The sequence below is a fragment of the Myroides sp. N17-2 genome, from assembly GCF_002286775.1.
In the GTDB taxonomy this organism is placed as follows: domain Bacteria; phylum Bacteroidota; class Bacteroidia; order Flavobacteriales; family Flavobacteriaceae; genus Flavobacterium.
Genome location: NZ_NSGJ01000013.1, coordinates 57,672 through 111,395 on the forward strand (window position 1 = coordinate 57,672; position 53,724 = coordinate 111,395).

Here is a 53,724-nt window from a genome sequence, read left to right on the forward strand (position 1 = left end):
AGTCAAGAGATGAGTGAGTGTACTAATTTAGTTGATTTCATGTCACTTATGAATGAACACGAACAGATAATGAGTGATGTTTTAGGAGTGTCTACTGTGAAACAAGAGCTGTTTAACGACTTCGAAGGCTCGATTAAGAGTCTTGGAGGATGGGGTGGAGACTTCGTGATGGTAGTGACAACAATAGATCCGAGAGATTACTTTATATCAAGAGGTTATGAGGTAGTTATAAGATTCAAAGATATGATGCTTTTATAGAAGTTTAACTTCTATTTTAGATTTAAATACCTTACTTTTATCCTTTCATAATATAGTATTTTTTTAAAAACAAACTTATTGTATTCATTAGTATTGTCTAACTAGGAAGTAAAGAGCTATTGTCATAAGTTAGAGAAAAGGCATAGTGCTATGTTTTGAGTATTTGTCTAATGAAATGATTTATTAGATTGTACTAATGCTTAATGTAGGTTTAAGTAAAGAGTGTCGGAATCTTGATGAGCAAATTGGAGAGAAAGACAATTAGAGAGGTTTCTGTAATAGGGAACCTCTTTTTTTTGCTCTATATATTACATTGCTTATTGAGTGAAATTCTATGAGGTAACGTTAACTTAACAATACTTTGTCAATTGGAATTGTTAAAATTGAACTTAAAGGACTATTTTTGAACCTCTAAAGAAAGTAGAAGAAATACAATGAGAACCTTTAAAAGAAAGTTAGCGGTACAAATACAATGTTATCTATGGATAGCGTTGTTGATGTTCACCACAGTAGGCTGTTCTGCTAAGAAAGCTTTCTTTGAGGTATCTGGTATAGCAACAGAGCGACCTCTAAATGCAAACAAAGCATTAGGTGGTAATACCTCTATCACTTGTGAAATAGAATCTTCTACTACAACGGTATCTTCAAGACAATTAAAACAACGTGTTAAGGGACTTACTTTACTATCTACATTCTATTCAAATGAAGTAGACTTGGCGCGTTATCATTTTATCAGTGATGTACAGCGAGATTATATTCTCAATGTAGCAGGTACTGATCCTCCTAAATATGTATTATATCAGCAGTTTAAATTAGCAATAGCATAATCGATTTGAAATATTCAATACGTTACGAAAGTGTATTGATCTAAAACAAATTGATTACACTATTTAATTTAATACTATGCAATTATTTAATAAACAGTCGTATACTACGGCTGGATTCTTTACTCTAGGACTTAGACTAGTAGTGGGGTGGACTTACTTTTCTGCTTTTTGGCGCAGACTTATTTTAGAAAACAAACTTATCGAAACAGAAGCAGGATATATAGGAGTGAAGTTTAATCACTTCCTACCTAATGCTCTCGGAATAAAACCACTGATCGAATATCTCGTTACACACCCCGAGGCCTTGTGGTGGTCGATGGTTATCTTCACTATCGTAGAGGCGATCGTAGGGTTGTTTATTATGCTAGGACTCTTTACAAGACTGATGTCAGTAGGGGTGTTTATGTTGGCGATGGGAATATTATTAGGATCAGGCTGGATAGGGACTACTTGTCTTGATGAGTGGCAGATCGGTGTACTCGGAGTGTCTACAGGGTTTATGTTATTCTTGACAGGTGGAGGTTATGGTTCTTTGGATTATTACTTCATTAAAAAACAAAAGGCATTTACAACTAAGAAATGGTTTAGATTCATTGGTTCAGGTGAATTGCCTATTAAGAATTTGAAACCTCTTGTGTTTATTGGTTCTTTTGGGGTGCTATTATTGACTTTATATACTAATCAAGTGTTTCACGGTGGTGTATTCGGTACGCTACACAACAAATCTGTTAAGCCTAAACTAGAGCTTTCTAATGCTACTTGGCGAGATGGAAAAGTCGCTTTTGAAGTATATCGTGTAGAGGGAGCAGATGTATATGGCTCATTCCTTATCGGTGTACAATTAGAAACTAGTGATGGTGAAGTGATACAGAAGTGGGATGGCGAGGCATTAGCCAAGATGGATAAAGCGAATATTAGTAATCATTATGTAGCTAAAGTAGCTCCTGGCAAACACAGCCTCGTAATCCCATTAGGGGCAAAAGCAGATGTAACGTTCACTCCAACGGTAGAGCATCCAAGTAAAGGTGTGATCATTCGCCTTATAGATGTGAGTGGTTTAGAGTGGACTATTGAGGCTAATTAATACATAGAAAGATAGCGCTGTTAACTATTGGTAATTGTTTATATAATAGACTTTTATAATTGAAATACTCGTGATTTGAATATTTTATTGCGTAAATTGCTATAAAAATTACGATATGAATAGTATAGAAGATGTATTACAATCGGTATCTCACAGACCTTGGGGGCTACCTGAAAGACAATGGATGTTTTATCAAGAGTGGAACAGAGCTATCTTTCTTCATTTTGAGGTTCCGTATGATGTACTAAGACCATTAGTACCTGAAGAAATTGAATTAGATCAGTTAGAAGGTAAGTGTTATGTATCTATCGTACCCTTCACGATGGAGAATATTCGTCCTCGTCAATTACCTGCAGTTAGTATGATATCAGACTTTGATGAACTTAATGTGCGTACTTATGTCAAAGTAGATGGTAAACCTGGTGTCTATTTTTTAAACATAGAAGTAGGAAAGAGTCTTTCTGCTTTTGTCTCGCGTACAGTATCAGGACTTCCTTATGAAAAGGCTGAGATGAAGAGGACAGCAGATACTTATTTGTCTTTAAATGAAAAGAAGAAGTTTTTCTTGCGTTTAAAGTTTAAGACTGGCGAGTTAGTACAATCTAAAACGACTTTAGAAAAATGGTTAACGGAGCGCTATTGCCTATATGTGTATGTCAATGAGGAGTTGTTTAGATATGAAATACATCATAAAGAATGGCCTGTTAAGACAATATTATTTGAGAATCTTGAGTTAGAGTATAAGATAGGCAATCTACACTTGACGGAGGCAGATGTAATCGCGTCTCAATATTCAGATGGTGTGATAGTCGTATCTTGGGATAAAGAAAAGATAACACGCATATAATAGGAATACTTATAATGAGAAACAAGATTTATTGGTTCGCTTGCCTTACTTTATTGTTGAGTACAGTAACAGTAGCACAGAATACACGTTCTATAGAACGCACTATACAACCGAAGTGGAAGATGGTAGTCTATGATAAAGAATCTCCGGTTAAGGCAAAGAACTTGCTTTATAACGAGATCCCGAAGACTCTTGATTTTAAAGGAACTGTTATGGAGGCTATCAAATGGGAGGATAAAGAAGGAGAGAAGATATTAATCCTTACTGCTACTGGATATTTTCCATATAGAGACTTGGCGAATAAGGGCTTTGGACAATACTCTTCAGGGACTAAAGGTGAAATTTATACTTATATGTTTACAAAGAAGAGCGCTGAAGAAGATTATGTTATGACGCTTAAGATGTATGACAATGTTCCGTGCGGTGAAGGCAGTACAGGCGCATATATTGGGTATGTTCCTCTGGGAACAGTTATCACAGATCTTGATAATGACGGTATTACAGAAGTTGTCGTTTCATATGTGTCTAGTTGTAATGATGGTGAGAAAGGAGAATATGACCTCAAAGTGATTTTGTATAATGGCAATGAGAGTGTAGTCGCAAAAGGACAGCTTATTCCAAGTGAAGGTAAAATAGATAAACCGGTGATCGAACGCGATGATAAGATGAAAAAAGTATTCTCTAAAACAGTAGAGGATGGATGGAAGAAAATAGCGAAGAGCTTTAAATAGTTATGAACCTCATAGTATGTGCTATGAGGTTTTTTTATGAAAATGGTTTTGGTTAGTAGTTTCTAAAATTGTTTATATTTGATGGCAAGCTTATTCCTTAATAACTATGAAATACAGAATTGAGATACCCGAACCTTGTCATGAAGACTGGGATAAGATGACTCCTCAGGATAAGGGGAGGCACTGTGATGTATGTGATAAAGTGGTAGTAGACTTTAGTAAATACAGTAAACGAGATATCATTAATCATATCAAGAAAGAGGGAAAGATATGTGGACGAGTACCTCGTCAGTATGTAGGTATAAACTTAGAAGAAGAAAAGATTAGAAAGTCATTTGGACTAAATGGGATGGTTGCTACGATGGTGAATTTATTAGCACTAACGACTATAAGTACGGCAGTAGCACAAGAAAAACCTAAAGTGGAACAGCAAAGTAAAGCCTTAAGCAAATCCTCAAAGTCAACAAAACTGCTTAAAAAAGAGACTTTTGTATTGAAAGGGGCTGTAAAAGAGTCGGGAAGAAAGGGATTAGGAGGTGTATTAGTTCAAGTTAAAGGAACAAGTTATACAGTAATGACAGATGACATAGGGAACTTTGAATTGAAACTACCTGTGACTTTAGATAGAGAGAATTGTGTACTAAGTTGTTTAAAAGATAATTATTTTGCTGAGGAAGTAAGGGTTACTGATTTTGATAATCCTATTGATATTGAAATATACAAGGTAAAATTATTTGTAGAGCCTAGTGTGACAGGCAAAGTCACCATCAAGGAAGTTTGTGAATAACTTAATGAGAACCTATGAAATACAGAATCGAGATACCCGAACCTTGTCATGAAGACTGGGATAAGATGACTCCTCAGGATAAGGGGAGACACTGTGATGTATGTGATAAAGTGGTAGTAGACTTTAGTAAATACAGTAAACGAGATATCATTAATCATATTAAGAAAGAAGGAAAGATCTGTGGTCGAGTACCTCGTCAGTATGTAGGTGTTAATTTAGAGGAAGAGAAGATTAGAAAGTCATTTGGGCTAAATGGGATGGTTGCTACGATGGTGAATTTATTAGCACTAACGACTATAAGTACGGCAGTAGCACAAGAAAAACCTAGAGTAGAAACTGTATGTAAAGATGCTAAGACGAGTACTCCTATAGCAACAGTTGTTCAGAATGATGCTAAGAATGAAAATACTAGAGTGATCAGAGGAAAGGTTTATGAAGGAGGATTAGAATTACCTGGGACAATAATTATAATAAAAGGGACTGATATAGGTACTCAAAGCAATCTTCAAGGAGAGTATGAATTAGTTGTTCCTGAAAAATATGATACTAAACGACTAACTTTAGTTGCTAGTTTTATTGGTATGAATGATGTAAAGATTCGAGTTGGTAAATCAAAAGATAATGCTGATTTCCATTTAGAATCAAGTAATGAAGTGTTAGGAGGGGTAGAGATAGTTCGTTATTAAATAAAAAAGAATATGAAAAAAGGAAAAGTACTATTATACATTGGGCTATTTATGATATCAATAGGGACAAGTTTAATATCAATGAAGAATATTCAAATAGGATTATTTCTGCTTATTTCGGCAGTGGTGGTATTACTATTTGCTTTGGTAATAGGTCTAAAAGAAAAGAAGGCTTCTAAGAACTAAGCAAGGCGATTCTGTAGGGCATTTATTTTATTCTCTCTACTCCAATCAAATGTTTTAGAAGTATCAGATACATAGTGATATAATAGAAGTGCTTTTCTAGCTAGGAGAGCACTTTTTTTGTTTTCAGAAGTCTTAGTGGTAGAAGCGAGATAGAGGATGGTATGACTAGTGTCTATTGTCACAGTTGATAGAGATACGATTACTATAATCATCACTTAGTTCTACCTTACTAATCCATTCACAGCCATCACCTGCGTAGGCAAAGCCGAAGTAAACAGGTGGACTGTTTTTAAATAGTTCGCCTGCCCATTGATGTATAGGGTGATTACATACGTCAAACTGTGTTCTTGGCTGTAAGTTTAAAGGCAGGTAACCACTGTTGCCTCCTGTTGTTATTAGTTCTTCACTGACCAATTGATTATCTTTTACGACCGCTATTAAATAGTAGCCTCTATCATACTGACTTTCTCTATTTTGTGGTATATTGAAATGATATAGAAAATAGTTATAGTCATTTAGTGTGTATAGGTAAGTTTTAACAATGTTTGTTTTATTGTTGTTTTGAATGTAATCTTTGTTGTATTGTGAGGTCTTAGATAGTGGAAATGTCTTGTTATCCACTTCTTTCCACAGTATTGGTTGTACTTTACCTAGTTCGAAAGGACTGGTTTTACCTACAGCCACAAAGAAGTTTTCGAAGTAATTCTCTTCTGTGATGTATGTTTCTGTTTGAGGAATTTGAAAGCCTAATTCATAGTCAAAATAAGTCCATTCTTTATAGGTGTTTTCTCCTGTTTCTTCGTCTGTATGTATTGCAAATTCAAAAAACTCATAAGGGTTTAAAGAGGCTATTCCCTTTAAATCTTTTATCTTATAAGTGATCAGTTTATTGTTGACAAAGTCGTAAAGATATAGATTGTCTTGTTCTGATAACTTGGTATATTTAAGTAGATTTTTTTTGTTTTTTTGTGGAAGCAGTACATACCTTTCTTGATCAGCCTGTACATTATATCTATAGTTATCAGGTATCATAGAGAAAGCCTTTTCTTCTGCTTCATTTTCTATGGTAGGAATTATATCTGATAAGGAGATATAAAAGAATTTTTTGTCGTAATTGTGTTTTATTGTAAATACTTCTTGACCATAACTACAGGTATAAACAAAGAAAGAGATAATAAATAGAGCAAATAACTTCATAGACTGTAGCATTGAGTTTATGTAAGAGTACAAACCACTAAAGAGAAGAGTACTCTAAATCTTGAGTGAAGTTACGCTAAAATGTTCTTTAATTCTACTATTTTATTCTCTCTACCCCAATCATACGTCTTAGATGTATCAGCTACATATTGAAATAACAGGAGTGCTTTGCTATTCAAGAGAGCACTTTTTTCGTTTAAAGAATCTTGAGTTTTGAGAGCTAGTAGTCTTAGGATGTCAGCCAGTGATTCTATATTTTCGATATCCATTCCATCTATGGCAAGTAAAGTAGTTATGGTTTCTTCATCAGAAGAGAAGATGAAGCTATCTATGTTTAGATTGAAGTTGTCCTTAAGGGCAGAAGTGAAGTCCTGTACCTGTTGTTCCGTTTCGAAGTCATCAATAGGTAGTGAATTAAAAACGGCTCGTAGTAATTGAGCCGTTTGTTGTATCATTCTAAGTACGAGATCTCTTCTTTCCATAAAAATTAATTAGCGTACTGGTCGTAAGGTGTTGCTAAATGTAACTTTAAAAGGAGTTGTCTTGTTTCCGTTATTTTTCATCACATAGATGAACTTAAACATCTTAGCATGGTCACTTTCTATAGTTAGTGAGCCACCTGTATAACTGTCTTTTAATACAATGTTTTGGCTGTTCTCTACACGGATAGATTTGGCAATACCTGTTTTTAGGTCGCTCATTGTCATACCGTAGTAGTAGGATTTGTTGTCTCCTTTGACAGAGATGTTTTCCCCTTTAAAGCCTTTAGTTAGTATCACTACAGAGTAATTCTCTCCTGTAGCTTTAATGTTTTTGAGATAGTTGTCTTTCGTTTTATCTGTTACAGATCTAAAGTCATCTCTCACTTGCGCATAATCAGGTAAGTCGATTACGTCTTTTTCTTCAGGAAGTCTTTCTTCCTCTTTGATTTTTTCGATTCGCTCATCAACAGTCAATTCCTTAGGTGGTGTAATAGTTGCTACATGTGAAGCAGATTTACACATGGAGAATAAGACGATTAAAGCTAAGAAAGGTAATTTTTTCATATTCTTAATTTAACAATGATAGGGATGCGATCGTAAGTAAGTATCTTTGTTGCCGTAAAGATAAATTTTTACAGCCAATAAAAAAACTGTAATAGAGTGTCTTAAACGTTAAAATAGGTTTTTCAATGAATTATGATGTCATATTAGTAGGTGGTGGAGCAGCAGGTTTTTTTACTGCTATTAATTTAGTCGAACAGAATAAAGGGCTAAAAGTAGCTATTATAGAACGAGGAAAAGAGGTATTGTCTAAAGTGAAAATATCAGGAGGAGGAAGATGTAATGTTACACACGCATGCTTTGATCCGAAGGAGTTGACACAGTTTTATCCTAGAGGGGCTAAAGAATTATTAGGGCCTTTTCATCAGTTTTGCTCAGGCGATACGATAGAGTGGTTTGATCGCCACGGAGTGACGCTTAAGATAGAAGAAGATGGAAGGATGTTTCCTGATACAGATTCATCACAGACGATTATAGACTGTTTTATGAAAGCTGTACGTGAACTAAAGATAGATGTTATCACGAGTAGTAGTGTACAAGGGATTTTTAAGAAAGAGAATAGCTGGAAGCTAGACACTACCACAGGTAACTATGAGTGTGAGTATCTAGTAATGACCACAGGTAGTAATCCGAAGATGTGGAATATGATGTCTGAGTTCGGACATAAAATCATAGAGCCTGTACCATCATTATTTACGTTTAATATTAATGACAAGCGTATTAAAGATTTAATGGGAGTTGCTACTCCTGCTGAGGTGAGTGTTAAAGGAACTAAATTAGAAGCGGCAGGTCCTTTATTGATTACACACTGGGGGATGAGTGGACCGGGTATATTACGTCTATCTGCATGGGGAGCGAGAATCTTAGCAGAGAAGAATTATCAGTTTCATATTACGGTGAATTGGATGCCACAGCACAGTTTTGAATCCCTTAAAGAAGAACTTCAGCATATCAGAAAAGAACACGCTAAGAAGAATGCAATTAAGCGTATCGAACTAGAGTTGCCTAACCGTTTATGGGAGCGTATGGTAGTGGTGTCAGGTATAGCAGAAGATACAAAGTGGGCAGATGTAACGAATAAGCAGCTAGATGTATTATGTGGAGAATTGACTCAAGGAGAGTACCAAGTGAATGGAAAGAGCACATTTAAAGATGAGTTCGTGACTGCAGGTGGTATTGATCTAAAGGAGGTAAACTTTAAAACAATGGAAAGCAAAGTAAATGACAACTTGTATTTTGCTGGAGAAATATTAAATATTGATGCGATTACAGGAGGTTTTAACTTCCAAAACGCATGGACAAATGGGTATATAGCTTCTCAAGCTATTACTGCTAAAATAGAAAGTAAATAAGATGAGGTTTAGTTATTATAATTTGACAAGTAAGATCTTACTGTCAGTATTCTGTTTATTGCCATTCCTTGGGATGATTATATTCTTTATGCAGGTTGGTAATGTATTGGCAATATCCCTGAGTGTGATTATGATTTTCTTACTCATTGTGTTTATTTACAAGTGCTTTTTTATCAAAGTAAATATTGATAAATCGGGGATTACCTATGTTAGCCCTCTAAAAAATAAGCATCTTAATTGGGATGAGGTGAAGGATGTATTGATTGTGGTACGTGAGCGTCGTTCACTTCCTGATTATTATAAATTCAACGAATGGATGGAAGCAGGTAAGGCGGGTAAGAGTTATTTTGTTTTATTTAGAACTACAGAAGGTTTTCCTGAGAATCCTATGTTTATGTTTAGTGCACCAACAGGAGAAGACTATATAAGTGTACAGTTTCGACCAAGTATAAAACAAGCAATAGAAAAGTATCGTTAAGCAAGACTAACAATATTGAAAAAGGTAGTAGAACTCAAGTTTTACTACCTTTTTTGGTATTTGTGATTAATGATTTATAAAATGTGTACATCCCTAAATTTGTCTCTACATAAAAAATAGAATGTAACCCAAATACTAGGATCTCTAACTGAATCTAGTTGTATAAATTTAAAACTACAGTAAAAAACAAAAGAGTAGCAAAATAGTCAGTTTTTATTTTGTATATTTGCAAAGTATTGAATATTAGAATTTAATACTTTTTTTAGGCCAATCTTCGAGGCTAATATTTGAAAATAATCAGAACTTACGTGAATAGGATGAAATAGGCATTTTTATGCAGTTTTGGTTCGAGTGAGTCCATAGTGAGTCCATAATGAGTCCATAGCTAGTCCATTAAAACGGCATTTTTAATGCTCTCGATATGGATACACGATGTTATCAATATACTTTCATACAAAGTTATGTAGTAGCTTCTTTGGCTGGAACTGCTAAATAAGGAGGTTACTTTTTTATTGAGATAAATGAATAATTCTTAGGTGAATTAAAGTTGTTGATTTATAGCGAGATAGAAAATAGAATCTGAGACAAAGTTACGAATTTAAAAAGAATGTATAAGAAGGAGTTAGACTTAAAAAGAGTTCTTTTATAGAAGTCTAGACAACTTCAGTAAGACGTATAATCCGAGTACACTTATTTATGCCAAGTAATTACTTGTAGAAGTTATAAAGTATAGAAGGTCATTAGCGAGAGTTGATGACCTTTTATTTTACCGTATTTATGGGGGTAGTAATTATAGGGATAGGCAGGAGTGCGTTATTTTGATGTATGTGTTTTGTTTTATTGTTAAATATGTTTGTATAATGTGTTATATTTATCTAAAAATTACTTTTTATGATAGATAATGTAAAGTATGGATTAAAGCTCTCAGGTTTTGGGGCGTTTAGTTTTATAAAGGTTGCAGTGTTTGGTTTGTTTAGCGCAGTAGTAAGTTTGATTACAGGTATTATCTTGTTGTCTAATGCGAGTGGTACGAATGCAGCAGGTGAAGTGTATGAAAGTTCTTTCAGTACGTTTATTAAAGACTCACCTTACCTTTCAGTATTGTTACTAATCACGCTGATAAGTATCTATTTTGTGTTTTCGTTTTCGACACAGTATGCTTTTAGAAAAGTAGCTAGACGTATTTTAGATGATAAAGCCGAGTCATTTTTAGAACCTATTATGGATAAGGCGATGGATAAGACGATGGGTAGAATAGATGAAACGGAGAAACAGAATATGGTACAGCGCGGTATGGATTATTCAGTTTTGAAGCTTCAGACGATTAATAATGTAAAACAAGAAACGAATAATAAATGGTTAAGATACCTGTTGGTACTAGGATTCTCTAAATTAAAGTTAGATGATATCCCTTTTGATGATCCTAAGTTTAATGTGCGTTCTGAAATAAAAACAAGAGTGATACAAGGGATTAAAGACTTTGCTACACCTGATAAGCAGTTCTTCTGGATGATCATAGGATATCATTGGATAGCTATTTTGATTATAGCATTTATGAGATAATAATGTACTTATAGGATATGTTAGATAAGATAAAGTATGCAGCCAAACTATCCTTTATAGGAGGAAGTAGTTTTCTTAAGATATTTATAGTCGGTTCATTTAGTGCAGTGTTTTCTTTTGCTATAGGTTTATTGTTATTTATATATGGACCCTATCTAGGAGTTGGTAATATAGGTGGTTCGGCAGGATTGATGGCTTTATTAGCGGTCTTTGTTATTGCTCCGATTCAGAGTATTTCGTTGACCATGATATTGATTAGTAATTACTTTATTTTCTCTATGGCTAGTTCGTATGCTGTTAAAAAGGTAGCGAATAGATTGTTAAATGACAAAGGGGAAGCTCTTTTGTATCCCTTAATTGATAAGGCATTAGATAAGGTTATTAGTGATACTTCTGTGGCTGATAAACAGAACTGGGTGCAGAAGGGATTTGACTTTTCCTTGGTACAAATGCAGATTGTCAATAATATTAAAAATCAAAGCGAGAATAAGTGGATTAAGAAGATGCTAATTTATGGATTTAAAAAGCTGAGTGTAGACGATATTCCCTTTAATGATCCAAAGTTAAATATCCGTGAGATAATTAAAGACAGAGTTATTAATGCTATTCGAGAAATGGCGAGTCCAAGTAAGAAGAAGTTTTGGTATATGATCTTATTTCATTGGATAGCGGTTTTGGTAATTTTGATAATGAATTTGATATAAAAAGGAGCTAGTGATTTTGAGATAGATCATTAGCTTTTGTTGTATTCGAACGGTTTTAGAATATAACTTTCTTAAAGAATGAAGTAGCTATCAATAAAAGATGTTATTTTTGTGTCATAGAAATAACAGAATGATGAATATAGAAGACTTTATTTTTGACCGATCAGTAGATGTTAATTTGGCTATGGAGGGTGGTTTCTCATGGGGTACGCCTAGTAATATAGCATTAGTTAAGTACTGGGGAAAGAAAGATAATCAGATACCTGCGAATCCGTCGTTGAGTTTTACCTTGAATAATTGTAAGACAGAGACATCGTTAATATATAAGGCAAAATCTGATAAAGGGATAAGTTTTGATCTTTTGTTTGAGGGACAACCTAAGGAAGATTTTAAACCAAAGATTCAGAAGTTCTTCGAGAGAATAGTAAAGTACTGTCCTTATATAGAAAATTATCACTTCATTATAGATACTAAGAATACTTTTCCACATAGTTCGGGTATAGCATCTTCTGCTTCAGGTATGGGGGCTATGGCCGTAAATATTATGTCATTAGAAAAGTTGTTAAACGCAGATATGACTGTTGAATACTTTAATCAGAAGGCTTCTTTCTTAGCGCGTTTGGGCTCTGGAAGTGCGTGTAGAAGTATTACAGGTAGTGTAGTGGTGTGGGGAGAACAAGCTGATATTACAGGTAGCTCGGATTTATATGGTATAGAATTTCCATATGAGGTACACCCTGTGTTTAAGAATTACTGTGATACAATTTTACTTGTTGATAAAGGTGAGAAAAAAGTATCAAGTACTGTTGGGCATGATCTAATGCACAATCACCCTTATGCTGAGCAACGTTTTAGTCAAGCACATGAGAATTTGGCTAAGTTGAAAAATATATTGGTAGAGGGTAATTTAGTTGAATTTATGGCGTTAGTAGAGAGTGAAGCGCTAACATTACACGCAATGATGATGACTTCGATGCCTTATTTTATCTTGATGAAGCCTAATACACTTCAGATTATTGAGAAAATATGGGAGTTTAGAGAAAAAACATCTATACCTGTGTGCTTTACATTAGATGCTGGGGCAAATGTCCACGTGTTATACCCAATGGGTGATAAAGACTTCGTACAGACATTTATCAGACAAGATTTGGCTCAGTATTGTCAAAATGAGCAGTATATAGATGACGAAATAGGTACAGGATCATTATTAATTAAATAATTTTTTGTAATTTTATACTACGGTATGCTAATTGCATATTGAGAACTTAAAATTTGGAGATATGAAAAAGTTAATGACAATTTTTGGTTTAGCAATAGGTAGCTTACTATTTAGTCAAGCAACTTATGCGCAAGAGTTAGCGCCTGATCAAAACCCTAATTATAGAGTAAGTATGGTGAAGTATATGGCAGTGAAAGATTCGCTGACAGCTACTTTGAGTACAACTGTACAAGATACTTATAAGGCGTATGATTGGTATGAGGCTAAAATGGAACGCAAAGCTCAAAAAAGAGAGTGGAAACACGAGGAACGTATGGCTCGTGCTAAGTATGGTAGAAGCTACTCTAGCTATGATAGTGGATATTATGGTAATAACTATAATAGATATAACTCAGGATGGAGTAACTGGAATAACTGGAGACCTCAAGTAGGCTTTAGAACAGGGAACTGGTGGTTCTCTATCTAGGAATTGAAAACACAATATGAAAAATAAAAACAGGATTATGCAAATTAAACGTATAGCATTAGCTACAGTATTAGCTGTATCAGGATTAGTTATCACATCATGTGGTCGTCAAGTAACAAGAGTAAGTACTGAAGACACTATTGATATCAGTGGTAGATGGAATAACTCAGACTCAAGAGAGGTGGCTGATCAAATGACTAGACAGATATTAGAAGAAGAATGGATCTCTAATTTCCGTGAAGAGAATGCAAGTAAGAAACCTGTGGTTATTGTGGGGATGGTATACAATAAAAGCCATGAGCATATCGAAGCAGAAACTTTCGTAAAAGATGTGGAGCAAGCTTTTATTCGTTCTCAAAGAGTTCGTTTAGTACAAGGTGGAAAGAAACGTGAAGAACTACGTGGTGAGCGTGCTGACCAACAAACAAACGCTTCTTCATCTTCTATGAAACAATTCGGTTTAGAGCAAGGAGCTGACTTTATGTTACAAGGTTCTATTAACTCTATCGTAGATGCACACAAGAAGAAAAAAGTGGTTTATTACCAAGTTAACTTAGAGTTGACTAATATTCAAACAAATGAAGTAGTTTGGATAGGTGAGAAAAAGATCGCTAAGTACGTAAAAAACTAATTTAAAGGAAAATAGATGGTTTCAAGTAGAACCATATATTCTGTTATAAAAACATCATTGCTTTATGCAATGATGTTTTTCGTGTTTGGATGTGCTTCTTATCACGATAGGATAACAGACTATTATCAGAAAGTAGGTTCCTCTGAGTTTGATCTTGCTGAGAAGGCCTTAGATAAGAATGCTTTGTTACAAAAGCCTCGAAATCTATTGCTTTTTTATATGGAGAAAGGGAAAGTAGCACACCTAAAAGGGGAATACGAAGCAAGTAATAAATATTTTAATCAAGCAGATTTGCTAGTAGAGGATGGATTATCTACTACAGGAGATATAGCAGTTGGTTTATTCTTAAATTCCATGTCTCAAAATTATAAGGGAGAAGAGTTTGAGATATTTATGCTTCATTACTATAAGGCTTTAAACTATATGTATCTTGGTCAGACCAATGAAGCAATAGTAGAGGCTAGACGTATCTCCTTACAGAACTATGAACAAGGAGATAAGTATAATGATAAAGCGACACGTTATTCTAAAGATGCATTCTCTCTGAATTTGCAGGGGCTTATCTATGAGCAAAACAAAAATTATAATGATGCTTTTATTGCATATAGAAATGCTGTAGAAACATATCAATCTGCTAATGGAGTGTATTATGGTGTGAAAATGCCCACTACTTTAAAGTATGATGTCATGCGTATGGCTTCTAAAATGGGGTTTGCGGGTGATGTAGCGAAGTATGAAAAAGAGTTTAACTTGAAGTTAAAAGATGTACCTGTGAGTAGTGGTGGTGATGTGGTGGTTTTTTGGGAGAACGGAAGAGCTCCTGTTAAAGAACAAGAAAATTTATTCTTCACATTAGCAAAAGGTGATTCTGGGGCGTTAGTGTTTACTAATGCGTTGGGATTTGTAATTCCGCTAGATTTTGGTATTGCAGGTAAGACGAATTTGAGTGATATTCACAGTGTCAATATTGCTTACCCAAAATATATCGTTCAGCCTTTGCCTTATACTGGAGCAACTGTTACAGTAAAAGATTCTAAAGTTCTGCCGTTTGAAAAAGCACAAGATTTAGATGCTTTAGCTGTTTTGACTTTAAAAGAGAGAGCTGGTAAGGAATTAGGAAAGATTTTGACTAGAGTGGCAGTCAAGAAAGCTGCTGAATATGCAGTGAAAGCTGCTGCTAGGTCAACTAGTAAGGATAGTGATGCTAATGCAATATTAGAAGGAATCGGATTAGGTGTACAATTATTTAACATGTTTTCTGAAAAGGCAGATACCCGTAACTGGCAGACATTACCTGCGCAGATTAATTATGTTCGTATTCCTTTAGAAATTGGAAAAAACAGTGTAAAAGTTTCAAAAACACGCGCTAATGGACAAGTGGTAGATGGTGTTGTAGAATTAGAAGCAAACGGTGATATGCAGTTCTTTAATATCACTACAATGAAGTAATATAGATTATGAGTGAGAATAGAGTGTGTACGCACTGTAAAGTAGCTATTGTATGTAATACAGATGATATTAAACAATGTGACTGTACGAAAGTGAGTATATCGAATGATACACGTGTTTTTTTGGCAGGGTCATTTCACAAGTGTTTGTGTAATGATTGTTTAACAAAGTTTGATCAGATGATTCACACGTGTAAGGGAAAGGAATTACCTAAACGCAGAAGTGAGATGGAAGAGGGAGTTCATTATTATATGGAGAATGAATATTTTGTGTTTACAGAACTGTATCATATGATGAAAGGACAGTGTTGTCAAAATGGATGTAGACATTGTGTTTATGGGTTCAAAAACAGGTATTTATAAAAAATAAGGACATTAAAAAAGGTGCGAGCGGATATTATGTGTATTTTTGCATCGAGAATTTATAATAACAGCTATGAAAGGACCATTATTTTATTCGAAGATTCTTCTTTTTGGAGAATATGGAATTATCAAGGACTCTAAAGGATTATCTATTCCTTATAATTTTTATAAGGGAGCATTAAAGATGTCTGAGAACTTGGAAGGAGTGGCATTAAAATCTAATCAGAGTTTGAAGAACTTTGCAGCGTATCTATGTGATATGCAAGAGCAAGATCCTTCATTAGTAACGTTTGATTTAGAGCGATTAAATACAGAGATAGAACAAGGATTGTACTTTGATTCAAGTATTCCTCAAGGATATGGTGTGGGGAGTAGCGGAGCTTTAGTAGCGGCTATTTACGATCAATATGCACAAGATAAAATCACTGTATTAGAGAACCTTACAAAAGACAAACTTTTAGTGTTAAAAGGAATCTTTGGTAAGATGGAGTCTTTCTTTCATGGTACTAGTTCAGGATTAGACCCCTTAAATAGTTACCTTAGCCTGCCTATCTTAATTAATTCAAAAGATAATATCGAGCCTGCGGGTATTCCGTCACAAAGTGTGGACGGTAAAGGAGCAGTGTTTTTGATTGATTCAGGAATTGTTGGAGAGACAGCGCCTATGATTACAATTTTTATGGAAAGCTTAAAAGATCAAGGTTTCCGTCAGATGCTTAAAGATCAGTTTGTAAAATACACAGACGCTTGTGTAGAGAACTTCTTAAAAGGAGATGTGAAGTCATTATTTAGTAATACGAAGTTGTTATCTAATGTAGTGTTTAATCATTTTAAACCTATGATTCCTGAGCAATTTCACAGTGTTTGGCAAAAGGGAATCGAGACAAATGATTACTATTTGAAACTTTGTGGATCAGGTGGAGGAGGTTATATCTTAGGATTTACTCCTGACATTGATAAAGCAAAAGAATCATTAAAAGAATATAAATTAGAAGTGGTTTACCAATTCTAATAGGAATTAAGTAAATGTTATAACCTTTCGCTAATGCGAAAATAAATTGATACAAGAGAGATGTTGTCTAGGAAAAGTAAATTGCTCTTAGCGAAAATATTTAGCTTGTTCTCAGTGGTGAGGGGTTATAACATTTTTATTATAGTAGTAGCTCAGTACTTAGCTTCTATTTTTATTTTTGCTCCACAACTAAGAGCATTAGATGTGATCCTTGATTGGAAGTTGTTTTTGATCATCTTTGGATCTTCGCTAGCGATCGCTGGTGGATACATCATCAATAACTTTTATGACGCTGAGAAAGATTTGATCAATAGACCGATAAAGTCTATGGTAGATCGGCTAGTCAGTCAGGCTACTAAATTAAGAGTATACTTTGCACTTAATTTTTTTGCAGTAGGGATAGTGTTTGCTGTATCATGGTATGCATCCGCTTTCTTTTCTATTTATATTTTCCTATTGTGGTTTTATTCACATAAGTTAAAGAAGTTTCCTATTATTGGTAACCTTACAGCTTCATTGTTAGCGATATTGCCTTTCTTTAGTATATTGATGCACTTTAGATTTTATTATCCTTCTATCTTTTTACATGCTGCTTTTTTGTATTTGATCATTCTAATACGTGAGTTGATTAAAGATATGGAGAATATAAAAGGCGACTTTGCGAATGACTATCAGACTATTCCTGTGCGTTTTGGAGAGAAGAAGGCAAAGGAGGTAATTACTTTCGTTACTTTGTTGACATTGATCCCTATTTACTTTTTAGTGAGTAGAGATAACCTTGGGTATATGGTGTATTACTTCTATTTAAGTATTGTTGTCTTAATATTATTCTTATATAGATTATGGACATCAAAAAATTTAACACAATACCACAGTCTACATATTAGTTTGAAAATATTGATTCTATTAGGCGTGTTTTCTATTGTTTTAATAGATCCGGATGTACTGATTAGTGGTAAAGTGTTGCTAGAAGAAACGTTGTAAAGTCTAAAAGTTATGTAAACTTTTAAAGTTATATTAATTAATGCATAGAATAAAACTATCTTTGCAAAAATCTTTTGATATGAATAACGGTAAGTCGAGTTCAGGAAATAATAAATCGAATCGCTCAGGTAGTAAAAATACAGCGGGTAAGAAGTCTTTTGGTTCTAAAGGAGGAACTAAAAAGACGTATGGTGGGAATGATAGTAATAAGAAGTCTTTTGGACCTAAAGAAGGGCCTAAAAAGACGTATGGAGATAATGATAATAACAAGTCTTTTGGATCTAAAGAAGGAGCTAAAAAGACGTATGGAGATAATGATACAAACAAGAAGTCTTTCGCTAATAAAGATGGTAAAAAACCATTTAGCGCAAATACTACTAAGAAATACGATAGTAAACCAAGAGTAAAAAATGCTCCTAAGGATTCTGACGAATTGCGTTTAAATAAATATATTGGTAACTCTGGTATATGCTCACGTCGTGAGGCAGACATCTACATCGTATCAGGTAATGTTAAGGTAAATGGTGAAGTTATCACTGAGTTAGGATATAGAGTAAAGAAGACTGATGTAGTTAACTTTGACGGAACTATTCTTACTCCGGAGAAACTGACTTATGTGTTATTAAACAAACCAAAAGGTTTTGCTACAATTAATGAGCCAATCATCACTGAAGATAATGTACTGTCATTAATTAAAGGTGCATCTAAATACCCATTAGTGCCAATCGGAAGAATGGATAAAACAACTATTGGTTTATTGTTGTTCACGAATGATACTAACTTATTACAGAAGTTAAACTCTACAGATCAACGTTCTTCTAAATTATACCACGTATCTTTAGATAAGAACTTAAAATATGAGGACTTAGAGAAAGTACAAAAAGGGGTGTATATCGACGAACGTCGTGTATTCGCTGAAGAAGTATCTTATGTAGATGACCAACCTAAGACTGAAGTAGGTATTAAACTGAAAGCATCTAACGTGAAGTTAGTACGTGCTATCTTTGAGTCTTTAGGTTATAATGTTATCAAGTTAGACCGTGTGATGTATGGTCCATTAACAAAGTGGAACCTTCCTAGAGGAAAGTGGAGACACTTAAGTGAAGAGGAAGTAAGAAACCTTAAGAATAGTAAATAAGATTACGATATATATAAAGCTCGCTAGATGATAGCGAGCTTTTTTATTGGTAGTTACTGTACTTGTATCGTTATAGGTAGGGTGAACTGTGATCTAACTCTTTTGCCATCAAGTTCTGCAGGATGCCACTTAGGCATACTATTAAGTACTCTAATAGCTTCTTTACCTGCGCCATATCCTGGATCTCGAACTGCTTTTATATCAGTAAGACTACCATCTGCTTCAACTATAAACTGTATGATTACTTGTATTCGCTTAACGCTTCCATCTATATCAGGTGTTCTAAATCTAGAGATAAACTGCCTATTAAAAGCAGACATACCTCCTGGATATTCCGCGTTTTTATCTACTTCATTGTTGTGTTTATATTCTTTGGGGGTTTCTGACACAGGAGGTGTAGGCTCTTCTTTCTTAGGTTCTTTTTTCGGAGCTGTGACTTTATCATCATCCTGTATTTTGTATTCTTTTTCCTCCATTTTACAAGCAAATGCAGTCATTAATAGCAAGCTCAATAGTAGTATTCTTCTAATCATTTCTTTTTCTTTTACAAGTAAAGATAGCTAAATATTAGCGAGTTAGATATGTGTGGTTGTTTATTGTGATAAAAAAAGTGAACAAACGAATGTCTGTTCACTTCAGTATATTTATTGTAATTATCTTATTATTGTAAGTAACTCGGAAGTTCCATTGGGATCTCCATAAGTAACACTTGGCTATTCTCATTAGCCTTAATAGTGAAAGTATCTTCACCGTCAAAACCTATAGCATCTCTTCTGTGTAAGACATCGTTTCCTAATGTGATATCACCTTCTAGAACGAACATAAACACCCCATTTGATTTGTCTTTTAGTTCATAGGCAAGTTCTTTACCTTGTTCTAAGTCCGTCATATGAAACCAAGTATTCTGATGAATCCATACTCCTTTATCATCTGCATTAGGAGATAGAATTTGATCCCATTGATTTACTCTGTCTTCTTTATTTAGTTTTATCTGGTCATAACGAGGCTTTACATTTAACGTATCTGGAAATATCCATATCTGTAAGAATTGACTATCCTGATTCTCATTAGGATTAAACTCACTGTGTTGAACGCCTGTACCTGCACTCATTGCTTGGATCTCTCCTTCATTAACGATTGTTCCATTTCCCATACTGTCCTTGTGAGATATACTTCCTGATAACGGAATAGAGATAATCTCCATATTGTCATGAGGGTGAGTACCGAAGCCCATTCCTGCAGCTACATTGTCATCATTAAGTACACGTAGTACTCCAAAATGTACTCTGTCATTATTTCTATAGTTAGCGAAACTAAAGGTGTGATGAGATTTTAGCCATCCATGATTAGCGTAACCTCTACTGTCTGCTGTGTATAATATTTTTGTGTTCATAGCTTTATTATTTTGTATTACAAAGATAAGAAACACTACACGTTATTACCCTTAATGTAGGTTAAGAACTCTAGTTATTAGTGTTTTACTGTTTATTTCTAGTGGCGTCAAAGTATTCTCTTAATATATCTTCTCTAAAGTCAGGATGAGCAATATTTGCCAAGGCATGTACACGATCTACTATAGATTTAGCTCTTAGATCAGCTACTCCGTACTCTGTCACAATGAATTGTGCATGGGCACGCGAAGTGACTACGCCTGCACCGTTTTTTAGAAAAGGCACTATCTTATTGCCTCCTTTTTTGGTTGTGGCAGACATAGCTATAATCGCTTTACCTCCTTTACTACGAGTAGCTCCACGCATAAAATCTACTTGTCCACCTACTCCTGAGTAAATATTAGGGCCGATAGAGTCAGCACATATTTGTCCTGTTAGGTCTATTTCTACAGCAGAGTTAATAGCTATTGTCTTTGGATTCTGACGAATAATGAATGGATCATTCGTATAAGAACATTCTTTAAATTCAAAAAAAGGATTGTTATCTAGGTATTTATAAATACGCTCTGTACCAACACAGAATGTCGATATAGCTTTATTATTAGAAGATACTTGTTTAGAACAATCTAATGCTCCTGCTTCAATCAAATCAATTACTCCATCAGCGAACATCTCTGTGTGCAATCCTAAGTACTTGTGATTTCTCAGTTTTTGTAATACAGCCTCTGGGATAGAACCGATCCCCATCTGTAAGGTACTACCATCTTCTATCAGTTCAGCGATATATCCACCTATTTTATCTTCTATATCATCGAAGCTGTCGCTGTACTCTGTTAATAGTGGAGTATGATGCTCTACTAATACATCTATTTTAGAGACATGCAGAGCTGCATCACCGAAAGTGCGAGGGATATATTTGTTCACTTGGGCAATAACGATTTTTGAAGAACGTATCGCAGCAGGTGTCGCTTCTACAGAAGTACCTAGAGAGCAGAATCCGTGTTCGTCAGGAGGTGATACTTGTATTAAAGTTACATCAAGATGCACTAGACCGCTGTCAAAAGCTTCAGGTAATGAACCTAAGAATATAGGGGTGTATGTACCATTACCCTCTCTAATGGTATGTCTAACATTGCCACCCGTAAAGAAAGAATTCACAAAAAAACTCTCTCTATATTTCGGATCAGCATAAGGAGCTTTCCCTAATGTGTGGATATGACAGAACTCTACTTTTCTTAATTCTGACGCTCGTTCTACTATAGCATCTATTAAGTGATTAGGAGTGCATGCAACGGCATGTACGTAGATTCTGTCACCAGATTTAATAAGCTTAGCGGCTTCTTGTGCAGTTGTGTAATTCATTTCTTAGTGTGTGTTTTGGGTTTATCTAACGTAGATTTCCTTAAATGTACAGCATTACAAACTACAAGACAAACAAAAAGTAGGTATAATCATTTTTTCATTGGTTGTAATAGTGTAATTTTGTAGGATATAAAATTTTAAGGTATGATAATTCCAAAAACTCTTGAAGAAATCGAGTTGATGAGACAGAGCGCATTGCTTGTTTCTAAAACATTAGGAATGATAGCTACAGAGCTAAAACCAGGAGTAACAACTTTAGAGCTTGATGCAAAAGCTGAAGAATTTATTAGAGATCACGGAGCAGTACCAGGATTTAAAGGCCTATATGGTTGTCCTTCTACGTTGTTAACTAGTGTGAACGAACAGATTGTACACGGGTTACCTACTAATCGTCCTTTAGAAGAGGGTGATATAGTATCTGTAGATTGTGGTACAGTGATGAACGGATTTTATGGAGATCACGCTTATACATTCGAGATTGGAGATGTAGATCCAGCTACTAAAAAGTTATTACAGATTACAAAAGAATCGCTATACGTAGGTATTAGACAATTCAAATTAGGAAATAGAGTAGAAGACGTAGGTAGTGCTATCCAACGCTTTTGTGAGAAAGAAGGATACACTGTCGTTCGCGAGCTTGTAGGTCACGGATTAGGTACTAAGATGCACGAAGATCCTGAAATGCCTAACTATGGTAAACCAGGTAATGGTAAGAAGTTCGTAGAAGGTATGGTGGTAGCTATAGAGCCTATGATCAACTTAGGTACTCGTAACATCAAACAACTTAATGACGGATGGACTATCGTAACACGTGATGGAAAACCATCTGCACACTTCGAACACGATGTGGCATTAGTGAACGGTAAACCAGAATTACTTTCTACATTCCAATATATCTATCAAGCATTAGGTATCACTAGTAATGAAGAAGATGAGTTTAGAGCTAAAGCATTAGTTCTTTAATCACTCATTCTTATTAATGAAGAAGTTATTCAAAACAATATTGAACATTGTACCTCGACCGATATTGATTCGGTTGAGTTACGTTGTTCGTCCTATTATGGCATGGTACCTTAAGGGGGATACCTTTACGGATCCTATTGATGGAAAGAGTTTTAAAACCTTCTTACCTTATGGATATGCTAAGCAACGCAATAACGTTCTTTCTCCTAGTACACTTTCACTAGAGAGACACCGCCTCTTATGGCTTTATTTACAGCGTGAGACAGACTTCTTTAGTACACCTAAGAAAGTACTGCACTTCGCACCAGAGCAAGCGTTCTATAAGCGCTTCAAGAAACAACCTAATCTAGACTATACTACTACTGACTTAGAATCTCCTTTAGCAGATGTGAAAGCAGATATCTGTAACCTGCCTTTTGCGGATAATAGCTTTGATATGATTCTGTGTAATCACGTCTTAGAGCATATTCCTGATGATACGAAGGCGATGCAAGAGCTGTATCGTATCCTTAGACCTGGTGGTATGGGAATATTTCAGATTCCACAAGATATGTCTAGAGCAGTAACCTTCCAAGATGATTCTATCACAGATCCTAAAGAGCGCACGCTTATCTTCGGTCAGTATGACCACGTACGTGTCTATGGTCGTGACTATTTTGACAAGCTTAGAACTGTCGGGTTTACCGTTATAGAAGAAGACTTTATACACAAACTTACTCCTGAAGAAGTAACTAAATACTGTCTAGCAGAAGGAGAGATTATCCCTGTGTGTTTTAAGTAAATGTTTGTATTCACTGACTGGTTATTATCTTTCTGTATAATTGACTTCATCTAATAAAACACATAATTCCCCTTACCGTCCGTCTTATACTTAATGATTGTCAGAGGTCGTCCTTGTTTTAAAAAATAATAAGTGATAGCAGATATATTCAAGTCTTCCGCATTAGATTCTTTAGATAGAGATATACTTGCGATGTAAGGTGTGATTAGCATATTATCCTTATATCGATGTACCATATAGCTGAAGTTATGTATATGTATTGTGTTGCTTTTTTGAGTAGGATAATAGATGTATAAGTACATCGTATATATCACTGTAGCTATCGATGGATAGAACATATAAGTAAAGAATGCTGTTACTAAACCTACTGCGAAGCTTATTAGTATAGTTGGTATGCCGTATTCAGTAGCTCTAACTATTAGGATATAAGCTATCGAGAACCCCGCAGTGGTAAGTATTACTAAATATTTATAGAGAGGTTTATGTAAGGGTATATTAATTAATCTAGCGGCTTTAAATTTATACAATGCTAGGCTGAATATAAACAAGATTAAAAAGGTATACAGATTAGGAATTCTCAAGGTCATTAGTATAGTAAAGCTTGTTAATAACCAAGTAATACCACCATTTATAGATATACCAATACCTGTAATTATAAGCCCTAAAGAAAGTAAAACCCATCGAGGTGAAGTGATTATATCGTTTAGTTGACCATTAGATAAGTACTCGTATGCTATGATGTAAAGTAAAACTATAATCGCTATGTATAACATCTTATTTACAATCTCATATCTCATTTGACACTAGTTAGGTTAGTAGTATACTGAATAACTGACAAGACTGGCACACCTTATAGTAAATACATCAATAAATGTTTCGATAGTAAAAAAATCTAGTTAGTTTATGTGAATATATACATTTTTTAAAGGGTAATGTGTTTTATTTTTACATATTTAGTTAAAAACATAAAAACAGGCATTGTTTTTGTTTTAAACGTATTTAGTAGAATAGATGTTTCTTCTTAAAAACTCTTTTTCTATCTGTAGACGAATGGTTATCTTCGTACGTATTTAGAAAGATTATGGAGAATAAAAAGATAACAACAGTACTTTTTGATATGGATGGGGTCTTGATAGACTCAGAGGGATTTTGGCAACAAGCAGAAGAGGAAGTATTTACTTCGGTAGGTGCTATATGGGATGAGGAAATTGCACTTCAGACACAAGGGAAGACAACTAGAGCAGTGACAGAAATTTGGTATGAGATGTTTCCTTGGGAGGGCAAAACAATCGAAGAAGTTGAACAGGCTGTCATAGATAGAGTAAAAGAATTAATACGTGCTGAGGGGCAGATTAAAGAAGGGGTATTACAGACTTTAACGTTCTTAAAAGAGAGAGGAATAAAGATAGGATTAGCAACTAATTCGCCTGAGGTATTGATTAATACTGCACTTGAACGTCTTGGGATTCGTGATTTCTTTCAGACAATTGTATCTGTAGAGCACGTGGAGCATGGAAAACCTGCACCAGATGTATATCTAAGAGCGGCGTCTAATCTAGGTAGCTTACCAAGTGAGTGCATTGTTATAGAAGATTCATTTACAGGTGCTACTGCAGGTAAGAATGCAAATATGATCGTCATCGCTATTCCTGATAAAGAGCAGTATAATCAAGAGAGATTTGATATTGCTGACTTTAAATTGAGTAGCATGGTTTTATTAAACGAAAAAATTGTATCTTTTTTGCAGTAATATAAAGGTGGTAGTTTAGCAAAGTTTAAAAATAGTAATTATGCGAAGTAAGATAGTTTTTTTAATCCTATGTTTGATTGGGGTGTTCGGTGTGCAAGCACAGGCACCGCAGAACTTTACAGCGGATTATATCAAGACTGTTGGCTTTATGAGTAACAATAGAGCTGTCAATCCTTTCTTTCAGTTAGGGGATAGTTTTACACTTGAGTTTGATGATTTATATGGGGATGATAGTGATTATTACTACCGGGTTATTGGATATAATTATGATTGGACACCGACTAAATTAAAGCAAATAGAGTATATAGATGGATTAGAGAGACAGCGGATTCTCGGTTATGAAAACTCATTTAATACCCTGCAGAATTATACACATTATAGAATATCTTTACCTACTCCGCGTTATAAAATATTAAAGAGTGGTAACTATGTTTTAGAGATATATAATCAAGATAATGAGGTGGTTATTAGGCGGAAGTTTGTTCTTTATGAGAGTGTAGTGAATGTTCCAATTCAGATCAAGCGAACGCGTAATTTAGATTATATTGAGACGAAACAGAATGTGGAGTTTACAGTGGCCTTAGGAGATGCAGTATATCAGAATCCTATTCAGAATATCAAGATTGCGATATTCCAAAATGGTAGATGGGATTCGTTCTTAAATAATATCAAACCACAGTACACGATGGGTAATGACCTTATCTATAAGTATGAAGAACAAACACAGTTCTGGGCTGGTAATCAGTTTCTGAATTTTGACAATAGTGATATTAAGCAAGTCAATAATATGATAGGTTCTATCACTACAGATAATGGGATTTATAACACTTATCTCTATCCTAATGAAAGTAGGAAGAATAAAGGGTATACATACTTTCCCGATATCAATGGGAGTTTTTATCCGAGAACGATAAATGGCAGAAATGCACAGACTGAGGCAGAGTATAGTTGGGTTTATTTTAGTTATAAACCAGAAGAAGATACACCGAGTGGGTTAGATTATTATGTCACAGGGATGTTTAATGATTATGCTTTGATACCGTCAAATAAGATGATGTATAATGAAGAAAAAGCAACTTATGAACAAACGCTATTAGTCAAACAAGGGTTTACTAACTTTAGTTATACAGTTTTGCATAAAGGTATAGTAAGTCCAGAGTTAGCACCAGATGGTAATTTTGCGTTAACGACTAACAAGTATCAAGTGTTAGTTTATTATCGTGCTAATAATGAGTTATACGATAGAGTAATCGGAATAGGAGAGGCAAGTGCTGAAAATATAGTGTATTAAAAAATGGATATGCTATAATGAGTTAAGAGTTTTAATATTAATGTAGAACAACAAGATGGAAAAGATGATTTCACAAACGACGAAGGGCATTAAGGTAACAGTGAAGACTGATTATGAGGGTAGCTTTTTTAAGTCTAAAAAAGTGTGCTATACATTCTCATACCATATAACGATAGAAAATAATACAGCTAACTATGTGCAAGTAAAAGGGCGCTTATGGGAGATATATGATGCTCTTAATAGTGTGAAAGTAGTGCATGGTGAAGGTGTAGTAGGTGAGCAGCCTATTATAGAACCAGGAGCTAGCTACACATATAGTAGTGGATGTGTGCTTAACTCTCCACTTGGGGCAATGCGTGGATGTTATGAAGTTATGAACATGAGTAATGAAGGTTATTTTAGAGCTGAGATACCTAGTTTTAAACTTTCAGCTCCTTTTGTACTAAACTAAAATAAGAGATTTCTTCGCTTTCATAGGGCGATAATTTATATTTGAGATTTTAAGATACCTATCAAGATGCATCAATGTAACTTGGTAGGTTTTTTTATGCTTGTTTATGAGAGATTTGTCTAAGTAATCATAAAGGTGTGTGTACTTCTTTTTGAAGTTTATCAATATATTGAATTGATTGGGATTAAAAATGATTGAATATTGGTTGAGGAATGGAAGAACAATTGTTCGGATAAAAGGCTGTTTTTAGAGGAAATATGCAGAGATACCTCATGTTTTCAGCAAGGAACTAGAGTTGATGTAATATTCGCTTTATAATCTCTTTAGTCATTAAAAGATTACTGTGGGTTATTTAGAACTATTAGATGGTAGTAACTTTTGCTTGTTCGTTTTAATTATTAAATATAAGATTAGTTAAATAGAGGGTTGATAGTCAGTGTTTTATTTGTGTTAAATGATTGTTTTTAAGAAATAGGTCAAAAGTGTTTCCAATTTTTTTGATTATATTTGTAATTATTCATTTAGAAACTACATAAATTATAAACGTAATATGTCAAAAGGATTCTATCAAGTTCCGACTGCGTACAATGAGCCAGTTAAGTCTTATGCGCCAGGAACAACAGAAAGAGAATTGACTTTGAACTCGTTCAAAGAGCAATACAACACAACAGTTGATATTCCATTATACATTGGTGGAGAAGAAATCAGAACTGGAAACACGAAAGATTTATTCCCTCCATTTGATCACAAACATAAATTAGGTGTTTACCATGAAGCTGATAAAGCTTTAGTAGAGAAAGCGGTAGCTACTGCTTTAGAAGCTAGAACTAAATGGGCTGCTATGCCATGGGAACACAGAGCATCTATCTTCTTAAAAGCTGCTGAATTATTAGCTGGTCCTTACCGTGCTAAGATTAATGCTGCAACAATGATCGCTCAAGCAAAAACATTACACCAAGCTGAGATTGACTCTGCATGTGAGTTTATTGACTTCCTACGTTTTAACGTACAGTATATGACTCAAATCTATTCTGAACAACCAGCTTCTGAGAATGGTATCTGGAACAGATTAGAGCACCGTCCACTAGAAGGATTTATCTATGCGATTACTCCTTTTAACTTTACAGCTATCTCTGGTAACTTACCTTCTGCTCCTGCTATGATGGGGAACGTAGTGGTATGGAAACCAGCTGCAACGCAAATATACTCTGCTAGAGTAATCGTTGAGGTGTTTAAAGAAGCAGGTCTTCCTGATGGTGTTATCAACGTAGTGTATGGTAACTCTGGAATGATCACTGATACTTTATTAGCTAGTCCTGACTTCGCTGGTATTCACTTCACTGGATCTACAGGTGTATTTAACAGTATGTGGGCTCAAATCGGTCAAAACATCAGTAAATACAAAACTTACCCTCGTATCGTAGGTGAGACTGGTGGTAAAGATTTCGTATTAGCTCATCCTTCTGCTAATGCTAAAGAAGTAGCTGTAGCACTTACAAGAGGTTCTTTTGAGTACCAAGGTCAGAAATGTTCTGCTGCATCTAGAGCTTATGTTCCTGCTTCTATGTGGAACCAAGTTAGAGAGTATATGACTGCTGACTTAGCTACTATTAAAATGGGTTCTCCAGAAGATCCTACTAACTATGTGTCTTCAGTTATCTCAGAAGGTTCATTTGATAAATTAGCGAAAGCTATTGATCAAGCGAAAGCTGACGCTGATGCAGAAGTAATCTTAGGTGGTAAATATGATAAATCTGTTGGGTACTTTATCGAACCTACAGTTATCTTAACTACTAATCCTAAGTATACTACTATGGAGACTGAGTTATTCGGACCTGTATTAACTATCTATGTATACGAAGATGCTAAATGGACTGAAACACTTAAATTAGTGGATGAGACTTCTATCTATGCATTAACAGGAGCTATCTTCTCTGGATGTCGTTACGCTATCGTAGAGGCTACAGAAGCATTAGTTAACGCTGCTGGTAACTTCTATATCAATGACAAACCAACAGGTGCAGTAGTAGGTCAACAACCATTCGGTGGAGCAAGAGCTTCTGGTACGAATGATAAAGCGGGTTCTATTTTGAACTTACTTCGTTGGGTATCACCTAGAACGATTAAAGAGACGTTCATTCCTGCTAAGGATTATAAATATCCTTTCTTAGGATAATCAATTATATAAGAAGGCGGTTGCGATATCGTTAACCGCCTTTTTTATTTTACACTCGAATCCAATTCAGTGCTTTTTATTAGGGATGTATGACCGTTATAGATAGACATGATATGCGTCGTCTGGTGATACTACTAAGTAAGAATACACTATTCTATTTTGCTTTTATCTTTTTTCTATAGATGAAAAAAGTCCCTTTTTATTAGGATCGTTTTTTAAAAGAATACCTTTTGTAGGTGTACTTAACTAACGTCTGAGTAAAACTATATTATCTATTTTGCTTTTATTGTTCCTCGTTTATAGAGAGACAATCCTTTGTTATTCTTAAAGTGCTGGGTTATAATTATTAATTATATCTTGATTCTACAATAGCTAATCGCTATAATTAAGCTTTGCTTTATATTCATTAGATGTGACTCTTAGGAGATAGTTCGCTATGTCTATTAGTTACTTATGTCTATGTAATATTATTTATTAGGGCAATATGCTTTGAAGAATCAGGAGTTAAAAAATGTATAACTCATGTTTAAAAAATTACTCGATAACAGATATTTAGTTATCAATCCCCCTGTGTTTATTACGACTATAGTATTAATTGTCGCATTGATACTGACTTGTGTACTCTTTCCTGAGAAGGTCGGAGTGTGGTTTCCAGCTGCTCAGTTAGCAGTAACTTCTAACTTCGGTTGGTTCTTTATTTTGACCGTTAATATTATTTTGATATTTGCGATATACCTTGCATTTAGTAAGTTTGGTAAGATCCGATTGGGAGGAGATGACGCAGAGCCAGAGTTTACTAAAGCCTCTTGGTTCGCTATGCTGTTTAGTACAGGTATGGGAATCGGTATTATGTTCTTTAGTATCGCTGAGCCAGTCTCACATTTCTTTAATACACCACGTGCAGTAGATGGCGATATAGAAGCCGCTGTACAGGCGATGGAATTTACCAGCCTTCACTGGGGACTTCACGCATGGGGTATCTATGCGATGGTAGGATTAGCATTAGCATTCTTTGGTTTTAATCGAAAGTTGCCGATGACTTTTAGGTCGTTATTCTACCCGTTTTGGGGAGAGAAGATACACGGCTGGTGGGGACATATCATTGATATTCTATCTGCATTGGCGACAGTGTTTGGACTTTCTACCTCGTTAGGATTAGGTGTTATTCAGATTACAGCAGGGTTACAGTATATGTACGGCTGGGAGATTACCCCATTTATGCAGGCAGGTATTATCTTGTTTGTGATTAGTATCGCTACAATATCTGTTTTCTCCGGATTAGATAAAGGAGTGAAGTTCCTTAGTAACGCTAATATGTATATAGCAGCAGGATTTATGTTGCTGATTTTTATCTTAGGGCCTACGCTATTTATTATGAAAGGGTATGTGCAGAATACAGGTGCGTACTTAGCTAACTTCATTGATATCAGTACGTGGAACGATACGTATGTTGGCTCAGGCTGGCAGAATGTATGGACTATATTCTATTGGGCATGGTGGATCGCATGGTCTCCATTCGTAGGAAGTTTTATAGCGCGTATTTCTAAAGGGCGTACGGTTAAGGAATTTATCTTAGGAGTACTTATTGTGCCAGGTATGATTACTTTACTATGGATGAATGTATTCGGAGGAAGTGCATTGCACACGATATTATCAGGTGATTTGACTATGATAGCGGCTGTTAAAGCTGATGTGTCTACTGCTTTATTTGTGTTTTTAGAGAACTTCCCTTATAGTAAGTTCTTATCTATTATGGCTATTATATTGATATTCTCATTCTTTATTACTTCGTCAGATTCAGGATCATTAGTTGTGGATAATATTACTTCTGGTAGTAATGGTGAGTCGCCCGTATGGCAGAGAGTTTTTTGGTCTTTTGCGCAGGGTATTATCGCTATCGTATTACTATGGGGTGGAGGGCTTGATGCACTTCAGACTGCCGTGATTATTACTGGATTGCCTTTTGCAGTGATACTTTTGATTATGTGTTATAGCTTACAGAAAGGGTTAAGTGAAGAACTTGCCAAGACGACTAAAAAGGCGAAGTCAAAAGAAGAAAAGAGCTATAAGGACATTATAGCAGAGTTATTAGATGAACCAATAAACAAGTAAGGATGGATAAGAATAAAAAATTAGATGTAGTAGTAGGACTTGACTTGTCGACAATGGATCAATATCTATTGCAATACATGCAAGTCTTAGACCAGATATTAGAGATTAATAAAGTAACTTATATACACAATCTTAAGTTAGGCGAACTGCCTAAGGAGTTGTTACAGCCTGATAGAATAGCGTTAATCAAAGAGAAGATAAAAAACAAGTTGACTCAGTACTTCACAGAAGCGGGAGTGAACTATGACTTTGAGATATTAGTGACAGTAGAGGGATATACAGAGTTAGCATTTATGAATCTGTCTAAGAAAATATCTTATGACTTGCTAGTATTGGGAAACAAGCAAGAGTTGGAAGGAACAGGTGCATTAGCAGATAAACTAGTGCGTATATTTCCGTCAGCAATCTTATTGGTTCCGGATACTTATAAAGTACCCATCACAACTATTATAGATGCGATCGACTTCTCTAAATATACTGTAGATATTATGACTTGGGCTGATCGATTTAAGAATAACTCAAAGGGGCAAAAGATAGAGCATTCTGCTGTACATATTTCTAAGTCATATATGGGATTCTATCCTACGATGACTAATAAAGAATTAGAGAAAATAACTAGAGAAGATATAAAAGAAAAACAAGATAAATGGAATAAGCGATATGCTACTTATTCTGATATAGAGATCGTACCAGCTGGAGAGCGTAATATCTCTGCTTCACTTATCGAGTACGCCCGTAGTAAAGATGCGGATTTGCTGATATTAGGAGTAAAGGGAACAACAGGATTTAAAGAGATATTCTTAGGTAGTGTGGCAAATCACTTGCTACATCGACCTACTCGTACCTGTTTATTATTCGTAAAACAGAGTAAATAGAAATAAATAAGGCTGTCCTCTCGGACAGCCTTATTTATTATGCTTTATATTTAAGCGGTAGGTAAACTACCTTTTTTGTCTCAAAGAATTCATCTGAGAAGATGTTGGCAAGATCAAATTGAACTGCTTTAGGGAAATCCTTTAGTTCTTCTGTAAGATCTCCTCCTTTAAGGTATAAGATCCCATTCTCAAACTCGTGTTTATTCTCTTTCTTCGTTTTGGTTCTAATCCATTCTACGAAGTCAGGCATATTAGTCACCGCTCTACTCACGATAAAGTCAAACTTCTCCTTAATCGTATCGGCACGCTTTTGTTCTGCTTTCACGTTCTTTAATCCTAGAGCATCTACTACTTCATTCACTACGCGTATCTTCTTAGCGATGATGTCTACAAGGTAGAAGTTAGTCTCTGGGTATAAAATAGCTAAGGGAACACCAGGGAATCCTCCACCAGTACCTACGTCTAAAATATTAGCACCAGGTAAGAACTCCATTACTTTAGCGATACCTAAAGAATGCAGTACGTGCTTAGTATACAGTTCGTGAATGTCTTTACGTGAAATAACGTTGATTTTAGCATTCCAATCCGTATATACTTCCTCTAATTTCTCAAATTGAGCTATTTGTTCAGGAGTTAAATTAGGGAAATATTTTAAGATTTCTTCCATATCGTAAATTTTGACAAAAGTAGGCTTTTTATTGGTATTAAATAAAAGAATACATCGATTAATAGAGATATAATAATTATCTTTGGGTTTAAGTTCCATAAAAAACACAACTAGATGAGCAATCAATTTCTATCTAATAGAATAAACAGTTTGACTACTTCACAGACATTAGCAATGGCTGCGAAAGCTAGAGAATTAAAAGAACAAGGCGTAGACGTAATTAGTTTAAGTCTAGGTGAACCTGATTTTAATGCTCCTGAGTTTATCAAAGAAGCTGCTATTCAGGCTGTAAAAGATAATTATAGCAAGTACCCTCCAGTAGAAGGGTATAAAGAATTAAGAGAAGCAATTAGCAAGAAGTTTAAAAGAGATAATAATTTAAATTACTCATCTAGTCAGATAGTTGTATCTACTGGTGCTAAGCAGTCGTTATATAATGTAGCACATGTAATGATTAATCCTGGTGATGAGGTAGTGATACCAGCTCCATATTGGGTTAGTTATGCTGAGATAGTGAAGATGGCGGAGGGTATCCCAGTGGAAGTTCCTACGTCTATAGAGAGTGATTTTAAAATTACTCCAGCGCAATTAGAGGCTGCTATAACACCTAAGACAAAGATGATTTGGTTCTGTTCACCATGTAACCCTAGTGGATCAGTGTACAGCCAAGAGGAGTTTGAGGCTATCGCTAAAGTGTTAGAGAAATATCCTAATGTATTCATCTTATCAGATGAAATCTATGAACATATTAATTTTACGGGAAGTTACTGTAGTATTGGTACTATTGGTAATTTAATAGAGCGCACAATCACTGTCAATGGTATTGCTAAAGCATTCGCTATGACAGGATACCGTATCGGATATATCGGTGCACCTGAGTTTATCGCTAAGGCGTGTACGAAGATGCAAGGACAAGTTACTTCAGGTGCTAATAGTATTGCTCAGAGAGCTACTATTACTGCAGTGGAGGCTGATCCAAGTGTATTAAGTGAGATGGTAGCTGCATTCAAGAATAGAAGAGATTTAGTAGTAGGATTATTAAGAGATATTCCTGGAGTGAAGATTAATGTACCGGAAGGAGCATTCTACGTGTTCCCTGATATGTCTTCTTTTTTTGGTAAAACTTATCAAGGTGTAAAGATTAATGACGCAAATGATTTATCTATGTACTTATTAGATAAAGCACACGTGGCAACAGTAACTGGTGATGCTTTCGGTAATCCAAACTGTATTCGTATGTCTTATGCGACGAGTGAAGATCAGTTAATCGAAGCATTTAAGCGTATTAAAGAAGCATTAGCATAAAATATAAAAGTTAAAAAAGCCTTATTTATAAGGCTTTTTTTGGCTTTATTCCTTATTTTTATATTTCATAAAATTCATTACTGTGGATATATTATTACAAAGTATAGCAAAGCATGTGTCTCTGACTAAAGAAGAGCAACAGATCATATTAGATTCTTTTACGATGACTCGCTATCCAGCGAAGACAAAGCTATTAGAAGCAGGTGAGGTGTGTATTAATTCTTCTTTTGTGTTATCAGGTATCGTGCGTAACTATTGTCTAGATGATCAGGCAGTAGATCATACAATGAGTTTTGCTGCACAAGGTTGGTGGATAGCAGATATGTATAGCTTCTTATCTCAGAAGCCTGGTAATTCTTATTTAGAGGTAGTAGAGGATGCTATAGTAATGACTTTAAGTAGAGATCATCAGTTAGCGTTATTTGATAGAGTACCTAAAATCGAGAGATATTTTAGAATTTTGATAGAGAGATCACTAGTTGCTACTCAGCAACGTTTGATGGACAACCTTACACTACCTGCAGAAGAGCGTTATACCCGCTTCTTAGAACGTTTCCCGGAGATTAAGTATTGTTTACCACAGAAGCAGATAGCATCATATCTAGGGGTTACTCCTGAGTTTTTTAGCAAGATGAAGAAAAAGATGCTTACTGGAAAGTAAGTGAATAAGATTTTAGATAATAGAAAAAAGCCACTCAAAGAAAATGAGTGGCTTTTTTAATACCTTAATCTGTAGATAAGGTTATATGTTAGACTAATGAGTGTCTAGTCATTTCTTCTGGTTGAGGTATTCCAATTAATTTAAGGATAGTCGGAGCTAAATCTCCAAGTACTCCATGGTTTACTTCTTTGATGTCGTTATCTACGATGATAATCGGCACAGGGTTAGTCGTATGAGCTGTATTCGGTGTACCATCAGGGTTAATCATTACTTCACAGTTACCGTGGTCAGCAAGTACGATAGTAGTATATCCATTCTCAAGAGCAGTAGTGATTACTTCTTTTACACATTGATCAACTGCCTCACATGCTTTGATAGCTGCTTCCATAACACCTGTATGTCCCACCATATCTCCATTAGCGAAGTTTAAGCATACGAAGTCTACTTCTCCTTTTTTAAGTTCAGGTATAAGAGCATCCTTAAGATCATAAGCGCTCATCTCTGGTTGTAAGTCATAAGTGGCTACTTTAGGAGATGGGCATAAAATACGTTGCTCACCTTCGAATGGCAATTCTCTACCTCCAGAGAAGAAGAACGTTACGTGAGGATATTTTTCAGTCTCAGCGATACGGATTTGTTTCTTTCCGTGTTTCTCTAATATTTCTCCTAGCGTATTCTCTAAGTTGTCTTTATCGTAGACTACATGTACATTTTTATATGTATCATCATAATTCGTTAGTGTAACGAAGTATAAGTCAAGTTTCTTCATGTCGTGATCTGGATGATCTTCTTGAGATAAGACAGTAGTTAGCTCACGTCCACGGTCAGTACGGAAGTTAAAGAAAATGACAACATCATCCTTCTCGATATTACCCACAGGTTGGTTATTCTCATCTACCATTACGATAGGTTCGATAAACTCATCTGTTACATTATTAAGGTAACTTGCTTCAATGTTTTTTACAGCGTCAGTAGAGTGAATACCTGTTCCGTTTACTAATAAATGGTACGCCTTAGCGATGCGTTCCCAGCGCTTATCTCTATCCATAGCATAGTAACGACCTATAACAGATGCTAATTTAGCAGAAGATGCACTTAATCTATCTTGTAATTGTTGAACATGAGCAGCTCCTGACTTAGGATCTACATCACGTCCATCAGTGAATGCATGTACATAGATGTCTGATAATCCTGCTGTAGTTGCAGCGTTAATCAGTCCATAAAGATGCTGTTCATGAGAGTGTACTCCACCATCAGACAGAAGTCCTAAGAAGTGTACTTTTTTATTGTTTTGTTTTGCATAAGCAAAAGCCTCTTTTAGAGCAGGTTCATTAGCGATAGTGTTTTCTTCTACAGCCATGTTGATTCTAACTAGATCTTGGTATACTATTCTACCAGCACCAAGATTCATGTGTCCTACTTCAGAATTTCCCATTTGTCCTTTAGGGAGTCCTACATTAAGACCATCCGTTAAAACATAAGTATTAGGATATTTAGTATATAAACTATCAATAAATGGAGTATTAGCATGCTCGATGGCTGATACTTTAGGATCTTGTGTTTGACCCCAGCCATCTAAAATCATTAATATTACTTTTTTATTCATAATAGTGATAATTAAAATGTTACGTTGTGATATACAAATTTACGGATAGTTCTATAAAGTTAGGATATTTAAGTATCGAAATAATAGAACATTTTATTAAAAATGATAAAAATTACTTTTTTTATATAATATTTTTTTTAATTTTACGTTCTTGATAAATAGAATTATAGACTATAAATGAGATGATTATATGAAACAAAGGAATTTTTATTGGTTATTTGCCTCAGTGGCTTTTTTTGGAAATGTAGTAGGAAGTAATACTTTACCAATGTCGAATGAATATAATAATATAGTAGAAAAAGTTGCAGATAGCGCAGTAGATTCTAATGAAGACAGTAGTTTTGAGAGTACTGCTAGTAGTTTATATTCTTCTCTTGATTTAAACAGTTTTATAGCACCATCTAGAGATGTGTTCACTAAAGCACTTAAGGGATATTACCAGTTAGCAGAAACTGGAAAGGTTAAGAATGAAAAGTTAACGATAGTAGATTTTAGTTTGTCATCAGCTAAACCGCGTCTATGGGTTATAGATATGAAAGAGAATACTATTTTACTACAATCATTAGTTGCTCATGGTAAGAAAACAGGTGAAGAGTACGCAACTACTTTTTCTAATCGTATCAACTCGCATATGAGTAGTTTAGGTTTTTATACTACTGGTGAGACTTATACAGGAAGAAATGGTTTTTCATTAAGATTAGATGGATTAGAGGCGGGTATAAATGATAAAGCTAGAGAAAGAGCTATTGTTATACATGGAGCCGATTATGCTTCCCCAGATTTAGTTCGTTCACAAGGTAAGCTTGGGCGTAGTTATGGCTGTCCAGCTGTACCTTTTGCAGTCAATGAAGAGTTAATAGATATGATAAAAGATAAGTCCTTATTGTTTATTTATTACCCAAGCAACCAATACTTGAATAATTCGAAGATTGTATAGAAGATATAAGATTATAAAACAATAACGCCCGTAAGATTAGTTCTTACGGGCGTTATTGTTTTTATGTAGTTTAGAGTTATTGTAGTTTTTTATAAAGATCACTATCATAGCCGTAAACATCTCCGATTATTGTAGTCTTTCCTTTTGGCTCTACTTGTAATGTCCAGTAAAGTTGGTGAATACCAATCTGTGTTTTACTTGTAGATATGTTCTTTGTATTTTGAGAGTCTAAGATTTTAGTAATCTCTTCTTTCGTAATTTCATTCTCTTGTACATCGAATATAAACTGAGCTAAATCAAAAGGGTCTTCTACTCTGATACAACCTGAACTCAAGTTACGCTGTGCTTTTGCGAAGTTAGTTTTGTTAGGAGTATCATGTAAGTATACTGCGTGATTATTATCAAACATAAACTTGATTCTACCTAGGGTATTTCCTACTCCTGCTTTCTGTACGTATCTATACGAAGAAGCTTTGCTTGAATCCCAATTCTCAGCTGATACGACCTTACCTGTACTCTTATCATAAATAGTAAACCTAGCATTAGCAAAATACCCTCTGTTAGCGGATGCTTTAGGAGTTAAGTCATTCTTTAGGATTGTAGGAGGTACTGTCCATGTAGGATTTATCACCACAGTCTTAAGTACAGATGTTAGGATAGGAGTCTTACGAGCATTCTTTCCCACAACTACTTTATGTTGTTTAATCGTATCACCATCTTTAACTGCTACCAAGCTAAAATCTGCAATATTAACTAAGATATAGTTTTCACCTAAATCTCGAGGGAACCATCTCCATCGCTCTAAGTTCACTATTAGCTTCTCTTTAATATTGGTTTCTTCTTTTAGAATAGCATCTACTGTCTTTTTATCAACTACACCATTTTCTATAAGTTTGCTTTTCTTTTGAAGCTTTTTAATAGAAGTGATAACCATTTGGTCATTTATAAAATCAGCAGGTAAGCTATCAGGATAATAATTAATAAATCTCAAGTGCTTCTTGATGTTTACTAACTCCGGTATAGTATCATTAATCTTATGCTGTGTGCCTGATACCGCCTTAATAGTATCTTGATTAAGAATATAATATTCTTTCAACTTTCTTCTTAAGTCAGTATACATCTTATTAGGTGATCTTAGGCTATCAAAAGACTCATTAATACCTTCTCTATTAAGAGCAAGCTGCATAGTCGAGCTAGTATTAATCTCTTTTGGGAACATATCCCAATCATTGTATAATTTTCTAGGATTAAGCACTCCATTATACAAATCGTTACTCGCTTTAAAGTACGCCTTCGTAAATAAGAAGTCTGCTTCTATTTTATCTTTATCAGTTAGTTTTTGGTAATTGTCGTGATAGTTGTGAATATCAGAAGTATTATACTTCTTGTTATTTATACCATCTAAGTATGCCTCGTCTAAAGCTTTTAATAATTGCTCACGATTAATACTGTTACTCCATCCCACTTGATAAAGATTTTCTACATAGTATTTTTGAATTTCCTTTGGAAGACTTGCTATAGCTAAAGAGTCTATATGTAACAAGTTTTCATCTTCGACAGCTGTTACGCTAATACTATCATTAAGTATTAAAGTTTGCGCATAAGCATTGAATTTCTTACAAGAAGTAAGTGTTAGTACGGTCAAAAAACTGAGGATCAGCTGTTTCATTTTTCATTTATTATAACACAAATTTAATATTTTGATATGAATATTTAATCATTTTATATAAAATTATTTGATTGTCTTATGTTTACTGTGTCGTGAGGTGGACTATGTGCTATTTTTAAAGTGGACTAGCTGTTGTGAGGGGATTAGAAATAATTTTGCATTAAATAATATATTTAATATGAAGAATAGTTATGTACTCTTAGCGATGTTAGGAACCTCTCTTTTTACTTATGCACAAGAGGGCGTGAAGGGAGAAGAACCAATTAAAGATAAGATGGAAGAGATCGTTATCTATAATCAGAGACTTCAGTTGCCTAGCTCATTAAAGAATAGAAATATAACTTTCATTAATAAAGAACAGATAAAGCAGTTGCCCGTATCTTCTATCAATGAATTATTAAGTTACGCTACAGGAGTGGATATCCGTCAGCGCGGACCATTTGGTACACAGACAGACTTTAGTATAGATGGAGGCAGTTTTGAACAGAATGTACTGTTACTTAATGGGCAGAAAATATCAGATCCACAGACAGGGCACAATAGTCTTAATGTACCTATTCCATTAGAAGCTATTGAGCGTATTGAGATTGTAAGAGGTCCTTCTGCACGTCTATACGGAGTGAATAGCTTAACTGGTGTGGTAAACATCGTGACGCGTAACCCTAAGCAAGATGGGTTGTTCGCTAATACCTATATAGGTTCTAGTTTTAAAAAGGACAAGGATGGAGATCATGGCGAACTATATAATAATAGAGGTGTACAATTAGGAGGAACATTAGTGCGTAAGAAAGATAATCACATGCTTTTTGGTAGTCATGATTCTGGTAATGGAACGCGATATAATACAGCTTATCACAATAATAAAATATTCTATCAGGGGAACTATATTCCCAATGAGAATAATGCTATTATGGTGTTAGCAGGGCATGCACGTAGCTCGTTTGGAGCGAATGGATTCTATGCAGCACCTGGAGATAAAGAATCAAAGGAAGTAGTGTCAACTTCAATGCTAAACATTAGTTCACGTCATTATTTAAATGATCGGTTTACATTAATGCCAAGTGTAGCTTACCGATATAACTTTGATGATTATAGATACTTTAGGAACAATCTGAGCAAAGCTCGTAGTAGACATTATTCTCACGCGATTACTGCCAACTTAAGAGGAGAGTATCTAACGGACTTCGCTAAATTGGCATTTGGTGGGGAGATGAGATACGAAGAGATTAACTCTACAAATATCGGGGATCACAGTAAGAGTAACTATGGATTATATGCAGAAATGCAAAAGGAGTTTTTTGATAGACTAGATGTGAATGTAGGTGCTTATGTAAATTATAATACTAAATACGGTTGGGAAGTATTCCCTGGAATAGATGCTAGTTATACATTTAATGAACATTGGAAAGCAGTGTTTAACGCAGGTACAGCAAGTAGAATTCCATCATTCACTGATCTTTACTTAGATCAACGTCCTGGAAATATCGGAAATCCTGATTTACTACCTGAGAAAGCATATCAGATTGAGTTCGGTGGAAAGTATGTAAATAAAGGATTTAGAGCAGAAGCATTTGCTTTCTACAGAGATATCAACGATTTTATTGATTGGATTAGAGTAGATGTTACAGTGCCATATCAACCCTATAATGCATCAAAGAATAAAACAAAAGGTTTTAATACTGCATTAAAGTATAAATTAGGAACTCAAAATAAATATTGGGACTTAGGGTTGTCTTATACTTATTTATCGCCTAAAGTAGAGAATAATGATGCAGCTAAGATATCTAAGTATGCGATAGAGAGTCTAAAGCATCAGGTAGTGGGAACTGTAAATTATACATATAATCAATTTAGCACAACCCTAGCGAATCGCTTTAATGAGCGTATTAGTTATAAGAGTTATTGGATTACAGACCTTAGAGTGAATTATAATTTGAAGAAATACAATGTGTACTTAGATGCACAGAATATATTTGATACGACATATATAGAGGCAGGAGCAGTGCCGATGCCTGGTAGATGGTTTATGTTAGGTCTTAAATATAATGGACTATAACATTGGTTAGTTGGTTACTTTGATAAGATCGTGTCAAGGAATAGTTGGGGCTTTTTACTTGACTTAGATTCTGATCTATTATTACTTAAATCTAGTATAAATGGGTTAAAACAAAAAACGGTAGACCTTTGTACAGTCTACCGTTTTTTTTTATCCCAGAATAAGTAATAGACATATAAACGAAAAGTAATTATACAAAATAACTCTAAGTTAGTGATTAAAGCATACTATAGTATGGTTTTAGAACTAATGAAAGAGCTATGAAGCGGAATTGCTTTGTAATATTTAGCTAATGCTTATTCTAGGATTATATCTTTAGTTGGCTACTTTCGTGCCTTTTTTGTCAATTGTAAAAGATTGGAATCTTACCTCTACTTGAGCTTGTCCATCTTCAAAATTACTAGCATAGTCATATTGAAACGGGATGATTACCTTTCCTTTGTGATCTATATACCCAAATAATTGGTCTTTAGATGCTAGGGCTAATCCATCCGAAAAACTTCCTACAAAGTCATAGATGGCAGGTATCACCTTTTTTCCTTCTGTATTAAAGAATCCCCATTTACCACCTTCATAGAATGCTATTTTATATTCACTACTAGTCTGAAGTTCTTCATAAGCAAAAGGGACTACTATGTCACCTTTATCATTAATAGCTCCTTGAAAGTCATCAACAGAGACAATAGAAACTCCTTCGATAAATGATTCTATCTGAAAAAATAAAGGTTCAATATAGACTTCATTTTTGCTATTCTTGATTCCAAATAGCTCTAGCTTCTTATCTTGATACCATCTTAAGTTGTTTTGGAACTTAAAATCAGGATCATTCTTTAGGTCAATATAAACGGTGTCAAGTTTTACAATTTCTTCTAATTGTAAATTGAGATTAGATAAGAGACTTCTAGAAGCCCAACTAGATGTGCAACTCATTCCCACAAAGAGACTTATTGCTAATATTTGTTTCATTCTATTAGTAAATTAACATGCTATAATTGCGATGCAAATGTATTGGTTTTGCAATTAGTAATGTTATAATTTTTACATTTTTTTACGGATGGTTGTTGCACCTGCTTGTGCCTTTGGAAATACCGTAATATCAGCCACTTGCATATGCTCGGGCGAGTTGATTATATACGCAATAGCGCTTGCTATATCTTCAGCTACTAATGGTGTATATCCTTTATATACATTAGAAGCTTTATCACTGTCTCCTTTAAAGCGAATTAGCGAAAAATCTGTCTCCACTGCACCGGGTGCTACGTTAGTTACTTTTATCCCCTCAGATAGCAGATCATATCTAAGGCCTTTAGAGAATGCCTCTACAGCTGCCTTAGATGCACAGTAGATTGTTCCGTTTTGATAAGCTTCTTTTCCTGCGATAGATGATAAGTTCACTATATGCCCACTGTCTTTACCCATCATAAGGGGCAGTACAGCTTTAGTCACATAAATTATCCCCATAACATTGATGTTTATCATTGCTTCTAGATCATCCATATTAGCCTCTTGAAATGTAGCTAACCCATGTGCATTACCAGCATTGTTTACTAATACATCTACTGATTGCCAAGAAATGGGTAAGCTAGCTATCGCATCGAATGTCCCTTTCTTATCACTAACATCAAATGTAAGTGTTATTACTTCCGTTATTTTAGAAAGTTCTACTTCGATAGCAGCTAGATTTGCAGTATTTCTACCACATAAGATTAATCTGTGATTAGGTGCTAATGCCTGTGCAGTAGCTTTACCGATCCCTGAAGTGGCACCAGTGATTAAGGCTGTTTTCATATTGTTTTGTGTGTGTTGTTTATAATACTGTCTGTTTAAGACCTTGCATAATACAAAGCCAAAGATAGTTGAAAAAAGACTTCTCTTGAGCTCTCTCAACTGTTTTGATATTCACTGTTTTTACCTCGTCTTTTGTGCTTTTTCGGATTAATATATTCCCTACAGCAGAGAGGAACTTCTTCTTACTCTGTCCATCTTTTTTGTAAATAGTTACTCGTAGATCTTCATACTTCATACCATAGGTGCCTGTAGCTGAACGGTTATTTCCTGAGAAATTGAACGTTACTAAGCTAATGCTACCTTGAGTGGATGCCTTGACATATGGCTGTAAGAAAGGTTGCATAGAGTTCGCAGGGAAGTTTGTAATCTTACCTTGTATATTAAACTGATCGCTCTTATTCAGTACATTGAATGTCCAGTCTACTCGTAGTGGCGCTGCATTCATAAATTTCGCATTAACGGCAATGGAAGTAGTAGGAACTTTAGTCTGTCCGTATCCACTGTATACATTTTTTATAGTAGCATTAAAGTTGTGAAACATAATCTTACCAGGTGCGACAGCATTCTTATCTGTCTCTTCATAGATCAATTTAGAGTTTTTAATCGCTACAGTATTTACCTGTAGACCAAACTTTATATCGCGAAGTTTTTTGCTAAACATAGGTTTGGTACTCATATTAAACGTAGGCGCTTTATCTCTAAAGATATTTGCGTCTAGTTGATTGATGTTTACTAATTCTGTTTTAAACATTAGTACCCCTGCTTTATCGAAGTTCCACGAGTAGTCTTTTAGCGTGATTTCCTTTGCATTTAATGTAAAGATATCGTCCGCATATCTAAACATACTCACTGTCTTTTTGCGTGTGTGCTTAGGCTTCATCACGAAGTTAGACAATTTAAGGTCTTTATTATCTATCAGAAGATTACTCGCTGTGATATCATAGTATTTATGTGTATCATATTTTATCGCGCCAGTAGAGAACTTTGTCTTGCCATAAGCAAAGGGAATTTTCTGTGAAGATGTTATGTTAGTAATCCCTATATCTAATATCACAGAATTTACATCACTAATGTTTAGACTAGGTGTTTTTTTATCTCTTTCTTGTAGTGCAAATGAACCTTTATTCACCACTAATGAATCTAAAGTGATATGATCCATCAGTAATTTCTTTATTTGCTTAGGCTTCTTCTGAATGTGGTTAGGCATAAAGGTGATGATAGGAGACTCTATCAGTATCTTAGATACACTTAGTTTTTCATCTACTTTGTTAGTCACCTTACTGATATGGATATTCATCTTTTCCGTTTTCCAAGTATCTAATGCATCTAGCGAAAGTTTATTAATCTTAATGTCTCCTATATGCAAATCAAAAGGGACTAATGTAGGAATGGTGTCTTGTATTACTACAGCAGCAATAGTTTTGTTCTTTTTGCCTTTTTTCTTGTTTTTAGCAGGTTGTTGTTCTGCTACGATAATGTCTTCTTTATGCTTGTTATTCTTTATTTGTATAGCAGTAGAGTCTGTTTCTATAGAAGCTATCTGTAAGAAGAAGTCTTTCTCATTCTTATATCCCCAGTCAGTTCCCTTTAGTTTTAGACGTGGGATCTCTACAGTTAGTAGATTCTTCTCTAGCCCAGGAGTAGTTAGTGTTTTATTAAATGGTTTAACAGACAGTTGACTTACTTCTAATTCGGTAGGAGCGATAGTTATTTTTCCTAATGTTAGCTTATGCCAATCATTTAACTTGTTATATATCGAGTCACAACTCAATGAATAGGTCTCATACCCAAAAGGTATTGCTTTCTCTTTTACTTCTTGATCGAAGTGTACTCCCTTTATTGTTGCATTAAAGTTATAAACTTCGTTTAGACGTATGTGACTAGCTCTGTTTTTAATAAGTATATGTGCTTTCTCTACTATGATAGAAGATATATCCACATTATTAGTGATGTCTACTTTGGGTTGATTGTCTATAATGCTATCCCCTTGTATAACTGTGATATTAGGTGATACAAACTTTATCTTATTCGCGCGAAGATTTTTTGTTTTTAATAGCTCTCTCATGGCTACTCCTTGTATGATTATCTCATCGAGAGAACCCTTGATATAAGTAGTGTTCTTATGTGATATTGTATCTTTAGGAGTGATTGTGATTCCTGAGATGCTTAGTCTTCTTAAAGCAGGAGAATACTCTATATCTTCATAAGTGAAGTTATAAGGCGTAGTGTTCTTGTCCGCGATTAACTCAGGAAGTTGTGTGTATATAAAACGATTTAGCGCATACTTACCTCCTTGATAAAGACCAAAAATGATCAGTATAGTTAGCAAGAGTCTTTTTATTCGTTTAGATATTTTCATTATAAAAAAAGATAAATTAATACTGAAATATACTAATTTATCTTCTTTCTGTCTTGTAATAGTTGTATTATTTTATAACTAACTGATGGTTTGTTAATAATCCTGCTAGCCCTTGACTAGAGAATATTGCCTTCTTAAGTTTAGTAGATGATGGATCTATCTCATAATTATAACTAGTGTAGAAGTCTGCTTTCTCAGCGTTAGCCTTTGTGAATACAGCCCTATGCAAGTTACAGTTGTCAAATAAAGCCATCGTTAGATCTGCTTCCATAAAGTCTACGCTAATCATACTACAGTTAGAGAATAATTGCTTCTTTAGCTTTAATCCATAGAATTGTGCGAATTCAAGATTACAATCAGTAAATGTAAACTCAAAAATCACTTGATCTATCATAGCAAAATTCACACGTGTAAAGTTGCACGCTGTAAAGTTGACATTGCGAAGACCAACATAGTTTACTTCTGCATCTCTAAAGTTACAATTGATAAAATCACAATCAATAAATATAGTGGCTAAGAATGAACACGCACTCAAGTCACAATTCTCAAACTTACAGTTCTCAAATTCTCTAAAGGAAATGTCATTGAAACCAAATGTAGTATTGCTATATTTTTGGTCGTAGATAAATTCGGGTGTCATATAGTAGGGGATTAATGTTCTGATATAATATTTGATGTATTAGCTAATTGCTATTTAAATATCGTATCAGAGGTATAATGTATAAATATTATTCTATGATATGTGGGACAAATCTACTTTTATCTGTCGTAATTCTATTATCACTCTCTCTAAAGGTGATACCACAAGATTCTTGTCCGATAATCCAACTACCAATGATAGAATATCCTGTAGTCTCTTTATGTAGATTAGCTAGTGCTTGACAGATATATCCTTCGTCACCATAATCACCAGGAGTGGCCTCTACGATAGCACCGTTCTGATACATCGTCACATTAGCTCCTTCTCTTGATAAGAGCGGTTTCTTTACATAATCACGCATACTATGAGGAGAATCGAAGTACGTCTCTAATAGTAAAGGATGGTTAGGATATAACTTCCATAAGATAGCCATAATCGCTTTATTAGATAAGATCATCTTCCATGATGGTTCAATCCAGTTCGCCTGAGCCACATCATTTGGAATATGAAGTGCAAAAGGTTCATAGATTAGCCACTCCCATGGATATAATTTGAATATATCAGTGATGGTTTCTTCTTCTAAGTCAGTGAATGATTCTCCATTCCAACCAATGTCATCTATGAATATCAACTTCGTGTTAATACCTGCCTGTATAGCTGTATCTCTTAGGTACTCTATGTTAGTCAAATCTTCTAGGGTCTCACGCATACAACTAAAGTGTAGTGTATCTCCTTTAAGATATGGCTTAAGTGCAGCCCATGAGGCGATCAGTTGATCGTGTACAGAGTTAAATTGGTCTTTTCGCTCACTAAAATAGTGTTGCATCCATTGCCACTGTACGACTCCTGTCTCGTATAAAGAAGTAGGAGTATCAGCATTAAACTCTAATACCTTTAATTGTTGCTTTACATCGTCATAAACGAAGTCAAATCGCCCATAAATACTTGGAACATCGTTTTCCCAAGATTGAGTAATGTGCTCGTGAAAGAATAAAGGTATTTGGAATTGATCATATAGTTTATTAGTGATGACATGATCTACAGCCTCTAGGCACATCTGCCATAGTTCTGTAGTCGCATTATATACTTTATCAGCGAATGGTGCATCTATACTATAATAGTAATGTTCAACCCAATAAGGAATATTATTCTCATCAGTGTGAAATCCAAACCCGTTATCCTCTAATCTCTTTTGCCAATTCGCATCGGCAGTTAGGTATTTTACTCTCATCGTTTATGAACTTGCGCTACTTGATTTAGCTGTTGATCCGAAACCACCTCTAGAAGACGTATGTTTCTTGACAGCATTAGATTTGGCTGTATTTGTTCCTACATTAGCTTGGTGAGATAATCCTTGACTAGCATATCCCATACCACCACCCATCATAGGTCTAAAAGCCATATACCACAGTAGAGCACTTCCCATACCACCACCGCTATGACTGCGCTGTTGGTTATATTGTTGTGTCACATCTGTATACGGAGCTGAGCTATCTGCTCGCATATATACTTTCTGCTCTTGTTCTTTTTTTTGTTCTTCTTGATCAGGAGTCTTAGAGCACGAAGCTAATGCTGCTGTGATAAGTACTAGACTCACTGCTTTACTACTTTTTCTGTTCATAATATATTATTCTACAGTTACATAAATTGGCACTTTTACTAAAGAGGTAGTTGCGTTATCACCCCAAGCTTTTACATCTTTGGCAGTCTTTAGTGTGTCTGTTTTTTGCGTTATAAGTTGTCCGTTAGCCCAAATCTTCTGACTAGTGATATGTAATATGCTATCGCCAACTACCACAGACTTAAGTGTAACCTCTCGTGCTGATTGTTTATCGATAGTTTCTAAATCTGTTTTTTTAGACTCACCTCCACATGATACTAATGTGATTGCTGTAAGAATAGATAATATGTATTTCATAACAATTGTTTAATTCAACTTGGGATAAAGATAATGAAGTTTAAGTTAATCTCATTTACTCTATTTAGCATTGTCTTCCGAAAAGATAGTTAAGCACATTCAATGCTTAAGTGCGTTTATCTATATGCTATAATATTGCAATTAAAAAATAATTCTGTATCAAAAGGAGAATAGCAGATGAATAAGAGGAGCATTGTTGGGCAAAAGGTTGTTTTAGCCTGTTATTGTCCTACTATTGTCCAAGTATTGTCCTAGGATGAAGCACTAAGGCTTGAATTCATTGAGGTAAAAGGGTGTTTGAAGAATACAGTATAATTTTGGTTTTATGTGTAATGTTTTGATTTTTAGTAAATTGATTTAATTTGAGCTAAAAAATAATAATAAAAAAAGTACTTTATAAAGTAATTATATGGCTTATAGGGCACATTTGGAAGAAAAATGCAACTTATAGAAGAGGTAAATTCAGTTTTGTACTTAATATAGAGTTCGAAATAAAAAAAAGTTTTTAAAATTTATAAGATGATTACTGTAAAAAACGTGCGTGGTTTATCAAATTTGGTGTGTCTAACGTATTTGAAATTATTGGTTAAAATCAGTGTACTATATCAATATGTTAAGGGAGATGTTTTTCTACATCATGTTGATTATAGCTTTTTTGTAGTGATGTGTATTATCTATCTTGAGAAATAGTGCCTTAGCTATATGTAAAGGAAATATGTTATTTTTGTTTATCTAAAACTTATAGGGTACATGGAAGATATTACTATTTTACAAATGCGTGATTTGATTGATGATGTGAAGGGGGCAGACTTTTATGCTAACACTATTCCACAGCATTTAATCACTAATCATAATCACATAGAGAAGCCACATAGACATGACTTTTATGTATGTATGATTTTTACGCAGGGGAGTGGCACCCATGAGATTGATTTTCACAGTTATGAAGTATGTCCTGGTGCTGTGTTTATGTTGGCTCCTGGTCAGACACATAGCTGGGTATTATCAGATGATATTGATGGTTATATATTCTTTCATACGCAAGAGTTCTTTGATTTATTCTTTGTAAGAGAAACTATCAGAGAGTATCCTGTGTTCCGTTCTACTTATTATCCTAATGGATTAACGGTGGATGGTATGGATAAGGAAATGCTAGAAAGTCTGTTTATGCGTATAGTAAATGAAGTATCACATAACAAATGGAAGAAGAATATCGTTTTAGTGAACTTGGCAGCTTTATTATATATTGAGTTTAATAGGTTATTATTAGCAGGAGAGGCTTTCGTGGGGGTATCGAATCTACAGTATAATAATCATCTTCAGCATTTCGAAGATTTGTTAGAGAAGAACTTTCATAAGGAAAAGTCTGCAGCAGTGTATGCTGAGTGGATGAATATGACGCAGAAGCATCTGAATCGCGTATGCAAAACATTAGTGGATAAGACTACTACAGATATTATCTTAGATAGGGTGGTGTTAGAGGCTAAGCGTATGCTGATCTATACAGGCAAAAGCTTTAGTGAGATAGCAAGTATGTTAGGATATGATGATTACTCATACTTCTCAAAAGTATTTAAAAAGAAAGCAGGTTATACCCCTAAAGAGTTTCTGAAGAAGTATAATTAGATGTATAAATAAAAAGCTCCTTAATGTAATATTAAGGAGCTTTTTTTGCGCTTGCACGGGTGGAGGGATTCGAACCCCCATCAACGGTTTTGGAGACCGCTATTCTACCCTTGAACTACACCCGTTTCTCTGTTAGGTGGCGCAAATATAATAACTTTTTATTTAATAATCCTAGACTATTCCTCATCTTTTTCATAAAACATATTTAACCACATGATTCGAGATAATCGATAGTTAAATGTCCACAAGATGAAAATTACGAACACAATTCCGATGAATGCGTGTAACATAGTGATATTCAAATCGAATAGGTAATTCAATATTAAACGAAGTACCATCACTGTTATCATTTCTGCTACAGTTAGTGCATAACTCATATACATCGCTCCAAAATAAAATCCTGTTTCTCTATGGAAGTTGTATCCACAAATATTACATTCTTTCGTCATTTTAGGCATTCTAAAAGTAATCGGATTCCCTTTGTCATAGAATATATGCTCTTTACCACAGTTAGGGCATTTTCCACTAATTACATTGCTGATATAAGACATAATTTATTTTTTATGCAAAGTAAACTAAAAAATATGAATGATGTACGTTCAATACACTTGTATTTTGGTTCTATTCGGACATTTTGAACGTAATAGTACTAGAAGTTGTTTGAATTATACTACTAGGGAATAGCAATTAATTATGAAGAGAATATGAGGATACCAAAACCTAGTATCTTTTCGATGATTAGAGGCAAGTAGAGTGTTATTCTCTTATGTTTTCTATAGGATAAATAAGCATAGGGATTGGCTCTTTACTACCATTAGCTTCGATTAAAGACAAAAAAAAGGAGATTAATAATCTCCTTCTGGTGTGTTTTCTTCAGTTTCTGCTGGATACTCTTCTTTTATATCTAAGTATTCTAATGGATTAGCTTTAGGTTGTTTGTCAAAAGCGTCATCATATTCCTTAGTTAATAATGCTATTTCTTCAAGAGTTAAGACTTTGTTTTCTCCTTCTTCTTCAACAGGCATATTATATTTTTTATGTATCTGTGCTCTATCAGATTCATATTGTTTCTTAGCAACACCTCTTCTAGCGTAATAGATTTTACGATCTTTACTATATTTTCTGTAGATTTCTTTTAGTTCTGCAGCATGAGCTACTTCTAAAACTTTGATTTCTGATTTAAAATCTGTTTCTACTTCTTGGCTAGCAGCGATTTCTTTTTTGATTTTGTTCCAACTCTCTAATTGATCCTCGTCTAAAGTTCTATCTATAAATAGAGTATATCCTGAGAATAAGTTGCGTTGGTGCATTCCTCTCTCTACATCTTCCATTTTAGTTTTAGAGTTAAGACTTTTAAGATCGCGTTTGATATATTCATTCTTGATAGAGAATGAACCTACCTGCTGAGCTGTTAATTTAAGCTCATCTTTATTAGAAAGGATGTTCTCAATATCTAAGAACTCAATCTTTTTAGGTGGCTCAGGCTGATTTTTAGCTTTGCGTTGACCATAAGAAGTACTAATTGACATTAGTATAACAAACAAGAGTAATATCTTTTTCATTCCAATTTTTTTTTTGATTCTAAAAACAATTTATTTTTTCACACTGCAAATTTAAGATAAAAAATAGTAATTTATTTTAAATTTTTTGTTTGCAGTACATTACTATTCCACAATTAGAATACTAATGTACGGTATTCTTTCATTTGTATAGCTTACTACCTAAGGTTTATAACGTATTGACAAAGGTAATATTGTATAAAGGTAATAGGATTTGTGTCTAATAATGATATTATTGAAAATTAATGACAGATTATTAATTGTAATTTTTATATTTGAATATTGTAAGTTCGTAAAATTAACTATTTTAATATTTAATTTGTAATAAAAATAATAAAAATGAGAACTAGAGGGGAAGGGTATAGTTTGGGTTTTCGCTTATTGCATTGGGGGATTGCTTTTGTGATGTTAGGTTTATTAGTAACCATACTATTGCGTATGACTTGGCTTAGTAGAGATTCAGTCAGTGAGATTATTAATAATTATAACTTGTCACAAAAGATCGATATGTCTCCGGAACAAGCTGTCGTGTTAGCTAAACGTGTTCGTCAGCCGATGTGGGATTGGCATATCTATCTAGGATATGTCCTGTGTGGACTTATTTTTATACGATTTATAGCTGCTATGTTTGGCAAGATACCCTTCTTAAATCCTTTTAAAGGAAATATTACGATGAATGAACGCTTTAGGGCATTTGTGTATTTCGTCTTTTATATCAGTGTTATTATCTCTTTAATCACCGGAATTATCTTGAAGTTTGATGTAGAGATATTACCTATGGTTGATTTTAAGATGATACACAAGGCTTCGATTTATTACTTTATCGCCTTTTTAGTAATTCACTTCTTAGGTGTATTCCTTGCAGAACTAAGTTCCGAGAATGGTATTATATCGCGTATGATAAACGGAAAGAGTAAGTATGATCTGTAGTTGATGACATTCTTCTCAACAAAATTATAAAGTGTTATTTTAAAAAATAAAAGCCGTAGTTCGATATGAATTACGGCTTTACTATTTAATAGATAAAAAACACTAAGTCTTTATGCTCTGCTTTAGCGTACTCAAAGGCGTATTGAAAGTCTTCTTGTTCGAGATCACAGGTTTCTTTATTCATTTGGCTTCTTCGTCTAGCGTTATGGATAAAAGGGATGATTTCTTTATCTAGATCTTCTACTGCGATGCTGTATATGACAGGAAAGTCATCAGAGAAAGGAATAGGGATAAAAGCTTTATATTCCTGTTCTTTCGCTATATCATAGTAGTATGGAGTAGAGTATTCATCATTAGGCGGGCTAAAGTATTCTCCGTAATGCTGGCATAACTTCTCATAAACATATCCGTACATAAAAGCTAAGACAGGGTATTTAGTTTGCCCCTTGATTATATCTAGTAATATGTCTTTAGTTGAAATGTTGTGTTCTTCTAGTTCATCCTCGAAGTCACCATCTAGATCATCAAGCTCTGCTTTTAAGGCTGTGTATAACTCTTCGTATAAAGATAGATTGCCACTGCCATATAGGTCTTGTATTTTCTTTTTATCAGTTAAATAACTCTGTACGTATTGTCCCATAGTGTGTGTTGGTTATTTCTTTAAAGTAAGTTCTTTTTCTGTTGTTAGTTGAGTTGTTTCATCTATTTGGTATAAGTAGAACTTGTCTACTTTATTTGCAAGTCTGTATATGTGAATAGGTGTTTCGTTTACCTCTGTATTCTTTATATTCGTATAATATTCTTTCGCTTTTTTTTCAAATTGTAGGTAGGTTAACCCTGAGTTCATACGGTAGAAATCATATAAATGTTTTTCTAATAGATAATTTGTATATCCTCCATATTTACCACTATATGTAATATTTAGATTTAGTTCTTTGTTGTCTAATACTTCAAAGTGTATGATGTTATCTTCGAAGACAAGAAGCTTTATTTTTAGGTTATCATTGATTTGTATTTCCTTGCCTACTTGATCTTTGTTGATTTCGGTTGTCTTATAACTGGTAGGTATAGATAGCTGTACCTTGACGTTACCACTAATATCTTTGACGTTGTTTAAGGAGTTGAAATAAAGGTAATTCTGATGAGTGCGGTTCGTTTCTGGAAACCAGCCTCCTGTAGATCGAATTAAATGATCTTCTAGTGTTATTGTCTGATTAGTCTTCGTGTTTATCAGATTGGATGATAGTATTTTGATTTGAAATAAATCAGCTAATGTTGACTTTGTTCTAATGCCTCCTGTGTTTTTTTGTTCTTCTTTTTCAGACTGAGTTAAAGGCATAGTGATGCGAAACATGTATTTGTCATTGTCTAAAATAACGAAGGATATTGTGTTTGTTGCAGTTTCAAAAAAACTTTTAGGATTATTGTTTTTTATTAGGTTCCATGATAAATCCGTGTCGTTAGGAGCGCCTATATCCGCTTTGCTGTTTTTAGAAATAGTAAGTTGGTAGTTATAAATATATTCTCTATAGTACTCTCTTTTTGAGTATTTTTTATAATCATCAAAAGGCATTTCGATGTCATCCCTTTCTAGTAGAGAAGGGTATTTGTCTTGAGCAAGGACTGTGAAGGAACTAAGTGATAATAGTAAAATGAATAGGTGTTGCTTCATTATTCTTATTTTAAATATATGTACTAAAGATAGTGTAAATTGCTTGTTTATTAATAGAAGTCGTCTTGACTTTTGTAAAATAAAGAAGGGTTATAGAAATTTGTGTCGCTAAACAAACAAAACCTACAACCCCGTGTACCAAGTACTCCACAAAGATAGTATAGAATTAGATATA

At 34.6% G+C, this 53,724-nt stretch carries 54 protein-coding genes, 1 tRNA gene and 1 pseudogene (1 of these 56 cut by a window edge); 34 read left to right on the top strand and 22 right to left on the bottom strand.

The window, feature by feature from the left end:
• The 8 genes from CF599_RS07350 to CF599_RS19495 form a co-directional block, all read left to right on the top strand.
• Positions 1-258 carry the 3' end of a GYDIA family GHMP kinase gene (locus CF599_RS07350; RefSeq protein ID WP_121965395.1) on the top strand. The gene continues 663 nt to the left of window position 1, outside the view, so only the last 258 of its 921 coding nucleotides appear in the window; its start codon lies off the left edge, out of view; its stop codon occupies positions 256-258.
• A 434-nt stretch (positions 259-692) separates the two neighbouring features.
• Positions 693-1,085: a hypothetical protein gene (locus CF599_RS07355; protein ID WP_121965396.1), complete on the top strand. Its 393-nt coding sequence runs from the start codon at positions 693-695 to the stop codon at positions 1,083-1,085.
• Positions 1,086-1,161: 76 nt separating this feature from the next.
• A complete protein-coding gene (locus CF599_RS07360; protein WP_121965397.1) occupies positions 1,162-2,169 on the top strand; it encodes a TQO small subunit DoxD in 1,008 nt (335 codons plus the stop codon).
• Between the two features lie 115 nt (positions 2,170-2,284).
• On the top strand, positions 2,285-3,016 hold the full coding sequence (locus CF599_RS07365) for a YqjF family protein (protein ID WP_121965398.1): 732 nt from the start codon (positions 2,285-2,287) through the stop codon (positions 3,014-3,016).
• 14 nt (positions 3,017-3,030) lie between these two features.
• The gene (locus CF599_RS07370) at positions 3,031-3,747 is read left to right on the top strand and encodes a M949_RS01915 family surface polysaccharide biosynthesis protein (protein ID WP_121965399.1); all 717 of its coding nucleotides are present in this window, start codon (positions 3,031-3,033) and stop codon (positions 3,745-3,747) included.
• 106 nt (positions 3,748-3,853) lie between these two features.
• Positions 3,854-4,534, top strand: coding sequence for a carboxypeptidase-like regulatory domain-containing protein (locus CF599_RS07375; RefSeq protein ID WP_121965400.1), 681 nt, complete (start codon positions 3,854-3,856; stop codon positions 4,532-4,534).
• Between the two features lie 14 nt (positions 4,535-4,548).
• On the top strand, positions 4,549-5,220 hold the full coding sequence (locus tag CF599_RS07380; RefSeq protein WP_121965401.1) for a carboxypeptidase-like regulatory domain-containing protein: 672 nt from the start codon (positions 4,549-4,551) through the stop codon (positions 5,218-5,220).
• A 12-nt stretch (positions 5,221-5,232) separates the two neighbouring features.
• Positions 5,233-5,406: a hypothetical protein gene (locus tag CF599_RS19495; protein ID WP_158221772.1), complete on the top strand. Its 174-nt coding sequence runs from the start codon at positions 5,233-5,235 to the stop codon at positions 5,404-5,406.
• Positions 5,407-5,571: 165 nt separating this feature from the next.
• Here CF599_RS19495 and CF599_RS07385 read toward each other — a convergent pair whose 3' ends face one another.
• The 3 genes from CF599_RS07385 to CF599_RS07395 form a co-directional block, all read right to left on the bottom strand.
• Positions 5,572-6,603 carry a hypothetical protein gene (locus tag CF599_RS07385; RefSeq protein WP_143824803.1) on the bottom strand — a complete coding sequence of 344 codons (1,032 nt, stop codon included), beginning with the start codon at positions 6,601-6,603 and terminating at the stop codon, positions 5,572-5,574.
• Between the two features lie 71 nt (positions 6,604-6,674).
• Positions 6,675-7,085 carry a hypothetical protein gene (locus tag CF599_RS07390; RefSeq protein WP_121965403.1) on the bottom strand — a complete coding sequence of 137 codons (411 nt, stop codon included), beginning with the start codon at positions 7,083-7,085 and terminating at the stop codon, positions 6,675-6,677.
• Between the two features lie 9 nt (positions 7,086-7,094).
• Positions 7,095-7,649 carry a hypothetical protein gene (locus CF599_RS07395; RefSeq protein WP_121965404.1) on the bottom strand — a complete coding sequence of 185 codons (555 nt, stop codon included), beginning with the start codon at positions 7,647-7,649 and terminating at the stop codon, positions 7,095-7,097.
• Between the two features lie 125 nt (positions 7,650-7,774).
• Between CF599_RS07395 and CF599_RS07400 the strand changes: the two genes are divergently transcribed.
• The 12 genes from CF599_RS07400 to CF599_RS07455 all read left to right on the top strand — a co-directional run bounded on the left by CF599_RS07400 (position 7,775) and on the right by CF599_RS07455 (position 19,004).
• Complete coding sequence (locus CF599_RS07400; protein ID WP_121965405.1) at positions 7,775-8,998, top strand: NAD(P)/FAD-dependent oxidoreductase; 1,224 nt, start codon at positions 7,775-7,777, stop codon at positions 8,996-8,998.
• Position 8,999: 1 nt separating this feature from the next.
• The gene (locus CF599_RS07405; RefSeq protein ID WP_121965406.1) at positions 9,000-9,476 is read left to right on the top strand and encodes a PH domain-containing protein; all 477 of its coding nucleotides are present in this window, start codon (positions 9,000-9,002) and stop codon (positions 9,474-9,476) included.
• Between the two features lie 891 nt (positions 9,477-10,367).
• Positions 10,368-11,039, top strand: a complete 672-nt coding sequence (locus tag CF599_RS07410; protein ID WP_121965407.1) for a hypothetical protein — start codon at positions 10,368-10,370, stop codon at positions 11,037-11,039.
• A gap of 17 nt (positions 11,040-11,056) precedes the next feature.
• Entirely contained in the window at positions 11,057-11,743 is a 687-nt protein-coding gene (locus CF599_RS07415; RefSeq protein WP_121965408.1) for a hypothetical protein, read from the top strand.
• A 133-nt stretch (positions 11,744-11,876) separates the two neighbouring features.
• Positions 11,877-12,962, top strand: a complete 1,086-nt coding sequence (locus tag CF599_RS07420; protein ID WP_121965446.1) for a diphosphomevalonate/mevalonate 3,5-bisphosphate decarboxylase family protein — start codon at positions 11,877-11,879, stop codon at positions 12,960-12,962.
• A gap of 61 nt (positions 12,963-13,023) precedes the next feature.
• Positions 13,024-13,428, top strand: a complete 405-nt coding sequence (locus tag CF599_RS07425) for a hypothetical protein (protein WP_121965447.1) — start codon at positions 13,024-13,026, stop codon at positions 13,426-13,428.
• A 37-nt stretch (positions 13,429-13,465) separates the two neighbouring features.
• Entirely contained in the window at positions 13,466-14,059 is a 594-nt protein-coding gene (locus CF599_RS07430) for a penicillin-binding protein activator LpoB (protein ID WP_121965409.1), read from the top strand.
• Between the two features lie 15 nt (positions 14,060-14,074).
• Positions 14,075-15,508 carry a COG3014 family protein gene (locus CF599_RS07435; RefSeq protein WP_121965410.1) on the top strand — a complete coding sequence of 478 codons (1,434 nt, stop codon included), beginning with the start codon at positions 14,075-14,077 and terminating at the stop codon, positions 15,506-15,508.
• An 8-nt stretch (positions 15,509-15,516) separates the two neighbouring features.
• Complete coding sequence (locus CF599_RS07440) at positions 15,517-15,870, top strand: cysteine-rich CWC family protein (protein ID WP_121965411.1); 354 nt, start codon at positions 15,517-15,519, stop codon at positions 15,868-15,870.
• Between the two features lie 73 nt (positions 15,871-15,943).
• Entirely contained in the window at positions 15,944-16,882 is a 939-nt protein-coding gene (locus CF599_RS07445) for a mevalonate kinase (RefSeq protein WP_121965412.1), read from the top strand.
• 60 nt (positions 16,883-16,942) lie between these two features.
• Positions 16,943-17,866, top strand: coding sequence for a geranylgeranylglycerol-phosphate geranylgeranyltransferase (locus tag CF599_RS07450; RefSeq protein ID WP_121965413.1), 924 nt, complete (start codon positions 16,943-16,945; stop codon positions 17,864-17,866).
• A 79-nt stretch (positions 17,867-17,945) separates the two neighbouring features.
• Complete coding sequence (locus tag CF599_RS07455) at positions 17,946-19,004, top strand: pseudouridine synthase (protein ID WP_121965414.1); 1,059 nt, start codon at positions 17,946-17,948, stop codon at positions 19,002-19,004.
• A 53-nt stretch (positions 19,005-19,057) separates the two neighbouring features.
• On the opposite strand, the pseudogene CF599_RS20065 reads toward CF599_RS07455, so the two are convergent.
• The 3 genes and pseudogenes from CF599_RS20065 to CF599_RS07470 all read right to left on the bottom strand — a co-directional run.
• A pseudogene (locus CF599_RS20065) lies at positions 19,058-19,342 on the bottom strand (energy transducer TonB); the annotation flags it as partial.
• A 323-nt stretch (positions 19,343-19,665) separates the two neighbouring features.
• Entirely contained in the window at positions 19,666-20,397 is a 732-nt protein-coding gene (locus CF599_RS07465; protein WP_121965415.1) for a pirin family protein, read from the bottom strand.
• Positions 20,398-20,482: 85 nt separating this feature from the next.
• Positions 20,483-21,757 carry an acetyl-CoA hydrolase/transferase family protein gene (locus CF599_RS07470; protein ID WP_121965416.1) on the bottom strand — a complete coding sequence of 425 codons (1,275 nt, stop codon included), beginning with the start codon at positions 21,755-21,757 and terminating at the stop codon, positions 20,483-20,485.
• 144 nt (positions 21,758-21,901) lie between these two features.
• On the opposite strand from CF599_RS07470, the gene map reads away from it, so the two are divergent.
• Positions 21,902-22,720 carry a type I methionyl aminopeptidase gene (map, locus tag CF599_RS07475; RefSeq protein WP_121965417.1) on the top strand — a complete coding sequence of 273 codons (819 nt, stop codon included), beginning with the start codon at positions 21,902-21,904 and terminating at the stop codon, positions 22,718-22,720.
• Positions 22,721-22,736: 16 nt separating this feature from the next.
• A complete protein-coding gene (locus CF599_RS07480; protein WP_121965418.1) occupies positions 22,737-23,501 on the top strand; it encodes a class I SAM-dependent methyltransferase in 765 nt (254 codons plus the stop codon).
• 50 nt (positions 23,502-23,551) lie between these two features.
• Here the strand turns inward: CF599_RS07480 and CF599_RS07485 are convergent, their stop codons facing one another.
• On the bottom strand, positions 23,552-24,298 hold the full coding sequence (locus CF599_RS07485; protein ID WP_121965419.1) for a hypothetical protein: 747 nt from the start codon (positions 24,296-24,298) through the stop codon (positions 23,552-23,554).
• Positions 24,299-24,582: 284 nt separating this feature from the next.
• Here CF599_RS07485 and hxpB point away from each other — a divergent pair, with 284 nt between their 5' ends.
• The 6 genes from hxpB (at position 24,583) to CF599_RS07515 (ending at position 32,156) form a co-directional block, all read left to right on the top strand.
• The gene (gene hxpB / locus CF599_RS07490; RefSeq protein WP_121965420.1) at positions 24,583-25,251 is read left to right on the top strand and encodes a hexitol phosphatase HxpB; all 669 of its coding nucleotides are present in this window, start codon (positions 24,583-24,585) and stop codon (positions 25,249-25,251) included.
• A 40-nt stretch (positions 25,252-25,291) separates the two neighbouring features.
• Complete coding sequence (locus tag CF599_RS07495; protein WP_121965421.1) at positions 25,292-26,542, top strand: DUF5103 domain-containing protein; 1,251 nt, start codon at positions 25,292-25,294, stop codon at positions 26,540-26,542.
• 55 nt (positions 26,543-26,597) lie between these two features.
• Positions 26,598-26,993: a Co2+/Mg2+ efflux protein ApaG gene (gene apaG / locus CF599_RS07500; protein WP_121965422.1), complete on the top strand. Its 396-nt coding sequence runs from the start codon at positions 26,598-26,600 to the stop codon at positions 26,991-26,993.
• A 550-nt stretch (positions 26,994-27,543) separates the two neighbouring features.
• Positions 27,544-29,169, top strand: a complete 1,626-nt coding sequence (gene pruA / locus CF599_RS07505; RefSeq protein WP_121965423.1) for an L-glutamate gamma-semialdehyde dehydrogenase — start codon at positions 27,544-27,546, stop codon at positions 29,167-29,169.
• Positions 29,170-29,691: 522 nt separating this feature from the next.
• A complete protein-coding gene (locus CF599_RS07510; protein WP_121965424.1) occupies positions 29,692-31,281 on the top strand; it encodes a BCCT family transporter in 1,590 nt (529 codons plus the stop codon).
• A gap of 2 nt (positions 31,282-31,283) precedes the next feature.
• Positions 31,284-32,156, top strand: a complete 873-nt coding sequence (locus CF599_RS07515; protein WP_121965425.1) for a universal stress protein — start codon at positions 31,284-31,286, stop codon at positions 32,154-32,156.
• A 37-nt stretch (positions 32,157-32,193) separates the two neighbouring features.
• On the opposite strand, the gene rsmG is transcribed toward CF599_RS07515, so the two are convergent.
• The gene (gene rsmG, locus CF599_RS07520) at positions 32,194-32,823 is read right to left on the bottom strand and encodes a 16S rRNA (guanine(527)-N(7))-methyltransferase RsmG (RefSeq protein WP_121965426.1); all 630 of its coding nucleotides are present in this window, start codon (positions 32,821-32,823) and stop codon (positions 32,194-32,196) included.
• A 114-nt stretch (positions 32,824-32,937) separates the two neighbouring features.
• On the opposite strand from rsmG, the gene CF599_RS07525 reads away from it, so the two are divergent.
• Together CF599_RS07525 and CF599_RS07530 are read left to right on the top strand one after the other, a co-directional pair.
• Entirely contained in the window at positions 32,938-34,128 is a 1,191-nt protein-coding gene (locus CF599_RS07525) for a pyridoxal phosphate-dependent aminotransferase (protein ID WP_121965427.1), read from the top strand.
• An 82-nt stretch (positions 34,129-34,210) separates the two neighbouring features.
• Entirely contained in the window at positions 34,211-34,789 is a 579-nt protein-coding gene (locus tag CF599_RS07530) for a Crp/Fnr family transcriptional regulator (protein ID WP_121965428.1), read from the top strand.
• An 88-nt stretch (positions 34,790-34,877) separates the two neighbouring features.
• Here CF599_RS07530 and gpmI read toward each other — a convergent pair whose 3' ends face one another.
• The gene (gene gpmI, locus CF599_RS07535; RefSeq protein WP_121965429.1) at positions 34,878-36,395 is read right to left on the bottom strand and encodes a 2,3-bisphosphoglycerate-independent phosphoglycerate mutase; all 1,518 of its coding nucleotides are present in this window, start codon (positions 36,393-36,395) and stop codon (positions 34,878-34,880) included.
• A 190-nt stretch (positions 36,396-36,585) separates the two neighbouring features.
• Here gpmI and CF599_RS07540 point away from each other — a divergent pair, with 190 nt between their 5' ends.
• Positions 36,586-37,332: a murein L,D-transpeptidase catalytic domain family protein gene (locus tag CF599_RS07540; protein WP_121965430.1), complete on the top strand. Its 747-nt coding sequence runs from the start codon at positions 36,586-36,588 to the stop codon at positions 37,330-37,332.
• Positions 37,333-37,408: 76 nt separating this feature from the next.
• Here CF599_RS07540 and CF599_RS07545 read toward each other — a convergent pair whose 3' ends face one another.
• Positions 37,409-39,001, bottom strand: coding sequence for a murein L,D-transpeptidase (locus CF599_RS07545; protein ID WP_121965431.1), 1,593 nt, complete (start codon positions 38,999-39,001; stop codon positions 37,409-37,411).
• A gap of 178 nt (positions 39,002-39,179) precedes the next feature.
• On the opposite strand from CF599_RS07545, the gene CF599_RS07550 reads away from it, so the two are divergent.
• Complete coding sequence (locus CF599_RS07550; RefSeq protein ID WP_121965432.1) at positions 39,180-41,057, top strand: TonB-dependent siderophore receptor; 1,878 nt, start codon at positions 39,180-39,182, stop codon at positions 41,055-41,057.
• A gap of 315 nt (positions 41,058-41,372) precedes the next feature.
• On the opposite strand, the gene CF599_RS07560 is transcribed toward CF599_RS07550, so the two are convergent.
• The 7 genes from CF599_RS07560 to CF599_RS07590 all read right to left on the bottom strand — a co-directional run bounded on the left by CF599_RS07560 (position 41,373) and on the right by CF599_RS07590 (position 47,762).
• The gene (locus CF599_RS07560) at positions 41,373-42,023 is read right to left on the bottom strand and encodes a WG repeat-containing protein (RefSeq protein WP_121965433.1); all 651 of its coding nucleotides are present in this window, start codon (positions 42,021-42,023) and stop codon (positions 41,373-41,375) included.
• A 72-nt stretch (positions 42,024-42,095) separates the two neighbouring features.
• Positions 42,096-42,845, bottom strand: a complete 750-nt coding sequence (locus CF599_RS07565) for an SDR family NAD(P)-dependent oxidoreductase (protein ID WP_121965434.1) — start codon at positions 42,843-42,845, stop codon at positions 42,096-42,098.
• Positions 42,846-42,864: 19 nt separating this feature from the next.
• A complete protein-coding gene (locus CF599_RS07570) occupies positions 42,865-45,204 on the bottom strand; it encodes a DUF748 domain-containing protein (protein WP_121965435.1) in 2,340 nt (779 codons plus the stop codon).
• 67 nt (positions 45,205-45,271) lie between these two features.
• Positions 45,272-45,844: a pentapeptide repeat-containing protein gene (locus CF599_RS07575; RefSeq protein ID WP_121965436.1), complete on the bottom strand. Its 573-nt coding sequence runs from the start codon at positions 45,842-45,844 to the stop codon at positions 45,272-45,274.
• A gap of 88 nt (positions 45,845-45,932) precedes the next feature.
• Positions 45,933-47,075, bottom strand: coding sequence for a glutathionylspermidine synthase family protein (locus tag CF599_RS07580; protein WP_121965437.1), 1,143 nt, complete (start codon positions 47,073-47,075; stop codon positions 45,933-45,935).
• A gap of 3 nt (positions 47,076-47,078) precedes the next feature.
• On the bottom strand, positions 47,079-47,465 hold the full coding sequence (locus CF599_RS07585; protein ID WP_121965438.1) for a hypothetical protein: 387 nt from the start codon (positions 47,463-47,465) through the stop codon (positions 47,079-47,081).
• A gap of 6 nt (positions 47,466-47,471) precedes the next feature.
• Positions 47,472-47,762: a hypothetical protein gene (locus tag CF599_RS07590; protein ID WP_121965439.1), complete on the bottom strand. Its 291-nt coding sequence runs from the start codon at positions 47,760-47,762 to the stop codon at positions 47,472-47,474.
• A gap of 750 nt (positions 47,763-48,512) precedes the next feature.
• Here CF599_RS07590 and CF599_RS07595 point away from each other — a divergent pair.
• On the top strand, positions 48,513-49,388 hold the full coding sequence (locus CF599_RS07595) for an AraC family transcriptional regulator (RefSeq protein WP_121965440.1): 876 nt from the start codon (positions 48,513-48,515) through the stop codon (positions 49,386-49,388).
• A 54-nt stretch (positions 49,389-49,442) separates the two neighbouring features.
• Here the strand turns inward: CF599_RS07595 and CF599_RS07600 are convergent.
• The 3 genes from CF599_RS07600 to CF599_RS07610 form a co-directional block, all read right to left on the bottom strand.
• Positions 49,443-49,513, bottom strand: a tRNA-Trp gene (locus CF599_RS07600).
• Positions 49,514-49,564: 51 nt separating this feature from the next.
• The gene (locus tag CF599_RS07605; RefSeq protein WP_121965441.1) at positions 49,565-49,939 is read right to left on the bottom strand and encodes a DUF983 domain-containing protein; all 375 of its coding nucleotides are present in this window, start codon (positions 49,937-49,939) and stop codon (positions 49,565-49,567) included.
• Positions 49,940-50,233: 294 nt separating this feature from the next.
• On the bottom strand, positions 50,234-50,950 hold the full coding sequence (locus CF599_RS07610; RefSeq protein WP_121965442.1) for a hypothetical protein: 717 nt from the start codon (positions 50,948-50,950) through the stop codon (positions 50,234-50,236).
• 336 nt (positions 50,951-51,286) lie between these two features.
• Here CF599_RS07610 and CF599_RS07615 point away from each other — a divergent pair, with 336 nt between their 5' ends.
• A complete protein-coding gene (locus CF599_RS07615) occupies positions 51,287-51,877 on the top strand; it encodes a cytochrome b/b6 domain-containing protein (RefSeq protein WP_121965443.1) in 591 nt (196 codons plus the stop codon).
• Positions 51,878-51,962: 85 nt separating this feature from the next.
• On the opposite strand, the gene CF599_RS07620 is transcribed toward CF599_RS07615, so the two are convergent.
• Together CF599_RS07620 and CF599_RS07625 are read right to left on the bottom strand one after the other, a co-directional pair.
• Positions 51,963-52,517, bottom strand: coding sequence for a hypothetical protein (locus tag CF599_RS07620; RefSeq protein ID WP_121965444.1), 555 nt, complete (start codon positions 52,515-52,517; stop codon positions 51,963-51,965).
• A 12-nt stretch (positions 52,518-52,529) separates the two neighbouring features.
• Positions 52,530-53,549 (bottom strand): hypothetical protein, encoded by a 1,020-nt coding sequence (locus CF599_RS07625; protein ID WP_121965445.1) that lies wholly within the window; start codon positions 53,547-53,549, stop codon positions 52,530-52,532.
• Positions 53,550-53,724 lie beyond the last annotated feature (175 nt).

Excerpts from the sequence above, each read along its gene's own strand:
- CF599_RS07355 (WP_121965396.1), top strand. The coding sequence starts at position 693 with ATGAGAACCTTTAAAAGAAAGTTAGCGGTACAAATACAATGTTATCTA.
- CF599_RS07360 (WP_121965397.1), top strand. The coding sequence starts at position 1,162 with ATGCAATTATTTAATAAACAGTCGTATACTACGGCTGGATTCTTTACT.
- CF599_RS07365 (WP_121965398.1), top strand. The coding sequence starts at position 2,285 with ATGAATAGTATAGAAGATGTATTACAATCGGTATCTCACAGACCTTGG.
- CF599_RS07370 (WP_121965399.1), top strand. The coding sequence starts at position 3,031 with ATGAGAAACAAGATTTATTGGTTCGCTTGCCTTACTTTATTGTTGAGT.
- CF599_RS07375 (WP_121965400.1), top strand. The coding sequence starts at position 3,854 with ATGAAATACAGAATTGAGATACCCGAACCTTGTCATGAAGACTGGGAT.
- CF599_RS07380 (WP_121965401.1), top strand. The coding sequence starts at position 4,549 with ATGAAATACAGAATCGAGATACCCGAACCTTGTCATGAAGACTGGGAT.
- CF599_RS19495 (WP_158221772.1), top strand. The coding sequence starts at position 5,233 with ATGAAAAAAGGAAAAGTACTATTATACATTGGGCTATTTATGATATCA.
- CF599_RS07385 (WP_143824803.1), bottom strand. The coding sequence starts at position 6,603 with ATGAAGTTATTTGCTCTATTTATTATCTCTTTCTTTGTTTATACCTGT.
- CF599_RS07390 (WP_121965403.1), bottom strand. The coding sequence starts at position 7,085 with ATGGAAAGAAGAGATCTCGTACTTAGAATGATACAACAAACGGCTCAA.
- CF599_RS07395 (WP_121965404.1), bottom strand. The coding sequence starts at position 7,649 with ATGAAAAAATTACCTTTCTTAGCTTTAATCGTCTTATTCTCCATGTGT.
- CF599_RS07400 (WP_121965405.1), top strand. The coding sequence starts at position 7,775 with ATGAATTATGATGTCATATTAGTAGGTGGTGGAGCAGCAGGTTTTTTT.
- CF599_RS07405 (WP_121965406.1), top strand. The coding sequence starts at position 9,000 with ATGAGGTTTAGTTATTATAATTTGACAAGTAAGATCTTACTGTCAGTA.
- CF599_RS07410 (WP_121965407.1), top strand. The coding sequence starts at position 10,368 with ATGATAGATAATGTAAAGTATGGATTAAAGCTCTCAGGTTTTGGGGCG.
- CF599_RS07415 (WP_121965408.1), top strand. The coding sequence starts at position 11,057 with ATGTTAGATAAGATAAAGTATGCAGCCAAACTATCCTTTATAGGAGGA.
- CF599_RS07420 (WP_121965446.1), top strand. The coding sequence starts at position 11,877 with ATGAATATAGAAGACTTTATTTTTGACCGATCAGTAGATGTTAATTTG.
- CF599_RS07425 (WP_121965447.1), top strand. The coding sequence starts at position 13,024 with ATGAAAAAGTTAATGACAATTTTTGGTTTAGCAATAGGTAGCTTACTA.
- CF599_RS07430 (WP_121965409.1), top strand. The coding sequence starts at position 13,466 with ATGCAAATTAAACGTATAGCATTAGCTACAGTATTAGCTGTATCAGGA.
- CF599_RS07435 (WP_121965410.1), top strand. The coding sequence starts at position 14,075 with ATGGTTTCAAGTAGAACCATATATTCTGTTATAAAAACATCATTGCTT.
- CF599_RS07440 (WP_121965411.1), top strand. The coding sequence starts at position 15,517 with ATGAGTGAGAATAGAGTGTGTACGCACTGTAAAGTAGCTATTGTATGT.
- CF599_RS07445 (WP_121965412.1), top strand. The coding sequence starts at position 15,944 with ATGAAAGGACCATTATTTTATTCGAAGATTCTTCTTTTTGGAGAATAT.
- CF599_RS07450 (WP_121965413.1), top strand. The coding sequence starts at position 16,943 with ATGTTGTCTAGGAAAAGTAAATTGCTCTTAGCGAAAATATTTAGCTTG.
- CF599_RS07455 (WP_121965414.1), top strand. The coding sequence starts at position 17,946 with ATGAATAACGGTAAGTCGAGTTCAGGAAATAATAAATCGAATCGCTCA.
- CF599_RS07465 (WP_121965415.1), bottom strand. The coding sequence starts at position 20,397 with ATGAACACAAAAATATTATACACAGCAGACAGTAGAGGTTACGCTAAT.
- CF599_RS07470 (WP_121965416.1), bottom strand. The coding sequence starts at position 21,757 with ATGAATTACACAACTGCACAAGAAGCCGCTAAGCTTATTAAATCTGGT.
- map (WP_121965417.1), top strand. The coding sequence starts at position 21,902 with ATGATAATTCCAAAAACTCTTGAAGAAATCGAGTTGATGAGACAGAGC.
- CF599_RS07480 (WP_121965418.1), top strand. The coding sequence starts at position 22,737 with ATGAAGAAGTTATTCAAAACAATATTGAACATTGTACCTCGACCGATA.
- CF599_RS07485 (WP_121965419.1), bottom strand. The coding sequence starts at position 24,298 with ATGAGATATGAGATTGTAAATAAGATGTTATACATAGCGATTATAGTT.
- hxpB (WP_121965420.1), top strand. The coding sequence starts at position 24,583 with ATGGAGAATAAAAAGATAACAACAGTACTTTTTGATATGGATGGGGTC.
- CF599_RS07495 (WP_121965421.1), top strand. The coding sequence starts at position 25,292 with ATGCGAAGTAAGATAGTTTTTTTAATCCTATGTTTGATTGGGGTGTTC.
- apaG (WP_121965422.1), top strand. The coding sequence starts at position 26,598 with ATGGAAAAGATGATTTCACAAACGACGAAGGGCATTAAGGTAACAGTG.
- pruA (WP_121965423.1), top strand. The coding sequence starts at position 27,544 with ATGTCAAAAGGATTCTATCAAGTTCCGACTGCGTACAATGAGCCAGTT.
- CF599_RS07510 (WP_121965424.1), top strand. The coding sequence starts at position 29,692 with ATGTTTAAAAAATTACTCGATAACAGATATTTAGTTATCAATCCCCCT.
- CF599_RS07515 (WP_121965425.1), top strand. The coding sequence starts at position 31,284 with ATGGATAAGAATAAAAAATTAGATGTAGTAGTAGGACTTGACTTGTCG.
- rsmG (WP_121965426.1), bottom strand. The coding sequence starts at position 32,823 with ATGGAAGAAATCTTAAAATATTTCCCTAATTTAACTCCTGAACAAATA.
- CF599_RS07525 (WP_121965427.1), top strand. The coding sequence starts at position 32,938 with ATGAGCAATCAATTTCTATCTAATAGAATAAACAGTTTGACTACTTCA.
- gpmI (WP_121965429.1), bottom strand. The coding sequence starts at position 36,395 with ATGAATAAAAAAGTAATATTAATGATTTTAGATGGCTGGGGTCAAACA.
- CF599_RS07540 (WP_121965430.1), top strand. The coding sequence starts at position 36,586 with ATGAAACAAAGGAATTTTTATTGGTTATTTGCCTCAGTGGCTTTTTTT.
- CF599_RS07545 (WP_121965431.1), bottom strand. The coding sequence starts at position 39,001 with ATGAAACAGCTGATCCTCAGTTTTTTGACCGTACTAACACTTACTTCT.
- CF599_RS07550 (WP_121965432.1), top strand. The coding sequence starts at position 39,180 with ATGAAGAATAGTTATGTACTCTTAGCGATGTTAGGAACCTCTCTTTTT.
- CF599_RS07560 (WP_121965433.1), bottom strand. The coding sequence starts at position 42,023 with ATGAAACAAATATTAGCAATAAGTCTCTTTGTGGGAATGAGTTGCACA.
- CF599_RS07565 (WP_121965434.1), bottom strand. The coding sequence starts at position 42,845 with ATGAAAACAGCCTTAATCACTGGTGCCACTTCAGGGATCGGTAAAGCT.
- CF599_RS07570 (WP_121965435.1), bottom strand. The coding sequence starts at position 45,204 with ATGAAAATATCTAAACGAATAAAAAGACTCTTGCTAACTATACTGATC.
- CF599_RS07575 (WP_121965436.1), bottom strand. The coding sequence starts at position 45,844 with ATGACACCCGAATTTATCTACGACCAAAAATATAGCAATACTACATTT.
- CF599_RS07580 (WP_121965437.1), bottom strand. The coding sequence starts at position 47,075 with ATGAGAGTAAAATACCTAACTGCCGATGCGAATTGGCAAAAGAGATTA.
- CF599_RS07585 (WP_121965438.1), bottom strand. The coding sequence starts at position 47,465 with ATGAACAGAAAAAGTAGTAAAGCAGTGAGTCTAGTACTTATCACAGCA.
- CF599_RS07590 (WP_121965439.1), bottom strand. The coding sequence starts at position 47,762 with ATGAAATACATATTATCTATTCTTACAGCAATCACATTAGTATCATGT.
- CF599_RS07595 (WP_121965440.1), top strand. The coding sequence starts at position 48,513 with ATGGAAGATATTACTATTTTACAAATGCGTGATTTGATTGATGATGTG.
- CF599_RS07605 (WP_121965441.1), bottom strand. The coding sequence starts at position 49,939 with ATGTCTTATATCAGCAATGTAATTAGTGGAAAATGCCCTAACTGTGGT.
- CF599_RS07610 (WP_121965442.1), bottom strand. The coding sequence starts at position 50,950 with ATGAAAAAGATATTACTCTTGTTTGTTATACTAATGTCAATTAGTACT.
- CF599_RS07615 (WP_121965443.1), top strand. The coding sequence starts at position 51,287 with ATGAGAACTAGAGGGGAAGGGTATAGTTTGGGTTTTCGCTTATTGCAT.
- CF599_RS07620 (WP_121965444.1), bottom strand. The coding sequence starts at position 52,517 with ATGGGACAATACGTACAGAGTTATTTAACTGATAAAAAGAAAATACAA.
- CF599_RS07625 (WP_121965445.1), bottom strand. The coding sequence starts at position 53,549 with ATGAAGCAACACCTATTCATTTTACTATTATCACTTAGTTCCTTCACA.